This is a genomic window from Ornithinimicrobium murale (genome assembly GCF_003352835.1).
In the GTDB taxonomy this organism is placed as follows: Bacteria; Actinomycetota; Actinomycetes; order Actinomycetales; family Dermatophilaceae; genus Ornithinicoccus; species Ornithinicoccus muralis.
On record NZ_QLVD01000004.1, the window covers coordinates 57,672 to 113,502 of the forward strand.

Annotated in this window: 55 protein-coding genes, 1 tRNA gene and 1 riboswitch (2 of these 57 only partly in view); of the genes, 36 read left to right on the forward strand and 20 right to left on the reverse strand. The window is 69.8% G+C overall.

Annotation, left to right across the window (positions count from 1 at the left end; genetic code table 11):
- The 3 genes in view from pstC to pstB are tightly spaced (at most 20 nt apart) and all read left to right on the forward strand, a layout consistent with a single transcriptional unit that may run on beyond the window.
- On the forward strand, positions 1–981 hold the 3' portion of the coding sequence (pstC, locus tag DPQ65_RS01585) for a phosphate ABC transporter permease subunit PstC (RefSeq protein ID WP_114905639.1). The gene continues 30 nt to the left of window position 1, outside the view; 981 of the gene's 1,011 nt are visible here — the last part of the coding sequence; its start codon lies beyond the left edge, outside the window; the stop codon is at positions 979–981.
- Positions 981–2,126, forward strand: a complete 1,146-nt coding sequence (gene pstA, locus DPQ65_RS01590) for a phosphate ABC transporter permease PstA (protein ID WP_114905640.1) — start codon at positions 981–983, stop codon at positions 2,124–2,126. The genes pstC and pstA overlap by 1 nt, the downstream gene beginning before the upstream one ends.
- A 20-nt stretch (positions 2,127–2,146) precedes the next feature.
- A complete protein-coding gene (pstB, locus tag DPQ65_RS01595; RefSeq protein WP_114905641.1) occupies positions 2,147–2,926 on the forward strand; it encodes a phosphate ABC transporter ATP-binding protein PstB in 780 nt (259 codons plus the stop codon).
- Positions 2,927–2,940: 14 nt separating this feature from the next.
- On the opposite strand, the gene DPQ65_RS01600 is transcribed toward pstB, so the two are convergent.
- From DPQ65_RS01600 to DPQ65_RS01615, 4 genes are read right to left on the reverse strand one after another with little or no spacing between them, the layout of a single operon-like run.
- Positions 2,941–3,900: an NUDIX hydrolase gene (locus DPQ65_RS01600; protein ID WP_114905642.1), complete on the reverse strand. Its 960-nt coding sequence runs from the start codon at positions 3,898–3,900 to the stop codon at positions 2,941–2,943.
- 20 nt (positions 3,901–3,920) lie between these two features.
- Positions 3,921–6,149 (reverse strand): RNA degradosome polyphosphate kinase, encoded by a 2,229-nt coding sequence (locus DPQ65_RS01605; RefSeq protein ID WP_114905643.1) that lies wholly within the window; start codon positions 6,147–6,149, stop codon positions 3,921–3,923.
- 32 nt (positions 6,150–6,181) lie between these two features.
- The gene (gene mshD, locus DPQ65_RS01610) at positions 6,182–7,123 is read right to left on the reverse strand and encodes a mycothiol synthase (protein WP_114905644.1); all 942 of its coding nucleotides are present in this window, start codon (positions 7,121–7,123) and stop codon (positions 6,182–6,184) included.
- A gap of 4 nt (positions 7,124–7,127) precedes the next feature.
- On the reverse strand, positions 7,128–7,844 hold the full coding sequence (locus DPQ65_RS01615; RefSeq protein WP_114905729.1) for a winged helix-turn-helix transcriptional regulator: 717 nt from the start codon (positions 7,842–7,844) through the stop codon (positions 7,128–7,130).
- Positions 7,845–7,930: 86 nt separating this feature from the next.
- Here DPQ65_RS01615 and DPQ65_RS01620 point away from each other — a divergent pair, with 86 nt between their 5' ends.
- From DPQ65_RS01620 to DPQ65_RS01635, 3 genes are all read left to right on the forward strand, one after another.
- The gene (locus tag DPQ65_RS01620) at positions 7,931–8,707 is read left to right on the forward strand and encodes a hypothetical protein (RefSeq protein WP_114905645.1); all 777 of its coding nucleotides are present in this window, start codon (positions 7,931–7,933) and stop codon (positions 8,705–8,707) included.
- Between the two features lie 162 nt (positions 8,708–8,869).
- A complete protein-coding gene (locus tag DPQ65_RS01625) occupies positions 8,870–10,333 on the forward strand; it encodes an HNH endonuclease signature motif containing protein (RefSeq protein ID WP_114905646.1) in 1,464 nt (487 codons plus the stop codon).
- 326 nt (positions 10,334–10,659) lie between these two features.
- A complete protein-coding gene (locus DPQ65_RS01635) occupies positions 10,660–11,157 on the forward strand; it encodes a heme-binding beta-barrel domain-containing protein (RefSeq protein ID WP_114905648.1) in 498 nt (165 codons plus the stop codon).
- 86 nt (positions 11,158–11,243) lie between these two features.
- Here DPQ65_RS01635 and DPQ65_RS01640 read toward each other — a convergent pair whose 3' ends face one another.
- Positions 11,244–12,347, reverse strand: a complete 1,104-nt coding sequence (locus DPQ65_RS01640) for an LCP family protein (RefSeq protein WP_114905649.1) — start codon at positions 12,345–12,347, stop codon at positions 11,244–11,246.
- Positions 12,348–12,391: 44 nt separating this feature from the next.
- On the opposite strand from DPQ65_RS01640, the gene ygfZ reads away from it, so the two are divergent.
- The 9 genes from ygfZ to DPQ65_RS01685 all read left to right on the forward strand — a co-directional run bounded on the left by ygfZ (position 12,392) and on the right by DPQ65_RS01685 (position 19,493).
- Entirely contained in the window at positions 12,392–13,459 is a 1,068-nt protein-coding gene (gene ygfZ, locus DPQ65_RS01645) for a CAF17-like 4Fe-4S cluster assembly/insertion protein YgfZ (protein WP_114905650.1), read from the forward strand.
- 112 nt (positions 13,460–13,571) lie between these two features.
- The gene (locus DPQ65_RS01650; protein ID WP_114905651.1) at positions 13,572–14,411 is read left to right on the forward strand and encodes a beta-keto acid cleavage family enzyme; all 840 of its coding nucleotides are present in this window, start codon (positions 13,572–13,574) and stop codon (positions 14,409–14,411) included.
- A 149-nt stretch (positions 14,412–14,560) separates the two neighbouring features.
- Entirely contained in the window at positions 14,561–14,965 is a 405-nt protein-coding gene (locus DPQ65_RS01655) for a helix-turn-helix domain-containing protein (protein WP_114905652.1), read from the forward strand.
- A 62-nt stretch (positions 14,966–15,027) separates the two neighbouring features.
- Complete coding sequence (locus DPQ65_RS01660; protein ID WP_114905653.1) at positions 15,028–16,248, forward strand: hypothetical protein; 1,221 nt, start codon at positions 15,028–15,030, stop codon at positions 16,246–16,248.
- 57 nt (positions 16,249–16,305) lie between these two features.
- Complete coding sequence (locus DPQ65_RS01665) at positions 16,306–17,295, forward strand: asparaginase (RefSeq protein ID WP_114905654.1); 990 nt, start codon at positions 16,306–16,308, stop codon at positions 17,293–17,295.
- A 4-nt stretch (positions 17,296–17,299) separates the two neighbouring features.
- A complete protein-coding gene (dtd, locus tag DPQ65_RS01670; RefSeq protein ID WP_114905655.1) occupies positions 17,300–17,725 on the forward strand; it encodes a D-aminoacyl-tRNA deacylase in 426 nt (141 codons plus the stop codon).
- Positions 17,726–17,869: 144 nt separating this feature from the next.
- Positions 17,870–18,199, forward strand: coding sequence for a DUF2516 family protein (locus DPQ65_RS01675; protein WP_114905656.1), 330 nt, complete (start codon positions 17,870–17,872; stop codon positions 18,197–18,199).
- The gene (locus DPQ65_RS01680) at positions 18,196–19,032 is read left to right on the forward strand and encodes an alpha/beta fold hydrolase (protein ID WP_238146615.1); all 837 of its coding nucleotides are present in this window, start codon (positions 18,196–18,198) and stop codon (positions 19,030–19,032) included. Before DPQ65_RS01675 ends, DPQ65_RS01680 begins: the two co-directional genes overlap by 4 nt.
- Positions 19,029–19,493, forward strand: a complete 465-nt coding sequence (locus tag DPQ65_RS01685; RefSeq protein WP_114905658.1) for a phosphomannose isomerase type II C-terminal cupin domain — start codon at positions 19,029–19,031, stop codon at positions 19,491–19,493. Before DPQ65_RS01680 ends, DPQ65_RS01685 begins: the two co-directional genes overlap by 4 nt.
- A 4-nt stretch (positions 19,494–19,497) precedes the next feature.
- On the opposite strand, the gene DPQ65_RS01690 is transcribed toward DPQ65_RS01685, so the two are convergent.
- Complete coding sequence (locus DPQ65_RS01690) at positions 19,498–20,328, reverse strand: class I SAM-dependent methyltransferase (RefSeq protein ID WP_114905659.1); 831 nt, start codon at positions 20,326–20,328, stop codon at positions 19,498–19,500.
- Positions 20,329–20,424: 96 nt separating this feature from the next.
- On the opposite strand from DPQ65_RS01690, the gene mshA reads away from it, so the two are divergent.
- On the forward strand, positions 20,425–21,702 hold the full coding sequence (gene mshA / locus DPQ65_RS01695; RefSeq protein ID WP_114905730.1) for a D-inositol-3-phosphate glycosyltransferase: 1,278 nt from the start codon (positions 20,425–20,427) through the stop codon (positions 21,700–21,702).
- Complete coding sequence (locus DPQ65_RS01700) at positions 21,699–22,241, forward strand: YbjN domain-containing protein (protein ID WP_238146616.1); 543 nt, start codon at positions 21,699–21,701, stop codon at positions 22,239–22,241. Before mshA ends, DPQ65_RS01700 begins: the two co-directional genes overlap by 4 nt.
- A gap of 87 nt (positions 22,242–22,328) precedes the next feature.
- Here the strand turns inward: DPQ65_RS01700 and gpmI are convergent, their stop codons facing one another.
- Genes gpmI through DPQ65_RS01715 form a run of 3 tightly spaced genes read right to left on the reverse strand, consistent with a single transcriptional unit; the run spans position 22,329 to position 25,980 of the window.
- Positions 22,329–23,969, reverse strand: a complete 1,641-nt coding sequence (gene gpmI / locus DPQ65_RS01705; RefSeq protein ID WP_202862968.1) for a 2,3-bisphosphoglycerate-independent phosphoglycerate mutase — start codon at positions 23,967–23,969, stop codon at positions 22,329–22,331.
- Positions 23,966–24,649 carry a response regulator transcription factor gene (locus DPQ65_RS01710; RefSeq protein WP_114905660.1) on the reverse strand — a complete coding sequence of 228 codons (684 nt, stop codon included), beginning with the start codon at positions 24,647–24,649 and terminating at the stop codon, positions 23,966–23,968. The genes gpmI and DPQ65_RS01710 overlap by 4 nt, the downstream gene beginning before the upstream one ends.
- Positions 24,646–25,980 (reverse strand): sensor histidine kinase, encoded by a 1,335-nt coding sequence (locus DPQ65_RS01715; RefSeq protein ID WP_114905661.1) that lies wholly within the window; start codon positions 25,978–25,980, stop codon positions 24,646–24,648. The genes DPQ65_RS01710 and DPQ65_RS01715 overlap by 4 nt, the downstream gene beginning before the upstream one ends.
- 188 nt (positions 25,981–26,168) lie before the next feature.
- On the opposite strand from DPQ65_RS01715, the gene phoU reads away from it, so the two are divergent.
- Entirely contained in the window at positions 26,169–26,870 is a 702-nt protein-coding gene (gene phoU / locus DPQ65_RS01720) for a phosphate signaling complex protein PhoU (RefSeq protein ID WP_114905662.1), read from the forward strand.
- 163 nt (positions 26,871–27,033) lie between these two features.
- On the opposite strand, the gene DPQ65_RS01725 is transcribed toward phoU, so the two are convergent.
- On the reverse strand, positions 27,034–27,573 hold the full coding sequence (locus DPQ65_RS01725; RefSeq protein ID WP_114905663.1) for a hypothetical protein: 540 nt from the start codon (positions 27,571–27,573) through the stop codon (positions 27,034–27,036).
- Between the two features lie 185 nt (positions 27,574–27,758).
- On the opposite strand from DPQ65_RS01725, the gene DPQ65_RS01730 reads away from it, so the two are divergent.
- Positions 27,759–28,241, forward strand: coding sequence for a CarD family transcriptional regulator (locus DPQ65_RS01730; protein ID WP_109471754.1), 483 nt, complete (start codon positions 27,759–27,761; stop codon positions 28,239–28,241).
- A gap of 29 nt (positions 28,242–28,270) precedes the next feature.
- Entirely contained in the window at positions 28,271–29,602 is a 1,332-nt protein-coding gene (gene ispD / locus DPQ65_RS15960; protein WP_238146617.1) for a 2-C-methyl-D-erythritol 4-phosphate cytidylyltransferase, read from the forward strand.
- Between the two features lie 2 nt (positions 29,603–29,604).
- Here the strand turns inward: ispD and DPQ65_RS01740 are convergent, their stop codons facing one another.
- Positions 29,605–30,558, reverse strand: coding sequence for an LLM class F420-dependent oxidoreductase (locus tag DPQ65_RS01740; RefSeq protein ID WP_114905664.1), 954 nt, complete (start codon positions 30,556–30,558; stop codon positions 29,605–29,607).
- Between the two features lie 76 nt (positions 30,559–30,634).
- Between DPQ65_RS01740 and ispF the strand changes: the two genes are divergently transcribed.
- From ispF to DPQ65_RS01755, 3 genes are all read left to right on the forward strand, one after another.
- Complete coding sequence (gene ispF, locus DPQ65_RS01745) at positions 30,635–31,138, forward strand: 2-C-methyl-D-erythritol 2,4-cyclodiphosphate synthase (RefSeq protein ID WP_114905665.1); 504 nt, start codon at positions 30,635–30,637, stop codon at positions 31,136–31,138.
- 106 nt (positions 31,139–31,244) lie between these two features.
- Positions 31,245–32,330, forward strand: coding sequence for an S-(hydroxymethyl)mycothiol dehydrogenase (locus tag DPQ65_RS01750; RefSeq protein ID WP_114905666.1), 1,086 nt, complete (start codon positions 31,245–31,247; stop codon positions 32,328–32,330).
- Positions 32,327–32,962 (forward strand): MBL fold metallo-hydrolase, encoded by a 636-nt coding sequence (locus tag DPQ65_RS01755; protein WP_114905667.1) that lies wholly within the window; start codon positions 32,327–32,329, stop codon positions 32,960–32,962. Before DPQ65_RS01750 ends, DPQ65_RS01755 begins: the two co-directional genes overlap by 4 nt.
- Positions 32,963–33,004: 42 nt before the next feature.
- Here the strand turns inward: DPQ65_RS01755 and pstS are convergent, their stop codons facing one another.
- Positions 33,005–34,051, reverse strand: a complete 1,047-nt coding sequence (gene pstS, locus DPQ65_RS01760) for a phosphate ABC transporter substrate-binding protein PstS (RefSeq protein WP_238146618.1) — start codon at positions 34,049–34,051, stop codon at positions 33,005–33,007.
- Between the two features lie 142 nt (positions 34,052–34,193).
- Here pstS and DPQ65_RS01765 point away from each other — a divergent pair, with 142 nt between their 5' ends.
- The 3 genes from DPQ65_RS01765 (at position 34,194) to DPQ65_RS01775 (ending at position 35,939) form a co-directional block, all read left to right on the forward strand.
- A complete protein-coding gene (locus tag DPQ65_RS01765; protein WP_162801958.1) occupies positions 34,194–34,526 on the forward strand; it encodes a hypothetical protein in 333 nt (110 codons plus the stop codon).
- Between the two features lie 78 nt (positions 34,527–34,604).
- Positions 34,605–35,306, forward strand: coding sequence for a YidC/Oxa1 family membrane protein insertase (locus DPQ65_RS01770; RefSeq protein WP_114905669.1), 702 nt, complete (start codon positions 34,605–34,607; stop codon positions 35,304–35,306).
- Positions 35,307–35,477: 171 nt separating this feature from the next.
- On the forward strand, positions 35,478–35,939 hold the full coding sequence (locus DPQ65_RS01775) for an SRPBCC domain-containing protein (protein ID WP_114905670.1): 462 nt from the start codon (positions 35,478–35,480) through the stop codon (positions 35,937–35,939).
- A gap of 55 nt (positions 35,940–35,994) precedes the next feature.
- Here DPQ65_RS01775 and DPQ65_RS01780 read toward each other — a convergent pair whose 3' ends face one another.
- The 3 genes from DPQ65_RS01780 to DPQ65_RS01790 are packed head-to-tail and all read right to left on the reverse strand — an operon-like array spanning position 35,995 to position 38,322.
- On the reverse strand, positions 35,995–36,603 hold the full coding sequence (locus DPQ65_RS01780) for a response regulator transcription factor (protein ID WP_114905671.1): 609 nt from the start codon (positions 36,601–36,603) through the stop codon (positions 35,995–35,997).
- Positions 36,600–37,793 (reverse strand): sensor histidine kinase, encoded by a 1,194-nt coding sequence (locus tag DPQ65_RS01785; protein WP_114905672.1) that lies wholly within the window; start codon positions 37,791–37,793, stop codon positions 36,600–36,602. Before DPQ65_RS01785 ends, DPQ65_RS01780 begins: the two co-directional genes overlap by 4 nt.
- 49 nt (positions 37,794–37,842) lie before the next feature.
- A complete protein-coding gene (locus tag DPQ65_RS01790) occupies positions 37,843–38,322 on the reverse strand; it encodes a DUF6069 family protein (RefSeq protein ID WP_114905673.1) in 480 nt (159 codons plus the stop codon).
- 106 nt (positions 38,323–38,428) lie between these two features.
- On the opposite strand from DPQ65_RS01790, the gene cysS reads away from it, so the two are divergent.
- Genes cysS through DPQ65_RS01805 form a run of 3 tightly spaced genes read left to right on the forward strand, consistent with a single transcriptional unit; the run spans position 38,429 to position 41,292 of the window.
- A complete protein-coding gene (gene cysS, locus DPQ65_RS01795) occupies positions 38,429–39,883 on the forward strand; it encodes a cysteine--tRNA ligase (RefSeq protein ID WP_114905674.1) in 1,455 nt (484 codons plus the stop codon).
- A 5-nt stretch (positions 39,884–39,888) separates the two neighbouring features.
- The gene (gene rlmB / locus DPQ65_RS01800) at positions 39,889–40,830 is read left to right on the forward strand and encodes a 23S rRNA (guanosine(2251)-2'-O)-methyltransferase RlmB (protein WP_114905675.1); all 942 of its coding nucleotides are present in this window, start codon (positions 39,889–39,891) and stop codon (positions 40,828–40,830) included.
- Positions 40,831–40,836: 6 nt separating this feature from the next.
- Complete coding sequence (locus DPQ65_RS01805) at positions 40,837–41,292, forward strand: NUDIX domain-containing protein (protein ID WP_162801959.1); 456 nt, start codon at positions 40,837–40,839, stop codon at positions 41,290–41,292.
- Positions 41,293–41,474: 182 nt separating this feature from the next.
- On the opposite strand, the gene DPQ65_RS01810 is transcribed toward DPQ65_RS01805, so the two are convergent.
- Complete coding sequence (locus DPQ65_RS01810; RefSeq protein ID WP_114905677.1) at positions 41,475–42,716, reverse strand: DUF4032 domain-containing protein; 1,242 nt, start codon at positions 42,714–42,716, stop codon at positions 41,475–41,477.
- Between the two features lie 96 nt (positions 42,717–42,812).
- Positions 42,813–43,895: an ABC transporter ATP-binding protein gene (locus DPQ65_RS01815; protein WP_114905678.1), complete on the reverse strand. Its 1,083-nt coding sequence runs from the start codon at positions 43,893–43,895 to the stop codon at positions 42,813–42,815.
- Positions 43,896–44,187: 292 nt separating this feature from the next.
- On the opposite strand from DPQ65_RS01815, the gene DPQ65_RS01820 reads away from it, so the two are divergent.
- The 4 genes from DPQ65_RS01820 to DPQ65_RS01835 all read left to right on the forward strand — a co-directional run bounded on the left by DPQ65_RS01820 (position 44,188) and on the right by DPQ65_RS01835 (position 49,332).
- On the forward strand, positions 44,188–45,570 hold the full coding sequence (locus tag DPQ65_RS01820) for a sugar ABC transporter substrate-binding protein (RefSeq protein WP_114905679.1): 1,383 nt from the start codon (positions 44,188–44,190) through the stop codon (positions 45,568–45,570).
- Between the two features lie 105 nt (positions 45,571–45,675).
- Positions 45,676–47,277, forward strand: coding sequence for an ABC transporter permease subunit (locus tag DPQ65_RS01825; protein WP_114905680.1), 1,602 nt, complete (start codon positions 45,676–45,678; stop codon positions 47,275–47,277).
- Positions 47,278–47,279: 2 nt separating this feature from the next.
- Entirely contained in the window at positions 47,280–48,263 is a 984-nt protein-coding gene (locus tag DPQ65_RS01830; RefSeq protein ID WP_114905681.1) for a sugar ABC transporter permease, read from the forward strand.
- A 61-nt stretch (positions 48,264–48,324) separates the two neighbouring features.
- Positions 48,325–49,332, forward strand: coding sequence for a LacI family DNA-binding transcriptional regulator (locus DPQ65_RS01835; protein WP_114905682.1), 1,008 nt, complete (start codon positions 48,325–48,327; stop codon positions 49,330–49,332).
- A gap of 27 nt (positions 49,333–49,359) precedes the next feature.
- Here DPQ65_RS01835 and otsB read toward each other — a convergent pair whose 3' ends face one another.
- Both otsB and DPQ65_RS01845 read right to left on the reverse strand, forming a co-directional pair.
- Positions 49,360–50,157, reverse strand: coding sequence for a trehalose-phosphatase (otsB, locus tag DPQ65_RS01840; protein WP_114905683.1), 798 nt, complete (start codon positions 50,155–50,157; stop codon positions 49,360–49,362).
- Positions 50,154–51,602: an alpha,alpha-trehalose-phosphate synthase (UDP-forming) gene (locus tag DPQ65_RS01845; protein WP_114905684.1), complete on the reverse strand. Its 1,449-nt coding sequence runs from the start codon at positions 51,600–51,602 to the stop codon at positions 50,154–50,156. The genes otsB and DPQ65_RS01845 overlap by 4 nt, the downstream gene beginning before the upstream one ends.
- Before the next feature lie 228 nt (positions 51,603–51,830).
- Between DPQ65_RS01845 and DPQ65_RS01850 the strand changes: the two genes are divergently transcribed.
- The 3 genes from DPQ65_RS01850 (at position 51,831) to DPQ65_RS01860 (ending at position 55,462) form a co-directional block, all read left to right on the forward strand.
- Positions 51,831–53,771, forward strand: a complete 1,941-nt coding sequence (locus DPQ65_RS01850) for a serine/threonine-protein kinase (protein WP_162801960.1) — start codon at positions 51,831–51,833, stop codon at positions 53,769–53,771.
- A 463-nt stretch (positions 53,772–54,234) separates the two neighbouring features.
- A riboswitch (cyclic di-AMP (ydaO/yuaA leader) is annotated at positions 54,235–54,372 on the forward strand.
- A 9-nt stretch (positions 54,373–54,381) separates the two neighbouring features.
- A complete protein-coding gene (locus tag DPQ65_RS16245; protein WP_114905686.1) occupies positions 54,382–55,155 on the forward strand; it encodes a transglycosylase family protein in 774 nt (257 codons plus the stop codon).
- Between the two features lie 231 nt (positions 55,156–55,386).
- A tRNA-Thr gene (locus DPQ65_RS01860) sits at positions 55,387–55,462 on the forward strand.
- Between the two features lie 49 nt (positions 55,463–55,511).
- Here the strand turns inward: DPQ65_RS01860 and DPQ65_RS01865 are convergent.
- A protein-coding gene (locus tag DPQ65_RS01865; protein ID WP_114905687.1) for a SurA N-terminal domain-containing protein crosses the window boundary here: on the reverse strand, positions 55,512–55,831 show its final stretch. 553 nt of this gene lie beyond the right edge of the window; only the last 320 of its 873 coding nucleotides appear in the window; the start codon falls outside the window, past its right edge; the stop codon is at positions 55,512–55,514.

The window sequence follows — 55,831 nt, forward strand, 5'->3', positions numbered from 1 at the left end:
GATCACGACCCGACCGCGACCTCCGGGTCCGTGGCGACCCGCCCACCAGACTCTCCCGGCACAACCAGGCCGAAGGCCCGTGCGACGAGACGTCCCGGCGACGTCGTCTTCAGCGGTTTGTCCCTGGCATCGGGCCTCATCATCCTGCTGATCCTGGTGCTGGTCGCTGTCTTCCTCATCCAGCAGGGCTGGCCGGCGTTCACCGCCGACAGCGAGGAGATCAGCGGTGGCGAGGGATTCTTCGGCTACATCTGGCCCTTGGTCGCCGGCACCGTCGTCGCGTCGATCATCGCCATGGTCGTTGCCACCCCGATCGCGGTGGGCATCGCGCTGTTTGTGTCGCACTATGCCCCGCGAAGGATCGGGGTCGTCATCGGGTTCGTCGTGGACCTGCTGGCGGCTGTGCCCTCGGTCGTGTTCGGCATGTGGGGTCTGCAGACCTTTGCCCCGCAGTTCGTTCCTCTCTTCGGCTGGCTCGAGGACACGCTCAGCTTCCTGCCCTTCTTCGAGGACGGCTCGGCCACGGGGCGCACCCTGATGACCGCTTCCCTGGTGCTCGCTGTGATGATCCTCCCGATCATCACCAGCGTCTCCCGCGAGGTCTTCCTCCAGACCCCCCGCCTGCACGAGGAGGCCGCCCTGGCCCTCGGAGCGACCAAGTGGGAGATGATCCGCACAGCGGTGATCCCCTTCGGCACCCCCGGCGTCATCGGCGGCGTCATGCTCGGTCTCGGGCGGGCGCTCGGAGAAACGATGGCCGTCACCCTGATCCTCTCGCCCGGCGCGTTCACCTGGAACATCATCGGCAGCGGCAACAACACCATCCCCGCCGAGATCGCGCTGAACTTCCCGGAGGCCTCCGGGCTTCGGCTTGCTGAGCTGATCGCCGCCGGTCTGGTGCTCTTCGTGATCACCCTCATCGTGAACCTGTTTGCCCGCTGGATCGTTGCGAAGCGGTCCGAGTTCTCCGGAGCCAACTGATGACGACGCCGACCCAGTCACCCGACCACGACATCCACCACGCCCGGTTGGACGACGTCCAGGGCATCGAACCCTCACCCGTGCGCCCGACGAGCAGCCGCGCACAGTGGTTGGCCGGCGTCGGTGCCATCGTGCTGTTCGCCGTGCTCTGGCAGGTGCTGGACCTGCACCTGGCGCTCGCAGTGTCCATCAGCTACCTGCTGTTCCTGGCCGCTGTCTACCTTGTCTACCGCTCGGCCGGCGGCCGCCGCGTTGGGCTGGACATCATCGTCCGTTGGCTGGTCTATGGCGCGTTCACCCTCGCCATCCTGCCGTTGATCTCGCTGCTGTGGACCGTCATCAGCGAGGGGCTCCCGGTTGCCTTCTCGCCCAGCTTCTGGACCGAGGACATGACCGGCATCACCGGGCTGGATGACCAGGCCTACATGGAGGGCACCGCCTCACTCGCTGGTGGAGCAGGCCACGCCATCGTGGGCACCCTGATGATCACGGGTGCTGCCACCCTGATCTCGGTGCCGATCGGCATGTTCACGGCGATCTACCTCGTGGAGTACGGCCGCAACAACCGGCTGTCCCGCGGTATCCGTTTCATGGTGGACGTGATGACCGGCATCCCATCGATCGTGGCCGGTCTGTTTGCCTTCGCCCTGTTCGTCCAGATCCTCGGGCCACGCGACGCCAAGATGGGGGTCGCCGGTGCTATCGCACTGTCGGTCCTGATGATTCCGACCGTGGTGCGCAACAGCGAGGAGATGCTGCGCATCGTGCCCAACGAACTGCGGGAGGCCTCCCTGGCCCTCGGAGTGCCGAAGTGGCGCACCATCGCCAAGGTGGTTCTGCCCACCGCGGCCTCCGGGCTCGCGTCGGGCATCACCCTGGCCATCGCCCGCGTCATCGGAGAAACGGCGCCCCTGCTCGTGGCCGTCGGGTTCGCCCGCAACTGGAACCTCGACATGATGACCGGACCGATGAACTCCCTCGCTGTCTACACCTACGACATCTTCACCAAGCCGTTGAACCCGGCGATCATCGACCCGAGCCGAGAGCGCGCGTGGGCTGCCGCGCTGCTGCTCGTGCTCATCGTGGTGGGCCTGAACCTCCTGGCCCGCCTCATCGCCAAGCTCTTCGCGCCGAAGTCCCGCTGATCCAGGAGATACTGAGCCACATGTCAAAACGCATCGACGTCAAGAACCTCGACATCTTCTACGGCGACTTCCAGGCCGTGAAGGACGTCAGCATGGTGATCGAGCCCAAGTCGGTCACCGCCTTCATCGGCCCGTCCGGCTGCGGCAAGTCGACCTTCATCCGCACGCTCAATCGGATGCACGAGGTGATCCCTGGCGCCCGGGTCGAAGGAGAGGTGCTCATCGACGGACAGAACCTCTATGGCCGTGGTGTCGACCCCGTCGACGTGCGACGCCAGGTCGGGATGGTCTTCCAGCGCCCCAACCCGTTCCCGACCATGTCGATCAGGGACAACGTGCTCGCCGGCGTCAAGCTCAACAGCAAGCGCATGTCGGGCAAGGCCGCCGACGAACTCGCCGAGCGCGCCCTGCGCGGTGCCAACCTGTGGAACGAGGTCAAGGACCGCCTCGACAAGCCCGGATCGGGTCTGTCGGGTGGCCAGCAGCAGCGGCTGTGCATCGCCCGCGCCATCGCGGTCCAGCCAGAGGTGATCCTGATGGACGAGCCGTGCTCGGCCCTGGACCCGATCTCGACCCTGGCGATCGAGGACCTCATCAACGAGCTGAAGTCCGACTACACCGTCGTCATCGTCACCCACAACATGCAGCAGGCGGCACGCGTCTCGGACCGGACCGGCTTCTTCAACCTGGAGGCCACCGGCCAGCCCGGTCAGCTGGTCGAGTTCGACGACACGCAGAAGATCTTCAACAACCCCTCACAGAAGGCGACGGAGGACTACATCTCCGGCCGCTTCGGCTGACCAGGGCAACCGGTTCAGGAGGAGGGCCGGTGGCGCTCCACCTGGATCACCCGGGCAGCCTTGCCGTTGCCAGTGAGCTGGACAGCCAGCACCTCACCCTTGTCCAGCCCGGTCCTGGCCAGGCGGGTCAGCATGCGCTCAGCATTCCCGGCGGGAGCCCGACCGGCCAGGTGGTTCAGCAGGTCGGGCAGCACCGGCCCGTGCGTGCACAGCGCCGCGTCCTCCGCCCGGGCCAGCACCTTGCGGAGGTGCTTGGTCGCCTTGGCCGACCCCTCGGCATACCCCTCCTCCGAGAGTCCCCCACGCTCGGTGAGCGACACTCCGGAGTGGGTGGCATAGGGACGGAGCGTGTCAGCGCAACGGACCGACGGCGAGGTCAACAGGTGTGCTGGGCGGTAGGACCGTAACAACGCGATGATGCGCTGGGAGCGTCGCACCCCGGCCGGAGTGAGTGGGCGCTCGCGGTCGGACCCCTTCCAGGCGCCGCGCCCCACAGCAGCAGCATGCCGGACGACGAGCAGGTTCCAGGTGTCGAGCTCGCCGGCCTCGTGCGCCTCGTGGGCCGCGTCCAACTGCTCTCGGTCTCTCCGGTAGGTCAGTCGCTGCCGGGCCTCGGTCACCCCCAGCCAACTGACCTCGTCGATCTCGTGCTCCAGTTCGCCGTTGCCACCGCAGACAGTCGCGGCCCAGTAACGGACCTGCTTGAGCTGGGGGTGGCCGTCCTTGGTGCCCAGGCCGTACCACGAGTCGGGCAGGGGCGGGCCCAGCCGCACCTCAAGACCCGTCTCCTCCAGGGTCTCCCGAGTGGCGGCCACCGCCCACTCCTCTCCGCGCTCGAGCTTGCCCTTGGGCCAGGACCAGTCGTTGTAGCGCGGGCGGTGGACGAGCGCGAACTCCAGCGTGCCGTTGCGCACACGCCACGGCAGGACACCGGCGGCGCGCACGAGGACGGCACGTTCGGATTGGGTAGCCACGTGAGTCGGGTTCCCTGCGATCAGCGGCGGCGGCCCGGTCGCCGACGCGCTCCGTAGGACGCGATGAGCTCGGAATGCAGATCGGTCAGCGGCGCCCCCTCGGCGGACAGGTGGTGACGGTGCCACTGGCCACTGGGGTCCAGGTGCCAACTGGCCACCTCATCGGACATGCTGCGGTCAAGCAGGGCTCCGAGCGTCTTGACCTGGTCACGGTCAGTGATCGGCACCAGGGCTTCGACCCGGCGGTCCAGGTTGCGGTGCATCATGTCGGCGGAGCCGATGTAGATCTTGGCGCTCTTGCCGGTCCCGAAGGCGAAGACCCGCGAGTGCTCCAGGAACCGCCCGAGGATGGAGCGCACCCGCATCGTCTCCGAGAGCCCGGGGACGCCCGGTCGCAGCGCCGAGATCCCGCGGACCCACACGTCGACCCGGGCCCCCGCTCTCGAGGCGCGGTAGAGCGCGTCGATGACCGCCTCGTCGACGATCGAGTTGATCTTGATCCGGATGCAACCGTCGGGTCCCTTGGCCGCCTCCTCCTCGATCAGGGAGAGCAGTCCTGAGCGAACCGAGCGCGGGGCCACCAGGAGTCGCTTGAACTTCGACTTCGGCGCCATGCCGGAGAGCTGGTTGAACAACCGGGTCAGGTCCTCGCCGATCGCCTCGTCGCAGGTGAGCAGGCCCAGGTCCTCATAGAGGCGGGCGGTCTTGGGGTTGTAGTTGCCTGTTCCGACGTGACAGTAGCGGCGCAGGGCGCCCTTCTCCTCGCGCACCACCAGACAGAGCTTGGCGTGCGTCTTGAGACCGACCATGCCGTAGACCACGTGCACACCGGCGTGCTCGAGCTTGCGCGCCCAGGTGATGTTGTTCTCCTCATCGAAACGCGCCTTGATCTCCACGACGGCGAGCACCTGCTTGCCACTGGCGGCGGCGTCGATGAGGGCGTCGATGATCGGGCTGTCACCGCTGGTCCGGTAGAGGGTCTGCTTGATCGCCAGCACCTGCGGATCGTTGGCCGCCTGCTCGATAAAGGCCTGCACGGAGGTCGAGAACGAGTCATAGGGGTGGTGGAGCAGCACGTCGCTGCTCCGCATGGCCCCCAGGATGTCGGCCGGCGCCGCACGCTCCACCGGTGCCAGGGCCGGGTGCGTGGCGGGAACGAAGTTGGGATAGCTGAGCTCGGTGCGGTCCAGGTCCGCCACGGTGTTCAAGGCGGTCAGGTCCAGCGGTGAGGGAAGACGGTAGACCTCTGAGTCGTGCACGCGGAGCTCTCGGGTGAGCAGGTCCAGGACGTGGTCGTCCATGCTCTCCTCGACCTCGAGACGGACCGGGGGGCCGAAGCGGCGTCGGGTGAGTTCCTTCTCCAGCGCGGTCAGCAGGTTCTCCGCGTCGTCCTCCTCCACCTCCAGGTCCTCGTTGCGGGTCACCCGGAAGGTGTAGGTCTCGTGCACCTCCATCCCGGGGAACAGGAACTCCAGGTGCGCCGCAATGAGCTCCTCGAGCAGGACGTAGCGCGTCACATACAGGTCATTGCCCGGCAGCTCGATGAACCGGGGCAGCAGCGGCGGGACCTTGACGCGGGCGAAGTGCTCGTGGCCGGTCTGAGGGTTGATCAGGATGACGGCCAGGTTGAGGGACAGCCCGCTGATGTAGGGGAACGGGTGAGCCGGGTCGACCGCCAGTGGGGTCAGCACCGGGTAGACGGTGCTGCGGAACATCTCGCCCAGGCGCTTCTGCTCCTCCTGGGGCAGCTCCTCCCAGCGCACGAGCGAGATGCCCTCGCCCTGCAGCGCCGGCGACACGACGTCGCGATAGAGGTGGGCGTGGCGGACCATCAGCTCGTGGGCGCCGACGGAGATCTCGTCGAGGACCTCGCGCGGTTCCAGGCCGGACGCGGACCGGGTGGCGATGCCGGTGGCGATCCGCCGTTGGAGGCCGGCCACCCGCACCATGAAGAATTCGTCGAGATTGCTGGAGAAGATCGCCAGGAACCGGGCACGCTCCAGCAGGGGGACGTCGGGGTCTGCCGCCAACTGCAGCACCCGCTCGTTGAACTGCAACCAGGAGACCTCACGGTCCAGGAACCGGTCCCCGGGCAGACTGTCCGTCTCGTCCGTGGAGTCAGCATCCTTCGGCACGGCACTGATGAACCGACCGTTGGAGGCGCGCGGACGCTGCGCCCGGATCGTGGGCAGGGGAACGACCGAGGAGGACTCGACCACGTCTGGAACCGGCCGGGGGTTCGAGGTCATGAGGACCAGTGTGCCACCAGGAAGGGAGGGGTTCAGTCGGTGGTGACTGCGGCATACATGACATCGATGGCGGACCGCTCAAAGCCCAGTCGGTGATAGGTCGCCAACGCTGGTGCGTTGTCTCCCTCGACATAGAGGGTGGCGCTGGCCAGGCCTCGGTTGCGCAGGTGGTGCAGCCCGACCAACGTGGCCACCTTTCCCAGGCCACGGCCCTGGTATGCCGGGTCGACCCCGACGACATAGACCTCGCCTGAGGTGGGAACACTGTGGCCCGGCTCGGCCGGCTCGACCTTGGTCCAGTGGAAGGCTGCCAACTCTTTGCCGTGCTCGATGAGCAGGAAGCCGTGCGGGTCAAACCACGGTTCGGAGGTGCGCTCCTGCAAGTCAGCGAGGGTCATCCGGCCCTGCTCGGGATGGGCGGCGAAGGCCCGGGCATTGACCTCCAACCACCGCTGCTCGTCCCTGCCCACCTCGAACGGACGCACGGTGAAGCCGTCAGGCAGAGAAGCCTCCGGCAGCTCGGACCACTCGCCGCGCAGCGGCCGCATCATCTGCCACAGGTCGCGCACCGACTCCAGGCCGAGGCTGCCGAACAGTGCCTTGGCGGCAGGCAGGTCGCCGTGAGCCCAGAACCGGGTGTCCGGCCAGCGCTCGAGGACTGCGGTGGCCAGGGCGCGGCCGTGCCCGTCGTGGCGGTGGTCGGGGTCCACGACGATCTCTGCCGCTGGCGGGTCGGAGTGCTCGACGTGGGCATAGGCCACCACACCGGGCCGTGGCGTGTCGGGGTTCTGCTCGATGAGCAAGTGGGTCGTGCGCGACTCGCCGGCGGGGGAGCCGGGCAGGCGTCGCACGTCGAGCACTGTCTGCTCGGACAGCGGGCGGACCCCGTCGTGCGTCGCGGCACGCACGGCCAGCGCCAGCACGTCAGCGGACTGGGTCGGCTCGAGGTGGAAGTCAGTCGCCGTCGGCTCCATCGGACTATTCCACCACGTCAGGGTCAGGAGACTGTTGCGCCGGTCCCGAGAAGCGGTATCCGACGTTGCGGATCGTGTTGATCAGGGACTCTCGTTCGGGGCCGAGTTTGGCGCGCAGTCGGCGGATGTGCACGTCCACGGTGCGGGTGCCGCCGTAGTAGTCGGTGCCCCACACCTCGTGGAGCAGGTGCTCTCGCGTCACCACCCGGCCGGGCTGTCCCACCAGGAACTTCAACAGCTCGAACTCCCGGTAGGTGAGGTCGAGCGGTTCGCCGCCGGCACGGACCGTCCAGCTCGCCTCGTCGACCACGACATCGCCGGCTCGCAAGGCCTGTCCCACGGGGGTCGGGTCCGGTGTCTCCGGGGTGGTCGCCAGGCTGGCGCGGGACAGACGCGCACCCAGCTCGGCCGGTCCGGCGTCCGGGAGCACGAAGTCGGCGACGGGCCACTGGTCGTCCAGCGCGGCGAGCCCTCCCTCGGAGAAGATGGCCACCACCGGGGCATCGAGTTGCATGGCGGCCAGGGTGCGGGCGACCGTGCGTGCCCGGACCAGGGCGCTGGTGGCATCCAGCAGCACGATGGTGGCCGGCGGTCCCGACAGAAGGCCTGCTGGCTCAAGATCCAGCACCCGTAGCCGGTGCGGGAGGAGCTCGAGCGAGGGCAGCACCGTGGCCGGGGCGTCCGGGGCGCCACCAGGTGTCAGGAGTGCCAGCTCGGCCACCCGGCCAGAATAGTCGGACGGGAAGGCGCCTGCGTCCACGCGGCACCGTTGGGCCGTGCGGCCAGGCGCAGTGGCACGATGTCCCTGTGCCGATCCGCAGACCCCTGGTGCCGCCCTCCATCGAGGTTGCGGCGATGGTGTGCTGCGCGGCGACCGTCACCTCCGTCGCAGCCCTCGCGGGTCCCTTCGTGCTCGCCCTCGCCCTGTGGATCGCCGGGGCGGTGCTGGCCTGGGGCTGGGCCGGGATGCTGGCCCTGCCTGCGCCGAAAGGCACCGCCGTCATCCTGTATGCCGGGTCGCTGGCTCTGGTGCTCAGCCCCCTTCTCGAGCAGCGCCCCGGGTTGACCTGGGTGGCCGGGGCGCTGGCCCTGGCCCTCATCGCCGCCTTCGTGCACCAGCTCCTGCGGGTCGACGGTCGTCCTCGCATCGTGGAGTCGATCAGCTCGGTCGCCCTCGGGCTCGGGGTGATGACGTGCGGTGTCCTGCTGATCCCGTTGAGCGGCACCACGCAGGGAGCGGCGCTGGTCGTGGCCACGGTCGCGGGCGCCGCCGCCAGTGCCGTGAGTGACGTGCTCGGTCGGTGGCAGCGGATGCGTCCGTGGCTGGTGCCCCTCGCCCTCCTCGTCGGTGGGGGCACGGCAGCGCTGGTGGGTCTCGGTCTGGGCGAGCCGTGGACCATCTTCCTGCTGGCCGGCGTCGTGGCGGGCGGCGTCAGTCATGCGCTGCGCAGTGTCAACGGCGCCCTGCCCACGATGGCCCACCCTCGGCCGCGTCTCGTGATGGCGGTCTGTTCTCTGCTGGTCACGGGGCCGGTTGCCTATGCCGTGGCGCTCGCACTGCTCCCGGGTTTCTCGCTCGCCTGAGGCACGCAGTCACCGACCCCGAGCGGCCCGTAGCCACCGGCCCCGGACCGGGGCCGACCGAGCAGTCTGCCTCGGGGGAGTTCGGCGCCGACTCTGAGCTGGGCTGAGGACACCGTCTGCGCAGGTCAAGCGACTGTCAGTGGTCGCATCTATGTTCGAGATATGGATCACCGGAGGAGCGCAACAGGCCAGCAGGCGTATGCCGATGGTGCGCCTGTGTCGCCCGGTGACCCGGGTGTGGGAGATGGTCGGGTGCGGTTTGTGCCGGTGATCGGGTCAGGGCCGGTGGCGCGGGAGGCCAGCGTGTCCTCGGGTCCGTTGGTTCCTGAGCTGGTGGCCGAGCGGGGTGGGGATCCGGATCGTGGGGTGGCGTTGACGTCCTCGGGGCACGAGGTGCCGGAGTTCCTGGCGGGGTCGGCGCACATGGTGCAACTGCTGGCCGCGCAGTTCCCGTTGGGCACGCTGCCGGAGCAGGGCCTGGGTGAGGTGGTCGGTGCGGCGCAGGCGCTGGTGCAGGCCGCGCAGTCGTTGGTGACGGTGGCCACTCACGAGGCGATCGGGCGGGGGTTGCCCGGCCAGTCGGGGCACTCGGTGCCGGACTGGGTGACGGCTTGGGCGCCGGGCATCGAGCGGGCCGAGGCCTTGGCCACGGCCCGGGTCGCGGTCGGGATGGATGATGAGCGGTTCGCGGCCCTGTCCGGGAAGGTCGCTGATGGCACGGCGCGGGTGGGCCGGGCCAATGTGATCACCCGGATGACGTTGGACCTGGCGCCGGTGGCCACGGCGGAGTCATTGCAGGCGGTCACGGATCTGATGACTGATGTGGTGGAGACCACCTCGGTGGCCGGGTTGACCCGGATCGCGCGCGAGGCCAAGAACCAGTTGGTCGAGCCCGCTGACGACGAGGCGGACGACCACGCCCAGGCCGCCCGCCGGGTGTTCCGTCGGGTCGGGACGGTCGCCGGGCTGGCGGAGTGGCAGCTGCTGCTGGACGCCGAGGGGCAGGCGGTCCTGGAAGCGGCGCTGGACCCGTTGTCCGCACCACGGCCGGCGGCTGATGAGCACGGGGTGCACCGGTTGGACCACCGCACCGCGGCCACCCGCCGGGCCGATGCGTTGCTGGAGATCATCGGCCGCGGCGTCGCGGCCCCCGAGGGCACCACGCAGACCGAGAAGGCCAAGATCCAGGTCACCGTCGACCAGGACGCGTTGGCTGGGAAGGTGCCCGGCGGTGGACACACCGGCACCGGGCAACGCCTCTCCGCGGGCACGATCCGCCGGCTGGCCTGTGACGCGCAGATCATCCCGATCGTGTTGGGCGGGCCCTCGGAGGCTCTTGATGTCGGCGCCGTGAAACGGTTGTTCACGCCGGCGCAACGCACCGCGGTCCTGCTACGGGACAAGGGATGCTCCTTCCCTGGCTGCTCGATGCCCGCGGGCTGGACCGACATCCACCACGTGATCCACTGGATCTTCGGTGGCGCCACCGACCTGGACAACGCCGCCGCACTCTGCCGGCGCCATCACGTCATCGTCCACCGCTACGGCTACACCGCGACCGTGACCGCGACCGAAGTCATCTGGCACCTGCCCGAGGACCCCTACACCCCGCTGACCGAACCCTGACCACCCTGCCCCACACCCCGCCACTCCGGCGGGGCCACCGGCATGCCCGGACACCTCCCCTCCGACAGGGCCTGCGGCATGCCCGGACACCTCCCCTCCGACAGGGCCTGCGGCATGTGCGGGCACCTCCCCTCCGACAGGGCCTGCGGCATGTGCGGGCACCTCCCCTCCGACAGGGCCTGCGGCATGTCCGGGCACCTCCCCTCCGACAGGGCCTGCGGCATGTCCGGGCACCGACGACTCGTGCTGGTTCGGCAGTGGTTGTTCCGGAGGGGGCGAGGTGCGACCCGCCCGCCTCGGTGGCTGCGAGGTCCTACGATGGGGCCGTGGCTTTTGAACTTGACCCGAACCTGCCCTCTGAGCTCGCACCCCTGGCCTGGTTGATCGGCCGCTGGGAGGGGGCTGGGGTCGTTGGCTATCCGACGATGGAGTCCCAGAACTTCGGGCAGGAGGTCGAGGTGAGCCATGACGGCCGGCCGTTCCTGCGGTGGGAGTCCAAGGCCTGGATCCTGGACAACGACGGCAACAAGGTTCGCCCCGCGGGCACCGAGCTCGGGTTCTGGCGCCCGCTGCCGAACGATGAGGTGGAGCTCCTGCTCACCCATCCGACCGGCATCGTTGAGCTGTATTTCGGTAGCACAAGTCCCGCCAAGATCGAGGTGCGCACCGACAGCGTCGTGCGCAGTCCGCACGCCAAGGAGTACACCGCAGCGCACCGTCTGTACGGGCTGGTCAACTCCAACCTGATGTGGGTGATGGATATGGCCGCGATGGGGCAACCGCTCACCAGTCACCTGTCGGCCGAGCTCAAGCGCGTCGGCTGACCTCATCGGATCGCGTCAAATTTGTCGCGCCGGGCGCCTCGGGAAGGTCGGCTGAGAGCTGGGGCACCGCGTTCCGGGCGAACCGGTCACCCGAACCCCTGCTGCGGTGACACGTCGTCGGCGTAGTCCGCCATCGTGTCCGTTCTGAGGTGCTCCTGGAGCACCTCGAGCTGCGCCTCGTGCGGGATCACGATCGAACCGGCGTAGTCGTCGCTGCCGATGCCGCTCCACGGCGCCGTCACGAAGTGGATGTCGCCCCCGCGGACGTTGCGCATCGACCAGCCGAGGTCGCGCATGTCGCTGACCGCAAAGCCCTCGTCGACGGTGAGGTTGGTGGTGCCGGCGTCGACGACCTCGGCCAGGCGGGCCGGGTTGGTGAACGTCTCGCGGGTCAGCACCTGGAGCATCAGTGCCTTGATGAAGGCCTGCTGGCGGTGGCCTCGGGAGATGTCTCCCTGGCTCAGGGCGTAGCGCTCACGGACAAACTTCAGCGCCGTCTCGCCGTTCATCCACTGCGTGCCCTCGGCAAAATCAGGGCTGCCCTCGGCCACGTCGACCTCGACTCCACCGACAGCATTGGTGAGTGCCTTGAAGCTCTCGAAGTCGGTGATCACCACATGGTCGATCGGCACGCCGACCAGCGGCTGGAGTGTCTGCACGAGCAGCGGAGTGCCACCGAAGGAGTAGGCAGCGTTCAGCTTGTTCTTGTTGTTCGAGCCGGGGATCTCGACGAAGTAGTCGCGCGGGAAGTGCACCAGGTCGACACGGTCCCGGTCGTCGGAGATGTGCATCAGCACCATGACGTCGGAGCGTCCTCGCTCAGCGTCGACATCCCGGCTGTCCGAACCCACCACCAGGATGTTCAGGGAGTCCCCGGCCTCCTCTGCACGCTCCGGCGGAGCTGTCGCGGTGACCTCACTGTCCTCACCGCGGATGGGCGACTCCGGCAGCGGGAGCAGGTCGGCGTGGGTGACGTTGCTGCTGACCTTCCAGTTCAGGAAGGCGACGTAGCCGGCGACAGCAGCGATCGACAAGAGAGCCACCGTGACCAGTGACACGATGGCGATCCGCAGCCCGCGACGCTTCGGACGCGGATGCGTCGACTCCTCATCGACCGAACCGGCGCCGTCGAAGATGTCGTGGTCATCTTGCGAGGTGTCCGGCGGGTTGTCCTCGTGATCCCCTGCCATGAGGCAGATACTACGTGCCCAGCCTGGGGAGATACCGTGAATGCGTGACACACCCCAGCAGCCCGCCCGCCGACTCCGCGCCGCAGGAGCCACCGACCCGCGCGCCGAGCCCACTGTTGCAGCGTCCCGGAGCCGTCGCCTCCACCGGAGCCGACGCCGGGGTGGCGGCCCACTACGGCGATCCCCACCGTGAGCAGCGACTGCTGGTTGAGGGGCTCTCTGTCGTTGACCTGTCGCACCGGGCCGTCCTCACGGTCTCCGGCCCGGACCGGCTCAGTTGGCTTCATTCGCTGACCAGCCAGGCGCTGACCAACCTGGCCCCCCGCACGTCGACCGAGACCCTGATCCTCACGCCGAAGGGCCACATCGAGCACGCGCTCCATGTCGTGGACGATGGCGAGACGACGTGGCTGATCACTGAGCCGGAGACGGTCGGCGCCGCGCAGGCCTGGCTGGAGTCCATGCGGTTCATGCTCCGGGTCGAGATCGTTGACCGGAGCGAGGACTTCGCCGTGGTGGGGGAGCCGGTCGCCCGGGAGTCGGTCGAGGGAGAGCACCTCGCCTGGGTGGACCACTGGCCGGGCCCGATGGGTGACACCGCGTGCTACGGCCCGGAGGAGGACCACCCGGGGGCCAACCGACCCTGGCGGGAGGTGCTGGTCCCGCGCGGCGAGCTCACGGCATACGTCGGTGAACGACCGCTGTCCGGCACCTGGGCCTCCGAGGCTCTGCGGGTCGCCGCGTGGCGCCCACGGGTCGGGGCCGAGACCGACCACCGCACGATCGCCCATGAGCTGGACTGGCTGCGTTCTGCCGTGCACCTGCACAAGGGCTGCTACCGCGGGCAGGAGACGATCGCCCGGGTGCACAACCTGGGGCGTCCGCCGCGGCGCCTCGTCTTCCTGCACCTGGACGGGTCCGGGCACACCCTGCCCGAGCCCGGCGACGAGCTACGGAACGGCGAGCGGGCCGTCGGACGAGTCACGACCGTGTCGCGGCACTACGAGGACGGGCCGATCGCACTCGCCGTGATCAAGCGCAACACCGACCCGACGGCAGTGCTCACATCCGGCCCGACGAGCGCTGCCCAGACGGTCGTCGTGCGACCCTGACCCTGCACGACTGGCCCCTGGCGTGGTGCCGCTGACCTGAGCGCAGCCCGCGACGAGGGGTTTGACGAAGGGTTGCTGCCGCACCCCGGGTCCGGCCTGGCAGGATGCGGGCATGGCCGCCTCAACGCTGATCACGGTCGCTCCCACCGGAGCCGAGACCGCCAAGTCCGACTTCCCGCAGCTGCCGACCACTCTCGAGGAGCTGGTCGAGACCGCCGTCGCCTGCCAGGAGGCTGGCGCGGGCCTGGTCCATGTGCACATTCGTGATGGCGAGCACAAGCCGACGCTGGATGCCGCGCGGCTGCGGGACACGGTCCAGGCCCTGCGCGAGCAGACCGACCTGGTGGTCCAGCTGTCGACGGGGGGCTCCGTGCACGACCCGCTCGAGGCCCGGTTGCAGGTGCTGGATGCCGAGCCGGACTCGTGCAGTCTCACCTGCGGCACCACCAACTTCGGCGACGACGTCTTCCTGAACCCCTACCCGTTCATGAGTCAGCTCTATCGCCAGGCCCAGGAGCGTGAGGTGGTGCCGGAGTTCGAGTTGTTCGACCTCGGGCACGTGCACGCGCTGCGCCGGTTGCTCGATGAGCACGGGCTGCCCTTCGGTGGCAAGGTGCACGTCGACTTCGTGACCAATGTGCCCGGAGGTATGCCTGGCACGGTCGAGGCCCTCGTGGCGGGGATCCAGGCCCTGCCTGAGCAGGTCACCAGCTGGTCGGCCACCGGCATCGGTCGCGCTCACCTGCCAATCGCTGCGGCAGCCCTGGCTGGCGGCGGTCACCTGAGGGTGGGCATGGAGGACAACCTGATGCTGGCTCGCGGGCAGCAGGTTCAGCACAACCGCGAGCTGGTCAGCCGGGTTGCCGAGCTCGCCGTGCTGATGCAGCGTCCGCCGATGACGACCGAGGACGCGCGCGTGCTGCTCGGTGTGAAGGAGCGCCGCCAGCGCTGAGCGGGACGAGGATGTATGCCGAGGGGCCCGGTCGCCTTCGTCACCCCGGTCCGAAGAGCGTCGGGGGAGGCGGCGTGTGGTGAGAGTCTCAGCGCGCCTGTGCTAACTCAGTTTGCATTCTGCTTGCAATTGCAAGCATACTGGTGGGTATGAGCCGTCTACCCGTTCCCGACCTGGGCCACTACCTGCGTGAGCAGCGCGAGGCCGCCCAGATGTCGGTGCGCCAGGTGGCCAAGGCAGCAGGCATCTCCAACCCCTACCTCAGTCAGATCGAGCGGGGCCTGCGCAAGCCGAGTGCCGAGATCCTGCAGCAGCTCGCCAAAGGTCTGCGGATCTCGGCGGAGCAGTTGTATGTCCGTGCCGGGATCCTCGACGACAGTGTCGCCGGCGCCCCGGTCGCCCAGCCGTATGACGTCACGGTCGCCATCATGGCCGACGAGCGGCTGAACGACCGCCAGAGGCGTGCGCTGCTCGACGTCTACCGCTCATTCGTCGGCGATGCGGCCGACCTCCCCCACGACCAGTCCGCCGATCCGTCGAGCGTTCAGGGCTGACGCCCTCCGCCCCGCGGCCGGCTCCCAATCACCACACGCACCCCGATCCAGAGGAGCAGCACATGCCCACCATCAAGCAGATCCGTGACGACGCCAGCAAGACTGTCGAGTCCGTCACCGACGAAGCCACCAAGCGCGTTGAGGGCGTGACTGCCGAGGTCGCCAGGTCCTCTGCCGCGGCCCGCTCCGAGGCGTCCCGCGTGGCCACCGACCCCACCCCGCTCTACGCCGTCGTCGGGCTGACCGACACCGTGATCGAGCGTGCCCGGGAGACCGTCACCGAGACCGTTGCCCGCGCCGGCAAGGTCGGCCGGTCGCTGTCCCCGAAGGCTCTCTCCAACACCGTGAACGAGCGTGCCGCGGATGTCTCCAAGTTCGCCGAGTCACTGCCGGGCAAGGCCGTCCACGACGTCACCGAGGGCTTGGGGAAGTTCCAGGAGGGCTACCAGGGGCTGGCCAAGCGCGGTCAGGGTCTGGTGGGCCGGGTCAAGGAGCAGCAGGCCACCAAGGACCTGACCCAGCAGGTCGCCACGGCCGTCGAGCAGGGCAAGCAGTTCCTGGACACAGCCTCCAAGGGTGTCACCGACACCCGCAGCGCGGCTCGGGCCACCGTGACCAAGGGTCGTCGTCAGGCTGCGGACACCGTGGCCGACGTGGTCGCCGGGGAGGATGTCTCCGGCACGGCGAGGCCGCAGGCCCGCAAGGCCGCCGGGACCCGGTCCGCGACCACGACCAAGCCAGCCAGCAAGGGTGCGGCCACCAAGAGCTCGGCCACGAAGCCGGCTACCAAGACTGCGAGCGCCAAGACCGCGAGCGCCAAGACTGCGAGCAAGGGCTCGGCCACGAAGCCGGCTACCAGGTCGGCGACCGCCAAGACGGCGACCGCCAAGACTGCGAGCAAGGGCTCGGCCACGAAGCCGGCTACCAGGTCGGCGACCGCCAAGACGGCGACCGCCAAGACTGCGAGCAAGAGCTCGGCCACGAAGCCGGCTACCACGTCGACGACCGCCAAGACTGCGAGCAGGAGCTCGGCCACGAAGCCTGCGGGCACCAAGAGCACCAGCACCACGCCCAAGAGCTCGGCCACCAAGAGCACCAGCACGCGCAAGGCGTCACCCGCGACCAACTCCACGGCCACGACCGCCAAGCGCGCCGCCACCACAGCGAACAACGCGGCAACCACGGGTGCCGACGCCGCCCGGGACGTCGTGACCGAGACCGCGAAGGTGGCCGACAAGGCCGTCGACGCGACCACGGCCACCGCTCGCAAGATCGGCGACTGACCACGGTCGACTCGGCCTGACCGGCCGCGCTGGACCACTGCGGTGGGGTTTAGGCTCATGGCCGTGACCCCACCGCAGCTGTCTTCTGAACACCCCCTGCACGCGGCTCCTGTCGTGGCGCAGGTGGACCGGTCCGGCTTCGTCGAGTCGGTGCACCACGGCGTCGTCGCCGTCACCAGCGCCGACGGTGGCCTGGACATCTCGATCGGACCGGTCGGGGCACCGATCTTCCCTCGGTCCTCCAACAAGCCGTTGCAGGCTCTGGCCATGTTGCAGTGCGGGCTCGACCTGCCGGATCACCTGCTCTCCCTCGCCTGCGCGAGTCACAACGGAGAGGACTACCACCGCGACGGGGTCCGCGAGATCCTCACCGGCGCGGGGCTCACCGAGGACGATCTGCAGAACACCCCGGACCGGCCGATCTATCCGCCGGAGCGGGAGCGGTGGATCGCCGAGGGGCTGCCGGCCAGCTCGCTCGGACAGAACTGCTCCGGCAAGCACGCGGCGATGCTCGCGACCTGCAGGGTCAACGGTTGGGACACCGCGAGTTACCGGGACCCCGGGCACCCACTTCAGGTCGCGATGGCCACCACCCTCGGTGACCTATCGGGTGAGACCGTCGCCGCCACGGGCATCGACGGTTGCGGCGCCCCCGTGATGGCGATCAGCACAGCCGGCCTCGCCAAGGCGTTCGGCCGGATCGCCGCTGCCGACAACAGCACTCACGAGGGCCGCATCGCCGGCGCAATCCGCAGGCACCCGGACTACCTCGCGGGGACAGGTCGCGATGTCACGGACCTGATCCGGTCCGTGCCCGGGCTCATTGCCAAGGACGGCGCGGAGGCCGTCTACGCGATCGGGCTCGCCGACGGCCGCGGCATCGCCCTGAAGATCGCTGACGGCAACCAGCGCGCCCGCACGGTCGTGGCGCGCGCGGCGTTGGAGGCCGCGGGGGTCACCGAGGGTCTCACCGCCCTGGATCCGGATCCCGTCCTGGGACACGGCGAGCCGGTCGGGATGATCAGCCCGCTCGGGTTCGACGTCTGAGCTCGTGCGCGCCGTTCTGCAGCGAGTAACGCGCGCCAGCGTGCGCGTCGAGGACGCCGTCGTCGGTGCCATCGAGCGCCCGGGACTGCTCGCGCTGGTCGCCGCCACACACGATGACGGCCCGGAGGATGTCGAGCGGATGGCCCGCAAGATCGCCGAGCTGCGCATCCTGCCGGAGGAGGCTTCCGTGCTCGACTCGGGGGCCCCCGTGCTCGTGGTGAGCCAGTTCACCCTCTACGGCGACACCCGCAAGGGTCGCCGCCCCGGATGGTCGCACGCCGCCCCGGGACCGGTGGCCGAGCCACTCGTCGACGCTGTCGTCGCGGCACTGCGGCAGCGGGGAGTCGAGGTGGCCACGGGACAGTTCGGCGCCCAGATGCAGGTGGAACTCGTCAACGACGGGCCGTTCACCATCCTCGTCGACACCTGAGGGTCTCGTGGTCGCCCGACCGATGAGCGAGCGGTCGCAGGCAGGAGCAGCGGGTGAGGTCGGAGCAAGGCCGGATGGGCCCACAGCCGGTCCAGTCAGCACGCCGGGACCGGTGGCGGGCCGTCATCGGCTTACGCTTGAGTCATGCCGACCTTCTTCGACGTCCAGCAGTGGGTGGGGCTCGCCCTGGGAGCCCTTGCCCTCGGGATCCAGGTCTGGGCACTGGTCGATGCGTTGCTGACCCGTGGGGATGCCTTCGTCGCGGCCGGCAAACGCACCAAGGGGTTCTGGCTGGCGATCACCGCCGTCGCGAGCGCCATCGGCTTCTTCCACCTCTACCAGCCGTTTGGCCTGTTCAACCTGATCGCCATCGTCGCCGCGGCGGTCTATCTCACGGACGTGCGACCGGCCGTCGCGCAACTGCGGGGACGGGGCCGCAGCGGAGGGTCCAGGGGGCCTTACGGTCCGTGGTGACCCCTCCGCATACCTCCCGGGTGGCCGGCCCAAGCGGCCCGCTGGAGACGCTCACCGCCGGCAGCGGGCGGCCGCGCACGGTCTTCGCTCACGGTCTCGCCGGCTCCATCCCCACCACGCGTCCCTACGCGGGCAAGGTGCCCGGGGCGCGCACCTTCCTGCATTTTCGGGGCCACGGCGACTCCGCCAACCCGGAAGGTCCCTGGCAGTATGCGGACCTGGCGGCAGAGCTCTGGGCCGTCGCCGACCATGTGGGGGCCACCCAGGCGCTGGGCATCAGCATGGGGGCCGGTGCGCTCTGCGCCGGACTGGCGGCAGACCCCGACCGTTTCGAGCGGATCGTCCTGGTGCTCCCCGCCGCGATCGACCGCCCGCGCCAGGACGGCGCGATGGCTCGCTTCGCTCTCCTGGCCGACCTCGTGGATGGAGGCGACCGCGAGGCGGTCGCGCGCCACCTCCTGGCCGATGAGCCGGCGGATGTCGCCGCTGACCCGGGCGTGCAGCACTGGGCTCGGGAGCAGGCCGGACGCCTGGTCGGCTCAGGCGTCGCGGCCGGGCTGCGTTCTCTGCCGAGCCGAACACCGCTCACTGATCGGGAAGTGCTCGCCCGGGTCAGTGCACCGATTCTGCTGATCGCGCAGGAGGGCGACAAGGCGCACCCGGCCTCGGTCGCTCGCGAACTGGCCGAGGTGCTACCGTCGGTGACCCTGTTGGTGCTGCCACGGGGCGGCATCATGTGGCAGCATCGATCCCACGTCCGTGACGTGGTGGGGGAGTTCCTGACACCTGTCACGAGCAGCGCTGCACCGACACCCGGGAGAACACGTCCATGACCGATCCCACCTCGCTGACCCACCGCGTCGCGACCCCGGAGGAACTGGCCGACGCCGCGCGGGGCCAGACGACCGAGCCCTCGCCGACGGCCTACCACGACCGCACGCAGGACGTCTTCGTGGTGGAGCGCCCGTGGGGACAGTTCCAGCAGTTCGCCACCAACGAGCGGGTGACCGTCAAGACGGTCACCATCGCCCCTGGCCAGCGCCTGTCGCTGCAGCACCACGCCGAGCGCAACGAGATGTGGCAGGTGCTCGACTCTCCCGTCGAGATCACCCTCGGTGAGCGCACGTGGATGGCCCAACCGGGTGAGCTGGTGTGGGTGCCGGTCGGCACGATGCACCGGATGGGCAACCCCGGTGACCAACCGGTCCGGGTCCTGGAGCTGGCTTTCGGCGACTTCGACGAGGGTGACATCACCCGCGTGCAGGACGACTACCGACGCGACGACCGGGACTGACCAGCTAGCCCGTGGCGCCCGGCGCCACTGCGCTCCACGCGATCTCGAGCTCACCCAAACGCCAGCGCTGACGCGTGCCCAGCACCGGCCAGCCCTGCGCACGCAGGTCGCTCACCGTGGCGAGGAAGCGCTGACGTGCTCCGTAGGGTGCGTGTCCGGCCGCTCGCGCCCACGCCGCGTCCAGGTCGCGCATCAGGGCATGCACCCGCTCGCCGGGGACGTTGCGGTGGATGAGGGCCTTGGGAAGGCGCTCGGCGACCACCGAAGGGACCTCGATGTCCCGCAGACGCCAGGACAGTGTGAGGGACCGGGGTGCCGGCTCCCCGGTCGGGCCACGACGCACGTCCACCCAGGAGCCCAGCCGCCCGAGCTCGTTGCAGGTGCCCTCCACGAGCGCCCCACCAGGGGCCAACCGTGCGACCAACCGCGACCAGGCAGGCTCGACCTGCGCCTCGTCATACTGTCTCAGGACGTTGAACGCCCGGATCAGTGTGGCTGCCCCACCCCCTGGCAAGGGCACCTCGAAGCCGCCCTGGGCGAACGTCAGGTGGGGAGGCTCCTGGTGCGGTGCCGCGGCGCTGACCCGCTCCGGGTCGATCTCGAGCCCCACCACGCGCACGTCCGGCCGAAGTGCCGCAAGGCGGGCACGGAGTTCGACCGTGGTGACGGGGTGGGCGCCGTAGCCCAGGTCGACCACCACCGGATCAGCGGCCTCCCGCAGCGTTCGGCCATGGGTGTGCACGACCCAGCGGTCGACCCGTCGCAGCCGGTTGGGGTTGGTGGTGCCGCGGGTCACCGTCCCGACCGGTCGGGTCCTCCTCGCTGCACCAGCCACAGCACCACGATAGGTGTCGTGTCAGACTGAATCGTCCAGTTCCGAGATGGAGGAGCGAGCTGCGTGAGTGAGAGCGACCGGGTGCGTCGGGTGGCGATGCTCAGTGTCCACACCTCCCCTCTGGATCCTCCGGGGACGGGGGACGCCGGCGGGCTCAACGTCTACGTGGTCGAGACGGCACGGCGGCTCGCAGCCCGGGGGACCGAGGTGGAGATCTTCACCCGGGCCACCAACGGCGCCCTCCCGGAGACGGTGCGGATGGGACCGGGCATCCTGGTCCACCATGTGCCGGCCGGCCCCTTCGAGGGGCTCGGCAAGGACGACCTGCCGGGGCAGCTGTGCGCCTTCGCTGCGGGTGTGATGCGCACCGCCGCAGGCAGACCCGAGCAGTGGTATGACGTGGTCCACTCCCACTACTGGCTCTCTGGGCAGGTCGGCTGGCTGACGGCCGACCGATGGAACGTGCCGTTGGTCCACACCATGCACACGATGGCCCGGGTCAAGAACGCCCAGCTCGCCGAGGGGGATAGCGCTGAGCCTCCTGGCCGGGAGATTGGCGAGGCGCAGGTCGTGGAGGCAGCCAATGTGCTCGTGGCCAACACCGAGGAGGAGTCCCGGCAACTGGTCGGGCTCTATGACGCGGAGCCGGCCAAGGTTCACGTCGTGCCGCCAGGGGTCGACCTCGCGGTCTTCCGGCCCGGTGACCAGGCAGCGGCACGAGAGGCGATCGGGGTCCCCGCCGACGCGCACCTGGTGCTGTTCGTGGGAAGGATCCAGCCGCTCAAGGCCCCGGACGTCCTGATCCGGGCAGCCGCCGAGTTGATCCGCCGCGACCCGATCCGACGCGAGAAGCTCGTGATCGGTGTGCTCGGTGGGCCCTCCGGGTCCGGGCTGGAGCGCCCGCAGGCACTGCAGGAGCTGGCCGCAGAGCTGGGGTTGGCCGACCGGGTGCGCTTCGTGCCGCCGGTCTCCCGGGCCGAGCTTGCGCAGTGGTACCGCGCAGCGGACCTGGTGACCGTGCCCAGCTACAACGAGTCCTTCGGGCTGGTGGCCGTGGAGGCACTCGCCAGCGGGACGCCGGTGGTTGCCGCCGCCGTCGGTGGCCTGCCCGTCGCGGTGGGAGACGGCGGCATCCTGCTGGACGGTCACGAGCCCGACCGCTGGGCCGACGCGATCGCAGACCTGTTGGACGACGACGACCGCCGTGCGGCCCTGGCCGCCGCCGGCGTGCGCCATGCCGCGTCCTTCGGGTGGGACCGCACGGTGGACCTGCTCGATGAGGTCTATCGGCAGGCGCGCCGCGATCACCAGCGGCTGGGCATCGACGGGGCGCACCACACCCTCGAGCAGGTCCCCAGCATGGTGTCGCCGTGAGTTCCGCCGCACACGAGCCAGCCGCGACGCTCCCCGCCCTGGAACGCCTCCGGTCCGCCCTGGAGGAGGTTGGTGTCGAGAGGGCCGACGGGACCCGGGAGGGCGAGATCGTGGTCACGCTGCCGGGCGAGCGCAAACTCCGGACGGTGTGCTCGCTGGTCGTGGGCGCCGACGCGGTGTCGGTGCAGGCCTTCGTGATCCGCCGCCCGGACGAGAACCACGAGAAGTTCTACACCTCCCTGCTGCGCCGCAACCTGCGTCTGCCGGGCATGGCCTACGCCATCGATGGGACGGGCGACGTCTACCTCACGGGTCGGCTGCCCGTGGCCGCGATCGACGCCCCGAGCATCGACCGACTGCTCGGCACGGTGCTGGTCGCGTGCGACGAGCCCTTCAACGAGCTGCTGGTCATCGGGTTCCTCAGCTCGATGCGCACCGAATGGCGGTGGCGGGTCTCGCGGGGGGAGTCCACGGCCAACCTCGAGGCCTTCCGTCACCTGCTCGAGGAAACCGGGGACGACCCCGACGCGGCACGCTAGCTGCCGTCCCGCACCGACCACTGGGTCTGGAGGCCGGCCACCCGCCGAGGCGTGACCGACATCCGGAGGCGGCTCAGTGCTGCCGAGTCAGGCGCGTGCCACCAGGGACGGGCGGTAGTCCTCGGGGACCTCCAGGCCGAGCAGCACCAGCAGCGTCGCGGCCAGGTTGGACAGGCCCGGTGACTCGACACCGTCGACAACCTGCCACCGTGCGCCCGAGAAGTCGCTGATAGAGAGGGGCACCGGGTTGGTGGAGTGCGCGGTCTTCCACAGCGGTGAGCCGTCCGCGGAGAAGCGTGGCTGTCCCTGCTTGTCACGCTCCACCATGTCCTCGCTGTTGCCGTGGTCGGCGGTGACGACCAAGCACCCACCAGCGGCCTCGACGGCCGCGGCGATCCGGCCCACCGCCTCGTCAACTGCTTCGACGGCGGTGATGGTGGCCTCGAAGTTGCCGGTGTGGCCGACCATGTCCCCGCCGGCCAGGTTCGAGCGGAGGAAGGTGTAGCCGTCCTCTTCGAGTGCCTTGATGACGTAGTCGGCGGTCTCGGCGGCCTTCATCCGCGGTGCCTTGTCGAACTCGACCTGGTCGGAGGGGATGTCGATGTAGGTCTCCGTCTCCGGGTCGAACGGGTCGGACCGGTTGCCGTTCCAGAAGTAGGTCATGTGACCGAACTTCTGGGTCTCCGAGGCGGCGAGCTGGCGCAGTCTGGCTTGGGCGATGACCTCGCTGACCGTGTCGGTGATGGTCGGCGGCTGGACCAGCCGGACCGGCGGCATGTTGGTGTCCCCGTCGTAGAGGGTCATGCCCGCGAAGAAGACGTCAGGGACCTCTCCGCGGTCGAACCCGGGGAAGGCGTCTCCCTCCACGAAGGCACGGGTCAACTCGATGGCCCGGTCCCCGCGGAAGTTGAAGATGATGACCGCGTCGCCGTCACGGACCGGCCCGACGGCCTGTCCGTCGGTGTCGACGACGGTGAAGGCCTCAAGCAGCTGGTCGCTGATGCCGGGGGTCTCCTCGCGCAACGTGGTGATGGCCTCGTCCGCGGAGTGGAAGGGGCGAGCAACCCCCTGCACGTGGGCGCGCCAGCCGGCCTCGACGACGCCCCAATGTGCCTCGTAGCGGTCCATCGTGGTCACCATGCGGCCCCCGCCCGAGGCGATGCACCAGTCCAGGTCGGTGCCTTCCGTGCGCTCGGTCAGCGCATCCTCGAGGCGGGAGACGTAGTCGTCCGCGGTGCGATCCTCCACATCCCGGCCGTCAAAGAGGGTGTGCAGGCGCAGCCGGGTCACCCCGTCGGTCTTGGCGTGGTCCAGCAACAGCATGAGGTGCTCCCAGGAGGAATGCACATTGCCGTGGCTCAGCAGCCCGATCAGGTGAAGGGCTGCGCCGTCACCGGTGGCGGTGACCACGGCATCGCGCCAGGCTCCCTCCCAGATCTCGCCACCCCGGACCGCGTCGTCGACGCGCTTGGCGCCCTGCGGGATGATCCGGCCGGCCCCCATCGTGTTGTGGCCAACCTCAGAGTTGCCCATGTCGCTGTCGCTGGACAGCCCGACGTGGGTGCCGTGGGCAGCGATCTCGAGGTGAACCCCGTTCTCTCGCAATTGATCCAGGTGCGGGGTGTCGGCCGCTGCGACCGCGTCGTAGGCATCGCCAGGGCCGGTTCCGACGCCGTCCATGACGACCAGGACCACCGGTCGCACGCCCTGGCTGTGCGAGGGGCTCACGGGGCCTCGAACTTGTAGCCGAGGCCGCGCACCGTGACGATGTGCTGGGGCTGGCCCGGGTCCGGCTCGATCTTGGTGCGCAGGCGCTTGACGTGCACATCGAGCGTCTTGGTGTCACCGACGTAGTCACTGCCCCACACACGGTCAATCAGCTGACCCCGGGTGAGCACCCGTCCGGCGTTGCGCAGGAGCATCTCCAGCAGTTCGAACTCCTTGAGTGGCAGCGAGATCGTCTCCCCGTTGACCGAGACGGTGTGCCGCTCCACGTCCATGCGGACCGGCCCCGACTCGACCGTCGAGGGGACGAGTTCCTCGGGCTCGACCTGGCGGCGCAGCACGGCCTTGATCCGGGCGAGCAGCTCCCGCCCGGAGTAGGGCTTGGTGACGTAGTCGTCGGCGCCGATCTCCAGGCCGACGACCTTGTCCACCTCGCTGTCCTTCGCGGTGAGCATGATGACCGGCACCGAGGACTTGCTGCGCAGCGAGCGGCACACGTCCACGCCGGACAGTCCCGGCAGCATGAGGTCCAGGAGCACCAGGTCGGCGCCGTTCCGGTCGAACTCCGTGAGGGCCTCCGGCCCCGTCTCGGCCACGGCAACGTCGTAGCCCTCCTTCTGGAGCATGTAGGAGAGCGGGTCCGAGAACGACTCCTCGTCCTCGACCACCAGGATCCGGGTCATGAACTCACTCCTCGCTCGGGCGCACTGCCGAGATCGCGGGTCGGGTGGGTGGGTTGAACGGATGCTGACCCCGAGGTTACCGCCGGTCGCCACAGGGGTGTGTTCTGGGGCCTGGATGCCGTCCCCTGGGAGGTGCCGGCCGCGCCGCGGTCCTGCTCGGGACGGCCGTCCCGCCGTTCTCGGCCGCTGGGTCCGTCCCCCGTGGAGGCGGCGGGCAGCCGGATGGTGAAGGTCGATCCCTGTCCGAGCCGGCTCCACACCACCACGTCACCGCCGAGGTTGGCGCAGATGTGCTTGACGATCGACAGGCCCAGGCCGGTGCCGCCGGTGGCGCGGGAGCGAGCGGCGTCGACACGGTAGAACCGTTCGAAGACGCGCTCCTGGTCTGCCGTCGAGATGCCCTGCCCCTGGTCGGTCACTGAGACCTCCACCAGGTCTCCCCGGCGGCGACTGACCACCGCGATCGGGCTGTCAGCGTCGGAGTAGTTGATGGCGTTGGTCACCAGGTTGCGGATGGCCGTGGTGATCAGCTCGGCGTCCCCGTGAACATGGAGTTCAGCGGGGCTGCCGACCCGCTTGACGGTGATTCGTCGGGTGCCGGCGACGACGCGGGTGTGCTCCACGGCCTCCTGGGCGCACTGGCTCACGTCGACCGCCACCAGCGGGTCGGAGAGGTCGGCCGCCTGGAGACGGGACAGATCGACGATCTCGCTGACGAGCCTGGTGAGTCGACCGGACTCGATCTTCATCCGGTTGGCGAAGCGTTGGACCGCCACGGGGTCGTCGGCGGCGTCCTCCACCGCCTCGGCAAGGAGCGCGAGGCCACCCACAGGCGTCTTGAGTTCGTGGCTGACATTGACCACGAAGTCTCGACGGACCTCCTCGACGCGTCGGGCCTGCGTGCGGTCGTCGACGAGTGCCAGCACGAGGTCGCGCCCGATCGGCGCAACCCGCACACCAACGAGCATGACGCCCTGGCCCAGCGGTCCGCGAGCCAGCTCCAGCTCCGCCTCCCGGATGATTCCGTCGTGGTGCACCTGCACCGCCAGGGTCCGCAGTTCGGCGTGGGTCAGGTTGGTGCCCCGGACCAGGCCGTAGGCGACCGCTGCGGCGCTGGTGCGCACGACCCGTCCGGAGGCGTCGAGCACGATCGCGCCGTCACGGAGCACAGCGAGCACGTCGGCGGCGCCCTCCGGCACCCGGGGGTCGGAGGTAGTCTCGGGGACGGGGGTCGCCTGCCGACGCTCCGACACCCTGACCAGCAGGGTGGCGATCGCGGCAAGCGCCAGCCCGAGCACGACGCCCAGGGCACCAGCTGTCAGTCCGTCCACCCCTCTAGCCTAGGTCGCACACGGCGCATTTCTGGCCCAGGATGGTGATGACTCACCGCTAGGGAGGAGCCGGAGCGCCTCCGGAGTTCTGCTGGTTGAGTGGCGTTTACCTGGAGGCCGGTCGGCGTTCATCAGAGACTGGGAGACTCACCGACGAGATTCCGGATCTAACGAGAGGGAGAGGTCCGATGCGCATCGCATTCACCGAGGAGCTGCAGTTCATTTCCGACCAGTTGGTGGAGATGGCAGCGCTGACGTCAACGGCACTGGAACAGGCCACCATCGCGCTCATGGAAGCAGACCTGGAGACCGCCGAGTCGGTCATCAGCGCCGATGAGCACATCGACGCGGTCCGCCGCGACCTGGACACCAGGGCGGTCGATGCGCTCGCGCGCCAGCAGCCGGTCGCCACCGATCTGCGCACCCTGGTCACCGCGATGCGGATGAGTGCTGATCTCGAGCGGATGGGTGACCTCGCCCGGCATGTCGCCAAGTTGGCCAGACTGCGCTATCCCAACACCGTGCTGCCCGAGGAGCTCAAGAGCACGTTCACCCGGATGGCCGAGGTCGCCGAGGCCCTCGTCAACGAGGCGGCTCGGATCATCAAGGACAACGACGCCGAGGCCGTCGCTCAACTGAAGATCACCGATGACGAGATGGATGATCTGCACCGTGACGTGTTCCGGGTGCTGCTCGATGACACCTGGTCCGGAGGGGTGCAGGCTGCGATCGACGCGACGCTGCTGAGCCGCTACTACGAGCGGTTCGGGGACCACGCGGTGTCTATCGCCCAGCGGGTGGTCTACCTGGTGACCGGGCAGTGGGACGACGACTACCTCAACGTCGAGGAGCGCCTTGAGGTGACTGAGGTCAGCCGCGCGACCCCGTGACGGACTGAGGTCAGCCGCGCGAGCCGAGTCCAGTCGCGCAAAACCCGTGACCGATTGAGCCCATGTCGCGCAAACCCGTGACGATCGCGGGCTTCCCGTCGTGAGCCGACGTGCCGACGCGAACCAGTTGGTCCCGGCTCTCGCCGGGGGCCTGCACCGCGCGTCAGGTGGCGCTGTCGGCGGTCGTGGCCACGAGGTCGCCGTAGGGTCCGTCCGGAAGCAGGACCGGGGCGAGTCCGCTGCCGGCCTCGCCCAGTGAGGTTTGCACGACGATCGTGAGGGTGCTGCCAGGATTGACCTCCACCGACGGCACCTGCACCGCCTCGCCCGAGCCCTCAGGGCTCTGACCGTCCAGCCGGAGCGCCTGGCCCGGTGCGACGGTCACCGTCGGGTTGAGAGCGACAGCCTGGCCGCCACTGTCGATCGTGAGGGTGACATCGGCCGGCTCCGTGGCGTTGTTGACGACGAGCCCACTGACGACTCCGGCGGCTCCGCCTCCCTCGCTCACCACGAGCAGGTCCCGCACGGCGATGTCGCCGGCGTCGACGGAGACCCCGTCGGCCGGGTCATAGTTCATGTCGGTCGTCACCGGCGAGCTGATCTGGCAGGCGCTGAGACTCAGCGCGGCCACAAGTGCGAACCCGGCGGCGGCCAGGCGACGGGGGCGGGGGGCGAGCTGCGGGGCGGCTGTCCTGGAGATCACGAGGACACTCTAGCCGCCCCCACGCGCGCGTGTTGAAGACCCGCGTGCCCAGGGTGCACCGGGCGTGGTTCACGGGGTCCGATAGCCATTCTCGAGACTCTGACCAGCGCAAATATCATCTCTGTCATTACGTGATCTGCGCCACGCGTGGTAGCCTTGAGGTCCGCGAAAGGGGCTAACTGAAGATGACGTTCAAGGTCGGCGAGACGGTTGTGTACCCGCACCACGGGGCCGCGCTAATCGAAGAAATGAAGACACGCACCATCAAGGGCGAGGAGAAACTTTACCTAAAGCTCAAGGTCGCACAGGGTGATCTGACCATCGAGGTTCCCGCAGACAACTGCGATCTGGTGGGTGTCCGTGACGTCGTCGGCAAGGAGGGTCTGGACAAGGTGTTCGAGGTGCTGCGCGCTGAGCACACCGAGGAGCCGACCAACTGGTCCCGTCGCTACAAGGCCAACCTTGAGAAGCTCGCCTCCGGTGATGTGATCCGCGTGGCCGAGGTGGTGCGCGACCTGTGGCGCCGCGACAAGGACCGTGGCTTGTCCACCGGCGAGAAGCGCCTCCTGAACAAGGCTCGCCAGATCCTGGTCTCTGAGCTCGCGCTCGCCGAGAAGACCAACGAGGACAAGGCCGAGGCCACGCTGGACGAGGTCCTGGCCTCCTGACTCCACAGCACCGCGTCGGCGTCATCCTGGTGGCCGCCGGCCGGGGCACCCGCCTCGGAGCCGACCGGCCCAAGGCACTCGTGCCACTGGGGCACGGGCCCGATGCAGAACCGCTGGTGACACACGCCCTCCGGGGCGTGTTGTCATGTCCGGACCTGTCCGACGTGGTCGTGGTGGCACCGCCGGACCGTATGCCGCAGCTCACCGCCGCGGTCCGCCTCGCCTCCCGACCGGGGTCGCCTGAGGCGTTCGAGGGCGTGCGTGGCCAGGCGGTGTCTGTCCGTGTCGTGCCCGGCGGGGAGGACCGCACCGACTCCGTTGCTGCGGGGCTGTCAGCCCTGGCCGAAGGGGCCGGCATCGTGCTGATCCACGACGCGGCCCGGGCGCTGGCGCCGACCGAGGTGTTCGAGCGGGTCGTGGCAGCAGTGCGTCACGGACATCCGGCGGTCGTTCCCGCGCTGGCGGTGACTGACACCATCAAGACGGTCGACGCGCGTGACCGTGTCGTCGCGACGCCCGAGCGGAGCAGCCTGCGGTCGGTGCAGACACCCCAGGGGTTCCTGCGCGAGACGCTCGAGCGCGCACATCGGCAGTCAGCAGGGTCGGCCACGGATGATGCAGGCCTGGTCGAGGCGATGGGCGGCAGCGTCGTCGTGGTCGAAGGTGACTCCCGCTCACTGAAGATCACCGGACCGGAGGACCTGGCCGTCGCCACCAGCTGGATGCCGGAGACCGCTGCCCGGTGCGCCCGGTCACCCGAAAAGTCGCCACACGGTGCGCCCGGTCATCAGGAATCGCGCCACCCGACGCGTCCGGAGGGGCATGGGGCGTCGCCAGGCCCGGACGGGGAGCGGGCTCCGGTGCTGCTCGTCCTCGGGGGCCTCCCCGGCACCGGGAAGACCACCGTCGCGCGTGCCTGGGCACGGCAACGGGGCGCCGTGCACGTCCGCCTCGACACCATCGAGCAGGCCCTCGTCCGCGCCGACCCCGGCCGAGCAGTCGGCGCGGATGGCTATGCGGCTGCCTACGCCCTCGCCGCGGATCAGCTCGAGCTCGGTCTCGACGTGGTGGCCGACTCGGTCAACCCCCTGCCGGTGACGCGGCAGGCCTGGCGCGACGTGGCCGCCCACCACGGGGCACGGGTCGTCGAGGTGGAGCTGACCTGTGCCGTCACGGAGCATCGAGAGCGAGTCGAGACCCGCACGGCGGACATCGAGGGGCACCAGGTCCCGGACTGGAGGGCGGTGCAGGCCAGCGACTACAGCCCCTGGCCCGACGCCGATCTCTGCCTGGACACCACCGGAGCGGACCTGCGTCACCTCCTGGCACAGATCGAGCAGGCACTCACGGCCACCACCTGAGGTCAGTCCAGCTGGGTCCCGACCTCCGCCGCGATCAGCTCCAGGTGGTCCACCACGTCCTCGGACAGGTCGAGAACCTGCAGATAGACGCGGGAGACCCCGGTCTGCTCGGCCCACTCGCCGATCCTGTCGACCACCTCGCCGGGAGTGCCTGCCAGCCCCTCCGTGCGGAGCCCGTCGAGGTCCCGTCCGATCGTCTGTGCCCGCGCGCTGACCTGGGCGTCGTCGCGGCCGACCACTGCTGTCAGCGCGGCCGACCGGATCAGGCTGTCTGGCTCACGCCCCGCCTCCTGACAGGCCGCGGTGACCCGCTCGAACTGGGTCTGGGCCTGCTCCAGCGGCATGAAGGCCACGTTGAACTCGGCGGCATAGCGAGCGGCCAGCGCGGGGGTGCGCTTGCGGCCTCCGCCACCCACGATGACGGGCGGCCCGGAGGAGATCGGATCGCGCTGCACCGGCTTGGGAAGACCGGGTGAGTCGTGCACGCTGGCCTGCGCCCCGGCATACGAGAAGTGTTCTCCCACAGGGGTTCCCCACAGACCGGTGATGACGGCCAGGGAGTCCTCCAAGAGGTCGAAGCGGTCGCCGACCTCCGGGAAGGGGATGCCGTAGGCCGCGTGCTCGGCCTCGAACCATCCCGCACCGAGCCCGAACTCCACGCGGCCGTCGCTCATCGCATCGACCTGCGCCACCGTGATCGCGGTGGGGCCGGGGAGGCGGAAGGTGGCCGAGCTCACCAGGGTGCCCAGCCGGATGGTGGACGTCTCGCGAGCGAGCCCGGCCAGCGTCGCCCAGGCGTCCGTCGGCCCCGGGAGGCCGTCACCGCCGCCCATCGCCAGATAGTGGTCAGAGCGGAAGAAGGCATCGAAGCCGGCGTCCTCGGCGGTCCGGGCCGCGCGGAGCTGGTCGTCGTAGCTCGCGCCCTGCTGTGGTTCGGTGAAGATGCGTAGGTCCATACCGACCATCCTGTCCGACGAGCGGCACAGGGTGGGAGGGGCCTGACCCCGGACCGAGGCTGTCTAGGGTGTGCCTATGACGAACGGTCTGGCCGGGGCCCCCTTCCGCGTCGGCACCGGCGTGGATGTGCACGCCTATGCCGCTGCGGGCAGTGACAGACTGCTGATGCTGGGCTGCCTGGAGTGGCCCGGAGAGCGCGGCACCGAAGGGCACTCTGATGGTGACGTGGCAGCGCACGCGGCCTGCAACGCGCTGCTGTCCGCCGGGGCGCTCGGTGACCTCGGGTCAGTCTTCGGCACCGACCGTCCCGAGATGGCCGGCGCCTCCGGCGTCCAGATGCTCCAGCACGTCCGCTCGCTGCTGACCGGAGCCGAGTGGCAGATCGGCAACGTGGCCGTGCAGCTGGTCGGGCAGCGGCCCCGGGTCGGCCCGCGACGTCAGGAGATGGAGGCAGCGATGTCGGCGGCTCTCGCCGGTGCCTCGGTGTCAGTCAGCGCAGCCACCTCCGACGGGCTCGGGTTCACCGGTCGCGGGGAGGGGCTGGCCGCCATCGCCACGGCACTGGTTCACCGGCCCTGAGCTGACACCCCGGTCACCTGTTCCCACCAGGACGTGACGCGGGGCGCCGGACCACCTAGATTGGGCGGACGGCATCTCGCCATCGATCACGCAGAGGGAGTCATCAGTGCCTAGCACCGTCAAGGGAGTCATCGCCCGCAGCAAGGGAGCCGACGTCGAGGTCGTCGACATCGTGGTCCCTGACCCCGGTCCCGGGGAGGCCGTCGTCAAGGTCGAGGCCTGTGGCGTCTGCCACACCGACCTGCACTACCGCGAGGGTGGCATCAACGACGACTTCCCGTTCCTCTTGGGCCATGAGGCGGCCGGCGTGGTCGAGGCGGTCGGTGAGGGGGTCACTGAGGTGGAGCCCGGCGACTTCGTGATCCTCAACTGGCGAGCCGTCTGCGGGCAGTGTCGCGCCTGCGCCAAGGGTGAGCCCTGGTACTGCTTCGACACCGCCAACGCCACCCAGAAGATGACGCTCACCGACGGCACCGAGCTCTCTCCGGCGCTCGGGATCGGTGCCTTCATCGAGAAGACCCTCGTGGCCGCGGGCCAGTGCACCAAGGTCGACAAGGAGGCCTCTGCCGCGGCTGCCGGGCTGCTCGGGTGCGGGATCATGGCGGGCTTCGGTGCCGCGGTCAACACCGGTGGCGTGGGGCGGGGTGACTCGGTCGCCGTCATCGGCTGTGGCGGTGTCGGCAATGCCGCCATCGCCGGGGCGGCGCTGGCGGGTGCGACCACCATCATCGCCGTCGACCTCGACGACCGGAAGCTGGAGGGCGCCAAGAGCTTCGGCGCCACTCACACGGTCAACAGCTCCGGCCGCGACCCGGTCGTGGCGATCCAGGAGCTCACCGGAGGCTTCGGTGCGGACCTGGTCGTGGATGCCGTCGGTCGACCGGAGACCTACAAGCAGGCCTTCTACGCCCGCGACCTGGCCGGCACCGTCGTGCTGGTCGGAGTGCCGACACCCGACATGATGATCGAGCTGCCGCTGCTGGACGTCTTTGGGCGGGGCGGCTCGCTGAAGTCCAGCTGGTACGGCGACTGCCTGCCCTCCCGAGACTTCCCGATGCTGATCGACCTGTATCGCCAGGGTCGCTTCGACCTGGACGCCTTCGTCACCGAGACCATCCCGCTGGACGGCGTCGAGCACGCGTTCAGCAAGATGGAGCGCGGCGAGGTTCTCCGATCGGTGGTGCAGCTGTGAACGGCGCGGCACCTCGGATCGACCATGCCGTCACCTCCGGCACGTTCAGCCTGGACGGTGGCACCTGGGACGTGGACAACAACGTGTGGGTCGTCGGGGACGACCACGAGTGCGTGGTGGTTGACGCGCCCCACGACGTCGAGGCAATCCTGGCCGTGGTGGGTGAGCGGACCGTGACGGGCATCCTGTTGACCCACGCGCACGACGACCACATCGACGCGGCCGTGCAGCTCGCCGAGCGGACCGGAGCCCCGACCTATCTGCACGCCGAGGACCGCATGCTGTGGGACCGGGTGCACCAGGAGGCGCCGACCGAGGAACTGGCCGAGGGCGACACGATCGAGGTGGCCGGCACTGTCCTCCACGTGCTGCACACCCCTGGTCACTCCCCGGGGGCCTGCTGCTTCCATGCACCCGCCCTCGGGGCGGTGTTCAGCGGAGACACGCTCTTCCAGGGAGGCCCCGGCGCCACCGGCCGGTCGTTCAGTGACTTCGACACGATCGTCGACTCGATCACGCGCAAACTGCTGACCTTGCCGCTGGACACGGTGGTGCACACCGGTCACGGCGACACCACGACGATCGGTGCCGAGGCCCCGAACCGGCAGGAGTGGATCGACCGCGGGCACTGACGCCGGTAGGAGTGGAGCGCGCACCGTGAAGGTCAGGTCGGGTCAGCCGCCCTGGATCAACTCCAGGCTGTTCATGACCTGCTGACGCAGCTTCTCGGAGATGGGCGCAGAACCGGCGGCGTCGGCCGCGGCCCGCTGGCCCTCTTCGGAGGCGATATATCCGATGTAGTCCTTGATCAGATCGGCGCGCTGTGGATCCTCGTAGGAGGAGCAGACGATGTGGTACGTGACCAGGACGATCGGATAGGCCCCCGAGTCGGTGGTGTCGCGGGCCAGCTCCAGGGCAAGGTCGCCCTCGATGCCGGTGTCGATCAGTTCGGAGGCGTCCACGACCGCAGCGGCGGCCTCCGGCGAGAACCCGACGAACTCGTCACCGACCCCGATGGCGGCCGACTGGCCGGTCACCGAGGAGGCGTCGGAGTAGCCGATCGAGCCCTCGGTGCCGGTGATGACCTGGATGACACCGTGGGCCTGGACTGCGGCCTCACCACCGGGGACCGGCCAGGCAGCATCCGGTTCGTGCGGCCAGGCCTGAGGTGCGGCGGTGGCCAGATACTCCATGAAGTTCTCGGTGGTGCCCGAGTCGTCGGAGCGGTTGACCACGGTGATCGGGGTGTTGGGCAGGTCAGCGTCGGGGTTGTCCGCGGCAATCGCCGCGTCGTTCCACGTGGTGATGTCCTGGTTGAAGATGCCGGCCAGCACCTCAGGTCGCAGGTTGAGCTTGTCCACACCTGGCAGGTTGTAGGGAATGGCGATGGGGGAGATGTACAGCGGCAGGTTCATCGCTCCCCCTGGCCCGCAGACCTCCTTGACGTCCTCTCGCTCCTCCTCGTCCAGTGCTGCGTCGGAGCCAGCAAAGTCCACCGCACCGGTGATCAGTTGCCCGCGGCCGGCGCCGGACCCCACGGCGTCGTAGCGCACGGTCACGTCGGGGTGGAGGTCCCGGTAGCCGGCGATCCACGCGGTGGTGGCGGAGGCCTGTGAGGAGGCACCGGCACCGACCAGGTTGTTGCTGCTGTCGCTGCACGCGGTCAGGGTGAGTGACACCATCGCGATCACGACGGTCGACGCTAGGCGGTGAAGCTTCACTGTTGCACCTCTCTCGTCCTACTAGCCGATGGGCACCTTAGCGGGGCGGAGGCCTCAGCATGGCAGGCCGGGTTGATCCCGGGCCGCCGCGGCCACGAGTCCCGGAGCCGGCCAGTGGACCCCCGGGCGTTGCCTGCTGGGTATGGTAGATCTCGTGGACCAGACCGACCGTCGCAGTTCCCTGCTGGGGATGCTGCTGAGCGCGGTCCTGGTGGGTGCCCTCTCCGTAGCGTTCGCCGACACCGTCACGATGGCGGTGGGACTCGGCGTCGTGCTCATGGTCAGCCTGACCGTCACCACCCATGCGGCGACGCTGGCGGTGACCACATCCGGTGCGGCCATCCCGCGAGCAGACCGGTTGCGGCGACAGTGGGGGCGATCACCGATGCCACTGCTCGAGCCAGACCTGGCGGGCAGACCACAACCGAGGGCTCCGGGGCACACCGCCCCGGAGGTCCTCTCGCCTGCCACCTGAGCTGACCAGCCCCGCGGCGGTCACTGCACGCGAGCACCTCCGAGACGACCCCTCGTCCCGACCTTTCTCGGAGGACCCATGCTGTCCTGGCTCGACCCGCTGCTCCTGCCCGCCCACCACCTGATCGACCTCACCGCCCAGTGGTTTCCGATGCCACTGGTCATCGTCCTGCTGACCATCCTGGTGCGGCTCGCGCTGCACCCGCTGAACCGCGCAACCCACCGTGCGAGCCTGCACCGGCAGCGCATCGCCCCACAACTGAAGGAGGTGCGCACCCAGCACGCCAAGGACCCGGAGCGGCTCCAGCGCGAACTGCTGGAACTGCATCGCCGCGAGGGTGTGTCCCCGGTGGCTGGGTGTCTGCCCGCCCTGGTGCAGTTGCCCGTCATCATGATCATCTATCGGCTGTTCTCTGCCCCGCACATCGCGGGACAGGTCAACGCCCTGCTGCACCACAGCCTGCTGGGTGTGCCCCTGACGGCGCACCTTGCCACCGCCGGGGCCGGGGGCCCGGTGTTCCTGGGGCTCGTCGCGCTCGCTGTCGTCGTCGCCTATCTGACCATGCGGCATACCCGGGCCACTCTGGTGCTGCCCACGCCAGAGACTGACTCGCCGCAGGCCCAGGTCGCCCAGACGATGGGCCGGATCATGCCGATGATGTCCTTCGGCACGGTCCTCGCGGTCGCGGTGCTGCCGCTGGGCACGGGCCTCTACCTGGTCACCAGTGCTCTGTGGACCCTTGGGGAGCGGTATGCCGTGCGTCGCCTGGTCACCATGTGATCCTCTCGTCCAGGGGGTCGTCCTCGGAGACGAGGGTGGGCCAGCCGGGCCAAGGGGCTGGGCGCCTGTCAGGTGCTTGCTGAACCCGGTGCGAGTGTTGACCTGAATGATCTGGTGCAGATCGTCGCGTGGGAGCACACTGGTGCTGTCCGCCCTCAGTGAGGAGAGCCGATGTGCCCAGTGGGTGCCGAGCAGCGCCATGTCTCGTCCGAGCCGATCGTCTGCTCCCGCCGAGTCGATGCCGACCCGGTGCACGCCTTTGAGGTGTTCACCGAGGGGTTTGGCGACTGGTGGGACCCGCGACTGACGCCCGACCCGGCGACCTTCGAGGGCGCCGACGTCGAGGAGGTGGAGGGCGGAGTCGTGGCCCTGCACCACGACGGCCAGGACTACCCGATCGGGGAGGTGCTGGAGTGGGCGATCGGGGAGCGGTTCGTGATGAGTTTCCACCTGTCGCTGCCGCGCGACCACCCGACGACCCTCGAGGTCACGTTTGCGCCCTCGGGCGGTGGCACGCTCGTGACGTTGGCCCACAGCGGGTGGGAACCGGACAACGTCGCGCAGCGCGGCAAGTTCGCCGAGTGGCCCACGCTGCTCGAGCGCTTCGCCGCCACTGTCGTCGCCGGCGACTGAGCCGCCGTGGTCGTTTCGAGCACCTCGCCGCCACGTCGCTGGCGACTGGGCCCGGTCAGATCCACCCGTGCTCCTGTGCCACGGCCCGCGCCTCAGCCCGGTTGCGTGCGCCCGTCTTGCCGATCCCCGAGGACAGATAGTTGCGCACCGTCTGCTCGGACAGGTAGAGCCGCCCGGCGATGTCAGCCACTGTCGCCCCGTCCCGCGATGCCTGCAGTACCTCCTGCTCACGGACCGTGAGCGGGTTGGCCGGAGCACGCAGGGCTGCAACCGCCAGGTCCGGCTGGACCACGACCTCCCCGGCCAGCACGCTGCGGATGGCGGCGGCCAGCTGGTCGACCGGGTCGTCCTTGACCAGGAAGCCCCGGGCGCCCGCGGCCATGGCGCGGCGCAGGTAGCCGGCACGCGCAAAGGTCGTCACGATGATCGCCGTGCAGTCCGGGGCCTGCCTGCGCAGGTCGGGCAGGGCATCCAACCCACTGCCGCCGGGCAGGTCGATGTCGACCAGCGCTACCTCGGCACGGTGCTCCACGGCAGCCGCCACGATCTGGTCACCGCGCCCGACCTGTGCCACGACCTGCATGTCGGGCTCGGCGTCGAGCAGGGACGCCAACGCCGACCGGAGCATCCCCTGGTCCTCGGCGAGCAGGATGCGCGTGGTCATCGACCCTCCCGCACCACGGGCCGGTCCTCAGCATCAGCCAGCGGCACCTCGGCCACGAGCGTGAACCCGTGCGGACTGTGCTGCACGGTCACTGTGCCACCACGCCCGGCCAACCGTTCCCGGAGGCCGATGAGCCCGGTGCCCCTCCGCAGACTGCCCGGTGTGCCGCGCCCGTCATCGGCGACGGTCACCCGCGCCCGTCCGTCGCTGCGGCCCACCGAGACCCGACAGGTGCGTGCCCCGGAGTGCCGCAGGACATTCGTGGTGGCCTCGCGGACCACCCACGCCAGCTGTCGCTCGGCCCCCGGGTCGAGACCGGGCGGGACATGGCCGATCTCCGGCGCGATCCCACCGGCCCGCAGGGCGGCCGCGGCACGGGAGATCTCGTCCTCCAGACTGCCCTCGCGATAGCCAGCCACCGCCTGACGCACCTCGGTGAGCGCGGACCGTCCCAGCGTCTCGATCTCGGAGCCGTGCTCGGCCGCGGCGGCCGGGTCGGCCTCCGCCAACCGGCGCACCGCCTCGGCCTTGACGACGATGACGGACAGGGTGTGGCCGAGCAGGTCGTGCAGGTCCCGGGAGAACCGCATGCGCTCCGCGCTCACCGCCGCCTCGGCGAGCTGCCGGCGGGTGCGGGCCAGCTCCTGGACGGTCGCGGCCAGACGGTGCACGACGAAGGTGCCCATCCCGCTGAGCACCGTGGTGATGGTCAACCAACTGACCACACCCCAGCCCCACCCGGCCGCCAGGCCGCCAGCGCCGCCCAGCACCCCGAGCGCCACCATCGTGAGAGGCACGGCCCGGGGAGGGAGCACGACGGCCGCCGCGATGGCGAGCAGGGCCAGCGTCATGAACGCGATCTCGGAGGCCGCCACGGCGCGGATCGTCCACAGGATCGTGCCGACCAGGGCGGCCAGCAGACTGAGCGGAACCCACGACGGGAGGCGGAACCGGGCTGCATCGACCGGGCGGTAGAAGGTGCTGATCGTGGCCCAGAAGGCTGCTCCAGCGGCCACCAGCAGCAACACATCTCGCCACAGGTGGTCCTGGGCGGCCGCGATGACATAGGCGCCCAGCAGCAGCGGGGCCCAGATCAGGACGAGCCACCGGCCGTGCCGGACCAGCGGACTCGGGGACAGCATGACATCCGGGGCCGTGCAGGCCTCCGGCTCCTGGTGCTCTGCGTTCATCGCGGACACTGGTGCCAACGGTACGCCGGTCCGACCCTGCCCCGGGAGATCATCCGGTCGCCCCCGCGCGGCTCCGCCCAGGGAGGGCCAGGATGAGGATGCCCGCGACGAGCACGTGCAGCAGGGCGAGCGCCACGGTGCCCCCACTGCTCTGCGCGAGAGTCAGGGGACCGCACAGGGACAACAGGGCCACGAGGCTGGCGACCCAGCGCCAGATCGTGGCGCCCCGTGAGGTGAGCCGTTGCAGGACGGCCAGCAGGGACCACCCCAGCAGTCCGGCGACCACGGTGGAGGTGATGACGGCACCGGCGGTGACCGGGGCCGCGCTCCTCGCGCCCGGACCTTCCAGGACCTGCAGGTCGGTGCCGAGGACGGGGCCGGCGACCAGCCACAGGAGCACGGCTGCTGCCGTGGCGCCGGCGATGACGAGGGCACGCCGGGAGCGCTGCGCCTGCGGGCGCGGGTCCGCGGTGGTCCGAGTGGGGTCGGAGACGGTGGACGGCTGCCTGGCGGTCGTGTGGTGGGTCATGCCGACAACGCTAGAAATCACCACCGCTCACCGGCTAGATACTGATGTCGTCGGTGCGCCAGTACATCTGTCCTCGGGACGCCGTCGCGCAGGTAGCCTTGTCCGCGTGACCCTGCGCCTGTATGACACCGCGACCCGTGAGCTGCGTGACTTCGAGCCCCTGGAGCCGGGCCGGGCAGGGATCTACATCTGTGGTCTCACCACACAGGGCTCTCCCCACATCGGGCACATCCGGTTTGCCGTGGCCTTCGACATCCTGCGCCGCTGGCTGGTTCGGGGACACCGCTTGGACGTCACCCTGATCCGCAATGTCACCGACATCGACGACAAGATCCTGCGCAAGTCCGCAGAGAACGACCGGCCCTGGTGGGCCTGGAGCTATCTGCACGAGCGGGCGACGACCCAGGCGCTGGAGACCCTCGGGGTGCTGGCCCCGACCTACGAGCCGCGGGCGACGGGGCACATCACCGAGATGGTCGAGCTGATCGATGCCCTGGTCGAGCGCGGCCATGCCTACCCGGCGGCCGACGACAGCAGCGACGTCTACTTCGATGTCCGCTCCTGGGCCGACTACGGGGAACTGACCCACCAGAAGATCGAGGACATGGAGCCTGCCGCGGACGCGGACCCGCGCGGCAAGCGCGACCCCCGGGACTTCGCGCTGTGGAAAGGCGCCAAGCCGACCGAGCCGGCCACCGCGAGCTGGCCCACGTCCTACGGACGGGGTCGCCCGGGCTGGCACCTGGAGTGCTCGGCCATGGCGCGCAAGTATCTCGGCGACACCTTCGACATCCACGGCGGCGGGGTCGACCTGCGGTTCCCGCACCACGAGAACGAGCAGGCCCAGTCCCGTGCAGCCGGCCTGGGGTTCGCCCGCTACTGGCTGCACAACGCCTGGGTGACCCTCAGCGGCGAGAAGATGAGCAAGTCCCTGGGGAACACGCTGACGGTCGCCGAGCTCACCAAGACCACGCGACCGCTGGTGCTGCGCTACTACCTGGGGGCGGCGCACTACCGCTCCACGATCGAGTACGGCGACCACTCCCTGGACGAGGCGGCCTCGGCCGTCGAACGGATCGAGGGCTTCCTGCAGCGGGCGCTCGACCTCGTCGATGACTCGGGCGCCGTGATCCAGGAGGCCGCGACGGTCGCGGTCCCCACGGCGTTCGCCGCTGCCCTGGATGACGACGTCAACGTGCCCGAGGCGCTCGCGGTGCTCTTCGGGGCGGTCCGTGAGGGCAACCGGACCCTCGAGCAGGGCGAGGGTGCCGACCGAGGTGCGCTGCGGCATACCATCCTGCAGGTCCTGGCGATGACCGACATCCTGGGCATCAACCCGCTCGACCCCGTCTGGGGAAGCGCGGGCACCACGGGCTCGGCCGAGCAGGTCCTGGACGCCCTGGTGCAGGACCGGCTGGACGCCCGGGCAGCCGCCCGCGCCGACCGTGACTTCGCCACCGCAGATGCCATCCGGGACGAGCTCACCGCACGTGGCATCGTGATAGAGGACACCCCCGCCGGCGCCCGCTGGGTGCTGGACCGTCAGCAAGGACCGAGGTAGATCACGTGGCAGGCAACAGTCAGCGCAAGGGTGCCGTCCGCAAGAGCGCCAAGAAGGGCCCCCAGGTCGGCAGCGGCGGGCAGCGTCGCAAGGGGCTGGAGGGCCGTGGCCCGACCCCCAAGGCCACCGAGCGCACCGGGCACCCGGCCGCGCGACGTGCCCGGACGAGCACCTCGACCCGACGCCCGGCACAGCGTGGCGCGCCCAAGGCGAGCACCGAGGTGATCACCGGCCGCAACTCCGTGCTGGAGGCGCTGCGCACCCACGTGCCGGCCAGCACCTTGTATGTCAGCACCCGGATGGAGTCGGACGACCGGATCAAGGAGTCGGTCAAGCTCGCCACCGAGCAGGGGATCGCGATCCTCGAGGCCAACAAGCCCGAGCTGGACCGCCTGACCGATGACGCGGTGCACCAGGGGATCGCGATGCTCGTCCCGCCCTACGACTATGCCCACCCCGACGACCTGCTGTCCGCCGAGCTCCCGGGAAGCCCCCTGGTCGTGGCGCTGGACGGGATCACTGACCCGCGCAACCTCGGGGCGATCATCCGCTCGGTCGGCGCCTTCGGTGGCCACGGCGTCGTGGTGCCGGCCCGTCGGTCGGCCGGGATGACCGCGGCCGCCTGGAAGACCTCGGCCGGTGCGGCGACCCGGGTGCGCGTCGCCCAGGCGACCAACCTGACGACGGCGTTGCAGGACTACAAGAAGGCTGGCTGCTTCATCATCGGGCTGGACGCCGACGGCGACGTGGACCTTCCGGACCTCGAGCTCGCCGATCTGCCCCTGGTGGTCGTCGTCGGATCCGAGGGCAAGGGTCTGTCCCGCCTGGTCCGCGAGAACTGCGACCAGATCGTGTCGATCCCGATGGCTGGCGTGACCGAGTCGCTCAACGCCGGCATCGCCGGCGCGGTGACCCTCTACGAGATCGCCCGCAAGCGACAGCGCTGACCGATCGTGGCCACCGTCCGCGCCGCCACCCGCGGCCTCGTCGTCGCTGACGGCAAGCTGCTGGTGACCGTGCTGCATGGCACGACGGGGGAGTACTGGCTCACCCCGGGCGGTGGCCAGCGGTTCGGTGAGACCAAGCGGGAGAACGCCGAGCGGGAGGTTCTGGAGGAGACCGGCTACCACGTCCGGGCTGGGGACCTGGCCTGCGGCCGTGACTACCTCGGCGTGCGGCACTATCCGGAGTGGGACAGCGGCTTCCAGCAGACCGAGCTGTTCTTCTGGTGCACGCTGCTCGACGACCGCCCCGATCGCTCGGCCATGGAGCCGGATGCCAACCAGAGCGGTGTGCTGTGGGTGCCGCTGGAGGATCTGGTCGGCTCCCCGCTCTTTCCGCGGCGGCTGGCCGCCTGGCTGCACGAGCCGCCTGAGGGCCGACCCGTCTGGCTGGGCGACATCAACTGAGCGATCAGCCGGCCCGCAGTTGGGGTGGTGCAGGGTCGGTGCGCCAGCGCGGGACACGCCGCGACGATAGTGGCACAGTGCACGACACGCCGGCGGGGTGGTGCAGGGTCGGTGCCCCAGCGCGCGACACGCCGCGACGATAGTGGCACGGTGCACGACACGCCGGCGCGCGGCCCGGCGGCTCAGCCCTTGGTGCGGATCGGGATCTCCTGGGTGTCGAGGCCGAGCACGGCCACCTCGTCCGGCTTGCTGGGCAGCACCGTCGCGACATAGTCGGCCACCGCCTCCTCGAGCGGCACGTCATAGTCGGCCCGCTCCGAGAGGTACCACCGGTGCTCCAACAGTTCGTGGAAGAGCTCGGCCGGCTCCAGCTTGCTGCGCAGCTCCGGCGGGACAGTGCGGGTGATCGGCTCATAGATGCTGGAGAGCCAGTCGTGCGCGACGAGCTCCTCGTCGTCGTTCTGCCGGTTCTGCGAGGCGCGGTAGGCATCCAGGTCGTTGAGCAGCCGCCGCGCCTGGTTCTCCTCGACATCCTGACCGGTGAGCCGCAGCAGGCGTCGGCTGTGGTGGCCGGCGTCCACGATCTTCGGCTCGATCTGGATGTGCGTGCCGTCCAGGTCGGTGCTCATCGCCAGCTCCCCGACATCGAACCCGAGGTTGTTCAGCCGGCGGATGCGCTCATCCACCCGCCAGCGGTCACCGCGCTCGAAGCGCTCGGTGGCGGTCAGCTCGCGCCAGAGCAACTCATAGCGGTGCATCAACCGGTCGGCGATCTCCAGGGCGTCGGCCTCCTCGGCGAGCAGCTCACCGGCCGCCAGGTCCATCAGCTCGCCGGCGATGTTGCCGTGCGCGATGTGGAGATCGTGGTTGCGCTGGCCGTTGCTGAGTTGGTTGTGGACCTCGGCGGTCTCCGCGTCGACCAGGTAGGCCGCGAACTCACCGGCGTCCCGACGAAAGAGCGTGTTGGACAGGGACACATCGCCCCAGTAGACGCCGCCCAGGTGCAGACGCACCAGCAGGACGGCCAGCGCGTCCAGCACCCGGCGCGCGGTGTCGGGCCGCAGCCGCTGGCTGAAGATCGCGCGATAGGGCAGCGAGAACTTCAGGTGTCGGGTGACCAGGCAGGCGTCCAGCTCGTTGTCGTCGACATCGGTGCGCCCCGCGATGACCGCCAGTGGCTCGACCGCGGGCTGGTCGATCCGGCGCAGCAGCTGCAGCGTCTGGTACTCCCGCCGGGCCAGCTCGTCCTTGATCTCCTTGACGGCGATCACCCCGCCGGACAGCCGCACGAAGCGGACGACATGGCGCGAGATACCACGGGGCAGGGCAGCCAGGTGCTCCTCGGGCCACTCCTCCAGCGGCACCTGCCAGGGCAGGTCGAGGATGGCGGGGTCCGGCCGGGCGGCCGTGATCTGCAGGGCCATGGTGCCTCCTCTGCTGGGTGCGGTCAGGGCCATTGTCCCCCGACCGCACCCGAGCGCGTGCCGCCAGCCGGTATGCCGTCAGCTGGCCGAGTGAGCTCAGTCGCCGAGGCGGAGGCCGGACTCGGCGTGGAAGACGTGGATGTGGTCGGACTTGGGCAGGAAGTGGACGACCTCACCCTTCTGGGGTGGGGTCCGGCCGTCGACCCGGGCGATGAACGGCCGGTCGTCGGTCACGGCCCCCGGCACCTGGCCGTAGACGTAGGCGTCCGCGCCGAGCTCCTCGACCACGTCGACCTCGACCGGGAGGCCGGTGCCGTCGGTCGTCATCGTCAGGTCCTCCGGGCGCACGCCGACCACGGCCCGCTCGCCTGCGCCGGCCAGGACGCCGCGCTCGATCGGCAGGGTGCCCTCACCGAAGGTCACGCCACCGTCGGTGACCGCGACGTCCATCAGGTTCATCGCGGGGGAGCCGATGAACCCGGCCACGAAGACGTTGTCGGGGTGGTCGTACATCCGGCGCGGGGCGTCACACTGCTGCAGGATGCCGTCCTTGAGCACGGCGACGCGGTCGCCCATCGTCATGGCCTCGACCTGATCGTGGGTGACGTAGACGGTGGTGACGCCGAGGCGGCGCTGTAGGGAGGCGATCTGGGTGCGCGTCTGCACGCGGAGCTTGGCGTCCAGGTTGGACAGTGGCTCATCCATCAGGAAGACCTGAGGCTGGCGCACGATGGCCCGCCCCATGGCGACCCGCTGGCGCTGGCCGCCGGACAGTGCCTTGGGCTTGCGGTCCAGGTAGGGCTCCAGGTCCAGGATCTTGGCGGCCTCCTCAACGCGCTCCCGGATCTCCGCCTTGGACTTGCCCGCGATGCGCAGCGCGAAGCCCATGTTGTCGGCGACCGACATGTGGGGGTAGAGCGCGTAGTTCTGGAAGACCATCGCGACGTCGCGGTCCTTGGGCGGCAGGTCGGTGACCTCGCGGTCGCCGATCAGAATGCGCCCGGAGTTCACTTCCTCCAGGCCGGCGAGCATGCGCAGGCTGGTGGACTTGCCACAACCGGACGGGCCGACGAGCACGAGGAACTCGCCGTCGGCGATCTCAATGTCCAGGGAGTCCACGGCCGGGGTGTCCGAGCCGGGATACGTCCTGGTGGCCTTGTCGAAGGTCACTGTTGCCATAGTGGGACTTCTCCTTCACCGGCAGGAACGTGCCGGACGATCCGTTGTAAAGGACGGTCCCGCCAGCGGGTGCTGACGGAAAGCGCCGGGGCAGTAGTGCCCCGAGAGGTCCCGGCCCCCAAGGAGGCCGGTCACCGGCGGCACTGCCCGTGACTGGTCACACCGTACTCCATTGCAAGATCTTGCAAGATGTGTAAGGTTCTGCCATGCTAACCCACGTCCTGTCCGGGACGAGCACCGGCGCAGGCCGGCCGCGACCCCTCGCGGAACACCGATGTTCGAAGGAGAACACATGAAGCGCACGACCGGCGCGATCGCGATGGCGGGCATCACGGCCCTCCTGCTGACCGCCTGCGGTGGCGACACCGAGTCCGATGACCCCACGACTCCGGCTGGTGGCGAGGAGGAGTCCGAGGCCCCCGCTGACGACGCGGGTGAGGCCACTGACGAGGGTGAGGCCGCCGAGGAGACCGCCGCAGAGGGTGAGGGTGGTGACGGCGCCGAGGAGACCGCCGGCCCGCCGGCCGCCAGTGACGGCACCAGTTTGGTGATCTGGGCGGACGACCTGCGCGCCGCGGCCATCGAGCCGCTGACCGAGACCTTCACCGCCGACACCGGAGTCGAGGTCACGGTGCAGATCGTCGCCCAGGAGAAGCTGCGCGAGCAGTTCAAGGACGCTGTCGGTCAGGGTGCGGGCCCCGACGTCACCATCGGCGCCCACGACTGGCTGGGCGAGCTCGTCCAGAACAATGTCGTGGCCCCCGTGCAGATCGCACCTGAGGTCGCCGAGCAGTTCGTGCCCGAGTCCATCGAGGCCGTGACCTTCGAGGGCCAAGTCTACGCCGTGCCCTACTCGGTCGAGTCCCTCGCGCTGATCCGCAACGCGGATCTTGCTCCGGAGGTTCCCGCCTCCATGGAGGAGCTGGTGACCGACGGTGAGGCACTGGTCGAGGCCGGTGACACTGAGCTGGTCCTGGCCCAGGAGCTGGGCAAGGAGGGCAACGCCTACTCCATGTATCCCTACCTGGCGGCCTACGGTCCCGGCATCTTCCCGCTTCTTGAGGAGGGTGGCTTCGACGGCAGCCAGTCGATCCTGGACTCCCCGGAGACGATCCAGGGCGCCGAGAAGCTGGCCTGGCTCGGTGAGGTCGGTGCGCTGAGCACCAACCAGGACGCCTCCAACGTCATCCCGAACTTCATCGACGGCAAGGCCGCCTACATGGTGTCCGGCCCCTGGGCGATCGATCAGATCACCGAGGGCGGCATCAACTACGCCATCGACCCGATCCCGGACTTCGAGGACGGCGGGGAGACCTCTCCCTTCCTCGGGGTCCAGGCGTTCTATGTCTCGGCCGAGTCGCTGAACCCGCAGATCGCCCAGACCTTCGTCCAGGAGTATGTCCCGACCGAGGAGATCCAGGTCGGCATGTTCGAGGCCGACCGTCGCCCGCCGGCGCTCTCTGCTGCGGCCGAGCAGGTCCAGGCCCAGGACCCGGACGTCGAGGCGTGGGCCACCGCCGCTGAGGGTGGCCTGCCGATGCCGAACATCCCGCAGATGAACGCCGTCTGGGGTCCGCTGGGCAAGGCGACCGCCGACATCGTCGACGGGGCCGACGCGGCCGAGCGGATGGGCACCGCCCAGACCGAGGTCGCTGCCGCCCTCGGGGGCAAGTAGCACCCACCGGATGGAGTATGCCGACCCGGCAGGTCGGCATACTCCATCTGCCGGTCCCGGCTCCGCCGGTCCGGTTCCCTGACAACGTCGTCCTCTGGAGCAGTGATGTCCCAAGCCCCCGTCGGGCAGTCCGTGGCGACCCCAGCCTGGGTGGTCGCCACGAAGTGGTTGTTGATCGCGCTCACCGTGCTCGGCTGCACCTACCTTTCTTGGCGGGCCGTGGAGGCCGGGTCCTGGCTCATCGTGACGGTGGCCGCCTTCATCGCCATGGCGGTGCTGGTCGTCTACGCCACCGGACGCGGCATCACCCTGAAGTACCTGCTGCCCGGGCTGATCCTGCTCACCCTGTTCCAGATGTGGCCGATCGCCTACACCGTGGCCACCGCCTTCACCAACTATGGCGACGGGCACTCCCTGACCAAGGAGCAGGCGATCGAGGCGGTCCAGGCGCAGTCGGTCCGACCCGAGCCCGACTCCGCGCGCTACGGCATGTCCGTGGCGATCCCCGAGGGCGAGACGATTGCCGAGGCCGACCTGGCGCTCCTGCTCTCCCGGCCCGCGGCGGAGGGGACCAGCGGCGACAACCTCCTGGAGGGCCAGGAACTGTTCGTGGGCACCCTGGAGGGTCTGGAGCCGCTCCCGGCCGACGGGGTCACGCTGCGCGGCAACGGCACCGTCGGCGAGGCACCCGGCTTTCAGGTGCTCACCCTGGTGGAGGCCAACGAACGCGCGCAGGACGTCGCCGAGTTCGCGGTCCCGCTCGAGGGTGGCGCGGGCATCAAGGCGGCCACCGGCACCCAGGCCTTCGTCGGTCGCACGACCACGACCTACGACGCCGCCGCGGACACCATGACCACCATCGACGGCACGGTCTATGTCGCCCACGAGGGCAACTTCGTGCCGCAGGACGGCCAGGGTCCTCCGCTGCCGACCGGCTGGACGGAGAACGTCGGGTTCGACAACTTCAGCTCGATCTTCACCGACTCCACCCTGCGCAGCGGCTTCCTGAAGATCTTCCTGTGGAACCTGGCCTTCCCGCTGCTGTCCGTGGGCTCGACCTTCATCCTCGGCATGCTGTTGGCGCTGCTGTTCAACGACCCCCGACTGAAGGGCAAGGGGCTCTACCGGTCTCTGCTGATCCTGCCCTACGCCCTGCCGATCTTCGTGACGGCCATCGTGTGGTCCGCGATGTTCAACCAGGACTTCGGGATGATCAATGACGTCACGGGACTGAACATCAACTGGCTCGGTGATCCGTGGCCCGCACGGGCGGCGGTGCTGATCACCAACCTGTGGCTCGGCTTCCCCTACATGTTCCTGATCTGCACCGGTGCGTTGCAGTCGATCCCCAACGACGTCAAGGAGGCGGCGTCCGTCGACGGGGCCGGCCCGATCCGCACGCTGTGGTCGGTGACCATGCCGCTGCTGCTCGTCGCGGTGGGCCCCCTGCTGGTGGCGTCCTTCGCCTTCAACTTCAACAACTTCGGCCTGATCTATCTGCTGACCGGCGGCCGCCCGTTCGAGGCGACCAACAGCCAGGTCGGCAACACCGACCTGCTGATCACCTTCGCCTACCGGCTGGCCATGGAGTCCGGCTCGCCGAACATCGGGCTGGCCTCCGCGGTCAGCATCATCATCTTCCTGATCGTGGGCGTGCTCAGCTATGGCATGTTCCGACAGTCCAAGGCTCTCGAGGAGGTGAACTGACGATGACGCAGCCAACTGCTGCCGGTGCCCCCGGCGCCTCCGGTGCTCCTGGTGCCGTCCCGACCGACGACACCGTCAGCGTCCGCACGGACGGCACCGTCAGCGTCCGCACGGACGACTCCGCCAGCCGCACGGTCGGTCAGCGGCCGCGCACCGGTGTCTGGTGGCGTCATGCCCTGGCCGTCCTGGCCCTGGTGTGGGCCCTGTTCCCGGTGGCGTTCATCCTGTCGGCCGCGCTCAACCCGACCGGCACGCTCAACAGCGCCTCGCCGATCCCGACGGACTTCTCCCTCAAGAACTTCACGGACCTGTTCGCCTCGACGACCTTCCCCTACTGGACCTGGTTCAAGAACTCCCTGATCGTCGCGGGCCTCGGCACGCTCTTCCAGGTGTTCATCGGTGCCGCAGCGGCGTTCGCGTTCTCCCGGCTGCGCTGGAAGGGGCGCCGGCCCGGGTTGATGGCCCTGCTGCTGTCCCAGATGTTTCCGGCGCTGCTCGCCTTCCCCGCGCTCTACCTGATGTTCCTGCGCATCGGCGAGGTGATCCCGGAGATCGGCCTGAACACCCTCTGGGGTCTGCTGCTGGTCTACCTGGGCGGGGCCATGGGCGCCAACGTCTGGCTGCTCAAGGGCTACTTCGACACCATCCCCAGGGAGCTGGACGAGGCCGCCCGGATGGACGGTGCCAGCCATGCACGGATCTTCTTCACGATGACCCTGCGGCTGGTGGCGCCCATCCTGGCCACCGTCGGCATCCTGGCCTTCGTGGCGCTCTGGGGAGAGTTCATGCTGGCCAGTATATTCCTGCTCGACCAGGACCAGCGCACCCTCGGCGTCGGCCTCTACTCGCTCAACCTGGCCGACCGCAACAAGTACTTCGGGATGTTCTGCGCCGGCGCGCTGCTGGCCTCCCTGCCCACCGTCGCGGTCTATCTCTCCCTGCAGAAACAGCTCATCGGGGGCCTGACGCAGGGGTCGGTCAAGTAGCCGTGACCGGATCAGCTAACCCCGCCCTCCGCCGAGCGCCCGCAGCCACCGTGAGCAGACGATGAGCCGACTCGCCGACCTGGCGCAGCACGCAGGTGTCAGTGAGGCGACGGTCAGTCGCGTCCTCAACGACCGTCCCGGGGTGGCCACGCACACCCGGCAGGCGGTGCTCACCGCGCTCGACGTGCTCGGCTATGAGCGCCCCAGCAAGCTGCGTCGCAGCAGCGCCGGACTGGTGGGCCTGGTCGTCCCTGAACTGACCAACCCGATCTTCCCGGCCTTCGCCCAAGCGGTGGAGACCCAGCTCGCGGCCGCCAACTACACCCCCGTCCTGTGCACCCAGGTGCCCGGCGGCGTGCACGAGGACGAGTACGTCCAGATGCTGCTGGAGCGGGGGGTCGCCAGCATCATCTTCATCAGCGGGTACCACGCGGACACCAGGGCCAGCATCGAGCGCTACACCACCCTGCGGGAGCGGAACCTGCCGATCACCCTGGTCAACGGCTGGCGGGAAGGGATCGAGGCCAGCTTCATCTCGCACGACGACATCGCCGGGATGCTCCTGGCTGTCCGGCACCTGCGCGATCTCGGCCACACCCGGATCGGGCTGGCCACCGGACCTCAGCGGTATGTGCCCGTCCAGCGCAAGGTCCAGGGCTACCAGGAGGCGCTGGCCCAGCTGCTGCCAGGGGCCGAGCAGTTCGTCCAGACCACGCTGTTCACCGTCGAGGGTGGTCAGGCAGCAGGACGCAAGCTGCTCGACCAGGGGGTCACGGCGGTCGTCTGCGGCTCGGACATCATGGCGCTCGGGGTAGTCCGGTCGGCCCGCCAGGCCGGGCTGCGGGTCCCCGAGGACGTGTCGGTCATCGGCTCGGACGACTCCCAGCTGATCGGCTTCACCGACCCCCCGCTGACCACCGTCCGGCAGGACGTGCCGGCCATGAGCGAGGCCGCGGTGACCGCGGTCCTGGAGGAGATGCAGGGGGAGCCGGTGGCCCACCGGGAGTACCTGTTCGCCCCCGAGCTGATCCTGCGCAGTTCCACCGGAGCCGCACGCGGCCGGGCCTGACCGACCGGGCCAGCCCTCGGCATACGGTCAGGGGGCGGAGCGCAGCTCGACCAGGGTGCGCAGCAGGGTCTGGACCTGGATCTCGTTGGCGACCCGGTGCCGGGCGGTCGTCTCGCCGGGGCCGACCTTGACGGTCAGGTCGGTCGGCCGCAGCATCGCGAAGGCCCGCTCGTCGGTCACGTCGTCCCCGACGAAGAGCATCGAGTCCACCTCGTGCTCGGCCGCCAGGTCGAGCAGGGCCGCTCCCTTGCCGACGTGGCGCGTGGCCATCTCCAGCACCTCCTTGCCGGGCGTCACCACCAGGCCGGTATGCCGAGTGAGCACCTCCTGCGTGGCGTGGACCGCTGCCTCGGAGTCCTGCGTGGACAGCCCGCGGGTGTGCAGGACCAGCGAGTGGGGCTTGCGCTCCACCCGCGCCCGGGGATGGTCCAGCAGCACCGCCGCCAGGTCCTCATCCAGCGCCGCGAAGCGAGCCTGCTCGGTGGTGTCGGGGGACAGGGCCCGGGGGTCGGACGAGCGCTCCACACCGTGGCTGCCCACCAGCAGCACTGGCTCGGTGAGGCGGGTCAGCTCGAGGAGGTCCGCCAGCGCACGGCCCGAGACGATCGCCACCAGGGTGTCGGGCAACCCGCAGAGCCTGTTGAGCAGCTCCTCGCTCCCGGGCAGGGCACGGGCGTCCATCGGCTCATCGACCAGCGGCGCGAGCGTGCCGTCGAAGTCCATCGCCACCAGGATGCGCGGGTTGCGGGCGAACTGGCGCAGGGCACCGGCCAGCGGCTCGGCGAGCACCTGATCGGCATCGCGCGCGGTTGTGCGTCCGGTCATCGCCGGGTGGGCCTGTCCGGGGCGGCTTCGAGCGCGGTCAGATAGTGCCGTGCCCACGCATGCACGTCGTGGGCACGGACCCGTCGGCGCATCGCGAGCATCCGCTTGCGTGCTCTGGCTGGCTCCTCGCGCATCGCCTCGAGAATAGTCTCCTTGAGCCCGGCGATGTCGTGCGGGTTGCACAGGAAGGCCTGGCGCAGCTCCTGCGCAGCACCGGTGAACTCGCTGAGCACCAGAGCCCCGCCGCCGTCCCACCGGCTGGCGACATACTCCTTGGCCACCAGGTTCATCCCGTCACGCAGGGGCGTGACCAGCAGCACGTCCGCAGCCTGGAAGAGTGCGGCCATCTCCTCCTTGGGGTAGGAGTGGTGCAGGTAGTGGACCGCGGTCGCGCCGATGTCGGAGTGGTCTCCGTTGATCCGACCCACCTGCCCGTCGACCTGGCTGCGCAGGTCCTGGTAGGCGCTGACGCGCTCGCGGCTGGGTGTGGCGATCTGCAGCAGCGTGACCTCCGGAGCGGCGATCGCCTCGTCGGCGAACAACTCGGAGATGGCCCGCAGGCGGTGCCGGATGCCCTTGGTGTAGTCGAGCCGGTCGATGCCCAGGAGCACCGTCTGGGGGTCTCCCAGGGAGGCCCGGATCTCTCGGGCACGGCGGCGCACTCCCGGTGTCCTGGCGAGCTCCTCCATGGATCGGAAGTCGATCGAGATCGGCACCGTGGCGGTCCGGGCCCGTCGCGCCTCGGCGCCGAGCTGGCCGTCCTGGGCGCCCTGCCAGGTGATGACATCGCCGGAGGAGGTCGTGCCGAGCAGCTGGTGGCAGGCGCGGGTGAAGTTGGCGGCGTCGTTGCTGCGCTGGAAGCCGAGGAAGTCGGCCCCGAGCAGGCCGCGGAGCACGGCCCGGCGCCACGGGAGCTGACCGAAGAGCTCCACCGGTGGGAACGGGATGTGGTTGAACCACCCGATCTGCAGGTCCGGGCGCAGGGCGCGCAGCATGGCCGGCACCAGTTGGAGCTGGTAGTCGTGGACCCACACCGTTGCTCCCTGTGCCGCGACCCCGGCGATCGCTTCGGCGAAGCGAGTGTTCACCCGCTGGTAGGACGCCCACCAGCTGCGTCGGTAGCGAGGAGGGACGATCACGTCGTGGTAGAGCGGCCACAGGGTCTCATTGCTGAAGCCCTCGTAGTAGCCGCGGAGGTCATCGGAGCTCAGCACGATCGGGTGCAGTCGGATGCCCTCGCGGTCGAAGGGCGCGACGCTCTCGCCGGGGTCACCGGCCCAACCCACCCAGGCCGCGGACCGGCCCTGCATGACAGCGTCCATGGCCGTCACCAGACCGCCAGGGCTCGCCTGCCAGCGGGTCTGACCGTCAGCATCGACCACCCGGTCAACCGGCAGTCGGTTGGCGGCCACCACGAAGTCGAAGGTGTCCTGCGAGGAAACCACAACCACTCCATCATCGTCAGATCGTCTGGGCCCCGGCTGAGGGGACTGATCGCGTCATCGCGCGGTGCAGGGATCCTGGGCCTGAGGGCACTGGAAACCAACTAGCGGCCCGGTTCGTTGCTGACCCGAGCCTAGTCGGGTCCGACTGGGCCCGCGATCCCGCACCCGGGGTGCCGAATGGGCCTGAAGTGCCGTGCCGAGACGAGGAGACGCAATACGGTGGAGATCATGAGCGCCGAGTCCACTCCTGCCGGGGGACCCCCGGAGGGGGCTTCCCCGACCTCGCGCCGTCTCGGTCGGTATACCCTCGGGACCCGCGTCGGTGAGGGCGGCATGGGCGTGGTCTACCGTGCGCGTGCCGACGGCGCAGCCGAGGACGGCAGCCGCGACGTGGCGATCAAGGTGCTGCGTCCGCACATCGCCCACGACCCGGACGCGCGTCAACGACTGTCCCGCGAGGTCGCCACCCTCTCGCGGGTGAACAGCCCCAGAATCGCGGCCGTCCTCGATGCCGACACGGAGGGACCGGCGCCGTACATCGTCACCGAGTTCGTGCCCGGTCCACCGCTCGACCGCGTGGTCACCGAGCGCGGCCCCGTCACAGGTGAGGCACTGGTGGACCTGGGGCGGGGTCTCTATGAGGCCCTGACCGCGATCCACCGGGTGGGCATCGTCCACCGCGATCTCAAGCCCGGCAATGTGCTGATGGTCGGGTCGGACCCGGTCGTCATCGACTTCGGCATCGCCCAGGTTGCCGACGATGTCCGTCTCACCATGACCGGGTTGGTGATGGGGACGCCCGGCTATCTGTCGCCCGAGGTCGTTGAGGGTGGCGCGGTGACCGAGGCCACCGACTGGTGGGGCTGGGCAGCGACCCTGGCCTTCGCGGCCAGTGGCAGCCCGCCCTTCGGCCGGGGTCCGATGAGTGCCGTCCTGGACCGTGTGACGCGGGGGCGCACCCAGTTGGACGGCGTGGACCCCAGACTGCGACCGCTGCTGGAGGCCGCGCTCGACCCCGAGCCGGAGCGCCGGCCGCACAACGACGAGGTGATGGCCGCCCTGGAGCTCTATGCCGCGCACCGTCCGGTGACCGCGGCGTTGACCCAACGGGTGCCCCGGCCCGCGGCAGAACGGGCGCAACCGCCGCGGACCCCGCCCCGCGCCTGGCCCGCAACGCCCTCGACGGCGGCCACACCGCAGGTGGACCCGACCCGTGTGCAGCCCGCGCAGCCGACCCCGCAGACCCGGGTGGCACTGCAGCAGGGCGGCGCGCACGGTGGGACTCCTGGCGGGTCGCACGGTGGGACGCCTGGCGGGTCGCACGGTGGGACGCCTGGCGGGTCGCACGGTGGCAGCGGTCACGGTGCAGCCCGCCCGAACCACCCGATGTCACGGGAGGCGCCCTACGGAGCCGATCGCCGGCCGGGGCCTGATCCGCTCGGCCAGCCCACGGCATACGGTCAGCCCTCGGCATCCGGCCAGTCGGGCCAGTCGCCGTTCGGGCAGCCCCTGCCGTACCCGCCGGGGCAGTCACAGCGTGGCCCCGATCCCAGGATCGGCCGCCCGATGCGCACCGGCACGCTCGCTGCGGGCCTGGTCGCGCTCGTCGGGCTTGCCGCGCTGGTGCCGCTGCTGTCCTGGGGCTTGCTCATCATCTGGTCGGTGGCGGCACGCACCGTCGATCATGCCGTGACCGCTCTGGTCCTGCGCCGGCACGAGGCGGGGCCACGTCGCTCCGATGTGCCGCTCACCGTGCTGGCCAGCCCGTGGCACCTGTTTGTGTCGGCGCTGTCCACCGGGTTGGCGATGCTGCTGCCCCTCGCGTTCGCCATGGCGGCCACGGTGATCACGGCCGGTGGGCTCACCGAGTCCGGACTGATGCAGGTGGACGTCGGGCACCCGCTGCCCGTGGGAGTCGGCAGCCTGCTCGGCCTGCTCATGGCCTGGTGGGGGCCCGGCGGCGTGTCGCTGCGCAGAGGCTCCCGCACCCTGGTCCGCGCGATCCTGCCAGGGCAGCTGATCACCCAGGTGGTGACGGTGGTTCTGGCCGTCGGTGGCCTGGTGATCCTGGGATACTCCCTGATGGAGGGCGTCCCGGTCTCCTGGTGGCCCACCTCGTGGACTTCCGCGCCGTTCACGGACCTGATCCCGCAGGTGCTGCGCCCCTGAGGTGTGGACGCTGCGCCCCTCATCCGCAGGCGCTGAGCGCTGAGGCTGTGCGCTGCGCCCCTCGTCCTGCAGGCGCTGCGCCCCGCATCCGGAGGTCCTGCTCCCGCCCGTGCTCCGTCCCGAGCTCCCGCCCGTGCTCCCCCCCGCCCGGCGTGTCGCGCACGGTGCCGCCATCGTTGCGGCGTGTCCGGCGTTCTAGCGCGGATTCGGTCGCGCCGATCCTGCACCAGGAGACCTCCGGGACCAGGGGCCGATGGGACCCCGCACCACCGGAGACGCGGAGTGCGGTGGGCCGCCCGCGGAGTGTGACAGGGCGTGTTGCTCACACGGGGGTAGCACAGCACAGGAGACGTGGGTACTCTTGCGGACGGCCCTCCCCGGGGCCTCACAAGTGCATTTCCAGCACCACACGCATGGCGTGTGCCCATGGGCGCCGAACCTCGTCACCAGGGCACGACCTCCGGACCGTCCGGCGCCAGATGAGGGTGGGGGACCCGAGATGACGCCACCCCGGCGTCTTGGGGTGAAGCCGCGAGAGCGGCCGGGCACCTGACCGCCCGAACCCGACAGCTAACCCCGCAGGCGCGCAGTCAGGAAGGTTGGCCCCGCCATGGCATCTGGCAAGCACCGTAAGCCCCGCACGCCCCTCGGCCCTGTGATTCGGCGCGCCGGCGGCGCTGGAGTTGCCGCAGCAGCCGCTGCCGCGGCGCTCGGCGTCGCTGCCCCGAGCGCGAGCGCCAGCTCGGTCTGGGATCGCGTCGCCGCCTGTGAGTCCGGTGGCAACTGGTCGATCAACACCGGCAACGGCTACTACGGCGGGCTGCAGTTCAGCGCGCAGACCTGGTCCGGTTTCGGTGGCGGGCAGTACGCCGCCTACGCCCACCAGGCCTCCAAGTCCCAGCAGATCGCGATCGCGCAGAAGGTCCTGGCGACCCAGGGCCCCGGTGCCTGGCCGGTCTGCTCGGTCCGGGCCGGACTGAACCGGTCCAACGGTGGTGCGGGCGGATCGGCCCCGGCTCCCGCCCCAGCTCCCGCTCCGGCCCCGGAGACCCAGCGGCAGACGGCGGCACCCTCGCGCAGCGCGGGCCCGATCAACCCGGCCGTCAGTGTCACGGCGCCCCTTGTCAAGGACGGCATCCGTGGTCCGCTGACCACGGCGACGATCCAGCGCTGGGTCGGCACGCACCCGGACGGCATCTTCGGGCCGATCACGACCAAGGCACTCCAGGAGAAGGTCGGCACCACACCCGACGGCATCTGGGGCCCGAAGTCCCAGGCGGCGCTCCAGGACTACCTGGGCATGGAGCGCGACGGGTCGACCTCCATGAACTCTCGCACGGTGATCGCGCTCCAGGCGCACCTGAACGCCAAGGTCCTCGGCTGACGCTGACGGAACCGCGCTGATCACCAAGCAGCGCGCGGATGGACGACACTGCGCCGCCGGGAAGTCTCCCGGCGGCGCAGTGTTGCGTCTAGCCTGTGGCGCGCACCGTGCTGGTGGCGCGGTGCTACGCGGACCGTGCTGGTGGCGCAGCGGCGGTCTAGGACCCATCATTTCCGCGGGGCCTCGTGGCGCGGGTAGCATCGTCGTCGTTGTCGGCACCGGCCGACACACGCCCCTGTAGCTCAGTTGGTAGAGCATCCGCCTTGTAAGCGGACGGTCGCGGGTTCGACTCCTGTCGGGGGCTCCACAGGGTCATCGCCGTGTCCACCCTGCGGGTCGGGCACCGAGGCCTGTGATCACTCCGGGGTGTCGGGGCTCTCCAGGTGGACGGTGACCTCGCCCTCGGTCCGCAGCTCCTCCACCAGGGTCTGGACCGCCTCGTTCTCCCGCTCGGACGCCAGCTGCTCAGCGACCTGGTCCTGGACCTCCTCGAAGGGCGGAATCTCCGGAGCGGGGGAGCCGGACTCAGCGTCTCCGCCTCCCTGCTGGGCCACCAGCTCGTCGTAGCGTGCCCGGACCTCCTCGTCGGTCGGCTCCGTGACATCAGCTTCCTGCTCGATGAGCTGGTCGACCTTGATGATCTGCTCCACCTCGGCGTTGACCTCCTCGCCGGACA

What these genes read in the sequence shown, in the direction of transcription:
- pstA (WP_114905640.1), top strand. Translation starts at nt 981, where the DNA reads ATGACGACGCCGACCCAGTCACCCGACCACGACATCCACCACGCCCGG.
- pstB (WP_114905641.1), top strand. Translation starts at nt 2,147, where the DNA reads ATGTCAAAACGCATCGACGTCAAGAACCTCGACATCTTCTACGGCGAC.
- DPQ65_RS01605 (WP_114905643.1), bottom strand. Translation starts at nt 6,149, where the DNA reads ATGACCTCGAACCCCCGGCCGGTTCCAGACGTGGTCGAGTCCTCCTCG.
- mshD (WP_114905644.1), bottom strand. Translation starts at nt 7,123, where the DNA reads ATGGAGCCGACGGCGACTGACTTCCACCTCGAGCCGACCCAGTCCGCT.
- DPQ65_RS01625 (WP_114905646.1), top strand. Translation starts at nt 8,870, where the DNA reads ATGGATCACCGGAGGAGCGCAACAGGCCAGCAGGCGTATGCCGATGGT.
- DPQ65_RS01640 (WP_114905649.1), bottom strand. Translation starts at nt 12,347, where the DNA reads ATGGCAGGGGATCACGAGGACAACCCGCCGGACACCTCGCAAGATGAC.
- DPQ65_RS01650 (WP_114905651.1), top strand. Translation starts at nt 13,572, where the DNA reads ATGGCCGCCTCAACGCTGATCACGGTCGCTCCCACCGGAGCCGAGACC.
- DPQ65_RS01655 (WP_114905652.1), top strand. Translation starts at nt 14,561, where the DNA reads ATGAGCCGTCTACCCGTTCCCGACCTGGGCCACTACCTGCGTGAGCAG.
- DPQ65_RS01660 (WP_114905653.1), top strand. Translation starts at nt 15,028, where the DNA reads ATGCCCACCATCAAGCAGATCCGTGACGACGCCAGCAAGACTGTCGAG.
- DPQ65_RS01665 (WP_114905654.1), top strand. Translation starts at nt 16,306, where the DNA reads ATGGCCGTGACCCCACCGCAGCTGTCTTCTGAACACCCCCTGCACGCG.
- DPQ65_RS01675 (WP_114905656.1), top strand. Translation starts at nt 17,870, where the DNA reads ATGCCGACCTTCTTCGACGTCCAGCAGTGGGTGGGGCTCGCCCTGGGA.
- DPQ65_RS01685 (WP_114905658.1), top strand. Translation starts at nt 19,029, where the DNA reads ATGACCGATCCCACCTCGCTGACCCACCGCGTCGCGACCCCGGAGGAA.
- mshA (WP_114905730.1), top strand. Translation starts at nt 20,425, where the DNA reads ATGCTCAGTGTCCACACCTCCCCTCTGGATCCTCCGGGGACGGGGGAC.
- DPQ65_RS01710 (WP_114905660.1), bottom strand. Translation starts at nt 24,649, where the DNA reads ATGACCCGGATCCTGGTGGTCGAGGACGAGGAGTCGTTCTCGGACCCG.
- phoU (WP_114905662.1), top strand. Translation starts at nt 26,169, where the DNA reads ATGCGCATCGCATTCACCGAGGAGCTGCAGTTCATTTCCGACCAGTTG.
- DPQ65_RS01730 (WP_109471754.1), top strand. Translation starts at nt 27,759, where the DNA reads ATGACGTTCAAGGTCGGCGAGACGGTTGTGTACCCGCACCACGGGGCC.
- DPQ65_RS01740 (WP_114905664.1), bottom strand. Translation starts at nt 30,558, where the DNA reads ATGGACCTACGCATCTTCACCGAACCACAGCAGGGCGCGAGCTACGAC.
- ispF (WP_114905665.1), top strand. Translation starts at nt 30,635, where the DNA reads ATGACGAACGGTCTGGCCGGGGCCCCCTTCCGCGTCGGCACCGGCGTG.
- DPQ65_RS01765 (WP_162801958.1), top strand. Translation starts at nt 34,194, where the DNA reads ATGGTAGATCTCGTGGACCAGACCGACCGTCGCAGTTCCCTGCTGGGG.
- DPQ65_RS01770 (WP_114905669.1), top strand. Translation starts at nt 34,605, where the DNA reads ATGCTGTCCTGGCTCGACCCGCTGCTCCTGCCCGCCCACCACCTGATC.
- DPQ65_RS01775 (WP_114905670.1), top strand. Translation starts at nt 35,478, where the DNA reads ATGTGCCCAGTGGGTGCCGAGCAGCGCCATGTCTCGTCCGAGCCGATC.
- DPQ65_RS01780 (WP_114905671.1), bottom strand. Translation starts at nt 36,603, where the DNA reads ATGACCACGCGCATCCTGCTCGCCGAGGACCAGGGGATGCTCCGGTCG.
- DPQ65_RS01785 (WP_114905672.1), bottom strand. Translation starts at nt 37,793, where the DNA reads ATGAACGCAGAGCACCAGGAGCCGGAGGCCTGCACGGCCCCGGATGTC.
- DPQ65_RS01790 (WP_114905673.1), bottom strand. Translation starts at nt 38,322, where the DNA reads ATGACCCACCACACGACCGCCAGGCAGCCGTCCACCGTCTCCGACCCC.
- DPQ65_RS01810 (WP_114905677.1), bottom strand. Translation starts at nt 42,716, where the DNA reads ATGGCCCTGCAGATCACGGCCGCCCGGCCGGACCCCGCCATCCTCGAC.
- DPQ65_RS01815 (WP_114905678.1), bottom strand. Translation starts at nt 43,895, where the DNA reads ATGGCAACAGTGACCTTCGACAAGGCCACCAGGACGTATCCCGGCTCG.
- DPQ65_RS01820 (WP_114905679.1), top strand. Translation starts at nt 44,188, where the DNA reads ATGAAGCGCACGACCGGCGCGATCGCGATGGCGGGCATCACGGCCCTC.
- DPQ65_RS01825 (WP_114905680.1), top strand. Translation starts at nt 45,676, where the DNA reads ATGTCCCAAGCCCCCGTCGGGCAGTCCGTGGCGACCCCAGCCTGGGTG.
- DPQ65_RS01830 (WP_114905681.1), top strand. Translation starts at nt 47,280, where the DNA reads ATGACGCAGCCAACTGCTGCCGGTGCCCCCGGCGCCTCCGGTGCTCCT.
- DPQ65_RS01835 (WP_114905682.1), top strand. Translation starts at nt 48,325, where the DNA reads ATGAGCCGACTCGCCGACCTGGCGCAGCACGCAGGTGTCAGTGAGGCG.
- otsB (WP_114905683.1), bottom strand. Translation starts at nt 50,157, where the DNA reads ATGACCGGACGCACAACCGCGCGCGATGCCGATCAGGTGCTCGCCGAG.
- DPQ65_RS01850 (WP_162801960.1), top strand. Translation starts at nt 51,831, where the DNA reads ATGAGCGCCGAGTCCACTCCTGCCGGGGGACCCCCGGAGGGGGCTTCC.
- DPQ65_RS16245 (WP_114905686.1), top strand. Translation starts at nt 54,382, where the DNA reads ATGGCATCTGGCAAGCACCGTAAGCCCCGCACGCCCCTCGGCCCTGTG.